Here is a 57,671-nt window from a genome sequence, read left to right on the forward strand (position 1 = left end):
TCACACGACATGCTCCGGAAGACGTTCGAACTCATTTCCGACAGCGAACTGCTCGCGGAATACATGTTGATCGCACAGGGCATCACGCCCGGCAGCCGCATGAGACTGCTGAAATCGTTCCAGCGATTCAGCAATTCGGTTCTGTTCGGAACTGACAGTTTCTGGGAAGGTGTCGATGCGCCCGGTGACGCCCTCGCTGCGGTCGTCGTCGTCCGGCTTCCGTTCAGCTCGCCCGACAACCCGGTGTTCAAGGCACGGGCAGCGGTTCTCGCCGCCGAAGGGAAAAATCCGTTTTCCGAGCTGTCGCTTCCGGCTGCGCTGCTCAAGTTCCGCCAGGGATTCGGCCGGCTCATCCGGTCGTCGTCCGACCGGGGCGCCTATATCGTCCTGGACCGTCGCATCGAGAAAAAGTCCTACGGGAAAGAGTTTCTGCAGGCGCTTCCGTCTGTGCCGATGGAAAAAGTGGCCCTGGCCGATATGGTGCTCGAGTTGGAAAGTTGGTATAATGGCGGAGTATGAGCAATGGAAAGCGGGTCGAACCATGGACAGCAAAATCGAAATCTTGACCACAGTGAAAGTGGCGTATCAGCCGGACCTGTACAAAGTCGTTGACGCGCTCAACCGCACCTTGAAGCACGACGACCTCATGTTCGGGCTGTCGCTGGATCCCGACGATCCGGACACCGCCGTTTTCACGATCTACAGGACGTGAATCAATGAAAAACTGGATCCGGTTCATCGTCATCTTCCTTCTCGCCCTTTTCACCCTCATCGGCATCATCGTGTTCTACCAGGCCGGCAAGCCGATTGCCAGGGCGGAGAACGCGGCAGAGGACCGGGCGCTGTCCGAAGGTCATCTTGCGGAAGCGACCAAATCCTACCTGATGAATTCGTCCGGCCCTTCCATCACCGTGCTCGGCACGGACAAAGACGGCCGTGCGAAGGCCGCCTTCGTGCCGGACGGCAAAAAAGGGGAAGGCGAAATTTCTGCCGTTCTCCTGAAGGACGGCATTCCGGCAAAGGACGCCCTGGCGCTCACACGAAAAGAGATGGACGTGAAAAAGGTCTTGCATGTCCACCTCGGACCGTCGGATGCCGGTCCTGTATGGGAAGTGGCTTTCACAGGCCCGGATGACGAACTGAACTACGTATACATCCTGTTCAAGGATGGCACCATCTGGAAGAAAATCATGAACCTTTAGGAGGCCTCCGGCATGAACCGCAAACTCGCTACACGCACCGAAAGTCTCACCCCCTCCACAACGCTTGCCATCACGGCAAAAGCGAAGGCGATGAAACAGGAAGGCATCGACGTCATCGGACTCGGAGCGGGCGAGCCGGACTTCAACACGCCCGAAAATATCATTGAAGCCGCGTATAAGTCGATGCAGGAAGGGAAGACAAAATATACCCCATCCGGCGGCCTGCCCGAACTGAAGCAGGCCATCATCGATAAAATGCAGCGGGACAACGGACTTACATACAAACCGTCCGAGGTGATCGTCGGCGTCGGGGCAAAGCATGTGCTGTATACCTTATTCCAGGTCATCGTGGATCCCGGCGATGAAGTCATCATCCCGATTCCGTACTGGGTGAGCTATCCGGAGCAAGTGAAGCTGGCGGGCGGCAGGCCGGTCTTTATCGAAGGGACGGTCGATACGGAATTCAAGATCTCAGCCAGTCAGCTGAAGTCCGCAATCACCGGCAGGACAAAGGCATTCATCCTGAACTCGCCGAGCAACCCGTCGGGCATGATTTATACGGAAGATGAGCTCCGCGAAATCGCACAAATATGCAAAGAAGCGGATATTTGGATCATTTCCGACGAGATTTATGAGAAACTGGTCTACGGCGAAGCTAAGCATGTTTCGGTTGCCTCGCTTTTGGAGGATGCCAGGGAACGGACGATCGTCATCAACGGCGTTTCGAAATCCCATTCAATGACAGGCTGGCGGATCGGGTACGCCTGCGGCGATGAGAAAGTCATCAAACCGATGACCGACCTTGCCAGCCATTCAACTTCAAATCCGGCGACACCGTCCCAGTACGCCGCCATCGAGGCATACAACGGGCCGCAGGATGCGGTTGAAATGATGAGAAAAGATTTCGGGGAGCGGCTGGATGCCGTTTACCCGCTGCTCGCGGATATCCCGGGCTTCCGCCTGCTGAAGCCGCAAGGCGCATTTTACTTGCTGCCCGACGTTTCCGAAGCCGTGAGAAAGACCGGCTTCGACAGCACGGACTCCTTCGCAAAGGCTCTGCTCGAAGAAGCGAACGTCGCCGTCATCCCGGGCTCCGGATTCGGCGCCCCGGATACGATCCGGCTCAGCTACGCCACGGAACTCGGCCTGTTCAAGGAAGCGGTCAGCCGCATCCGCGGATTCGTCGAGAAGCGCTGGCAAGATTGATTCACGAAACACGGAGGTTTTATCCAATGGAAAAAATTATGATCAGTGAAATGCCGAAGCACGTCGGCGAAGAGGTGCGCATCGGTGCGTGGCTTGCCAATAAACGTTCAAGCGGGAAAATCGCCTTCCTGCAGCTCCGCGACGGCAGCGGATTTGTGCAGGGCGTCGTCGTCAAGGCGGATGTTCCGGAAGATGTGTTCGCCGCAGCCAAGGCGATCCACCAGGAGACGTCCATGTATGTAACGGGCACGGTCGTCGAGGACGAGCGCTCCGCGTTCGGCTACGAGCTCCAGGTTTCCGGCATCGAAGTGATCGGCGAGTCGGACAACTATCCGATCACGCCAAAGGAACACGGCACGGAATTCCTGATGGATCACCGTCATCTGTGGCTGAGGTCCAAGAAACAGCATGCCATCATGAAAGTCCGCAACGAGATCATCCGGGCCACTTATGAGTTCTTTAACGGACGCGGGTTCACGAAGATCGACCCGCCCATCTTGACCGGTTCTTCACCTGAAGGAACGTCCGAGCTGTTTCACACGAAGTACTTCGATGAAGATGCCTATCTGTCCCAGTCCGGCCAGCTCTATATGGAAGCAGCCGCGATGGCGCTCGGCAAAGTGTTCTCATTCGGCCCGACATTCCGCGCCGAAAAGTCGAAAACACGCCGCCACCTCATCGAATTCTGGATGATCGAGCCGGAAATGGCGTTCACCGAGCATGCGGAATCGCTTGAAGTGCAGGAGCAGTATGTCGAGCATATCGTCGGGTCGGTCCTGAACAACTGCAAGCTCGAACTCGGCATTCTTGGACGAGATCTGTCCAAACTGGAGCAGGTAAAGGCGCCGTTCCCGCGCATCACTTATGATGAAGCGATCGAATTCCTCCACAAGGAAGGCTTCGACGACATTCAGTGGGGCGATGACTTTGGAGCGCCCCATGAAACGGCGATCGCCGAGCATTACGACAAGCCGGTGTTCATCGTCAACTATCCGACGGCGATCAAGCCGTTCTATATGCAGCCTCACCCGGATCGTGATGACGTCGTGCTTTGTGCCGACCTGATCGCGCCGGAAGGCTACGGGGAAATCATTGGCGGCTCTGAGAGGATCCACGACTTCGAACTGATGAAGCAGCGAATCGAGGAACATCATCTCGATCCGGAAGCTTATGCCTGGTACCTGGAGCTTTCAAAGCAGGGCCCTGTGCCGCACTCCGGATTCGGTCTCGGCCTTGAGCGCACGGTCGCCTGGATCAGCGGCGCCGAGCACGTCCGTGAATCCATTCCGTTCCCTCGTCTGTTGAACAGGCTCTACCCATGATGAAGGCGAAGGAGGTTGATTCGATGAACAGTCAGGATCGGCTCCGGATATGGATCGAGCGGGGAAATGTCCACATTTCCCAGCTCTTTTTTCACTCATACAAAAAACTCGGGATCCGTGACATGGACGCGCTGCTCGTTCTGCAGCTGATGTCCTTTGCAGAAGACGGCAACGGGCTGCCCGGCCCTTCGGACATCGCCATCCGCATGTCCCTTCCCGAAGAAGAGATCGGCTCGGGACTCCAGCGGCTCATGCAGTCCGGGTTCCTGGCGATTGAGCGGACGATGGACGATGACGGGCGTCTCAGCGAGTCCTACTCGCTTCATCCGCTCTGGAACCGCCTCGTCGACGAAGAGATCCATCTCTGCGACGGACAGGCCCAGGCGGACCGGCAGGCGGAAGAAGGCGAGATTTTCGCCATCTTCGAGCAGGAATTCGGCCGGCTCCTGAGTCCGATGGAATGCGAGACGATTTCGATGTGGTTCGATGAAGACGGACATTCGCCGGAACTTATCAAGGCGGCACTGCGTGAAGCGGTCATCGCCCGAAAAGTGAGCCTCCGCTACATTGACCGGATCTTGTTCGAATGGAAAAAGAAAAATGTCCGCTCCGTCAGCGATGCCGAAGAAGAGGCGCGCCAGTTCCGCGAAGGCGGTGCACCTGCCCGCCAATCGCAGCACCATGCGGAGGAACCGGCCCCGAAAGTCCAGTTCTACAACTGGCTGGAAGACCGGAACTGAACCCGGCGGTCGCCGAAAAAGCACGCACTCATTCCTAAATGAAAACGGCCGGATCGCCTGGAATTGGCGGTCCGGCCGTTTTGGAAAGGAGCATTTGATGCTTACAAAAACTCAATGGCAGTTCTGCCTGCAGGAAATCGGGGAGATGTTCCCGGATGCCCGCTGCGAGCTCGTTCATGACAATCCGTTTGAACTGCTTGTCGCGACTCTCCTGTCCGCGCAGTGCACGGACGTGCTCGTCAATAAAGTCACCAAAGACCTTTTTCAAAAGTACAGACGCCCGGAGGATTACTTGGCGGTGCCCCTGGAGGAACTTCAAAATGACATCCGGTCGATCGGACTGTTCCGGAACAAGGCAAAGAACATCCAGGCGATGAGCCGGATGATCATCGAACAGTTCGGCGGGGAAGTGCCGCAAGACCGGGATGTGCTGACTACGCTGCCCGGGGTCGGACGCAAGACCGCGAACGTCGTCGTCTCCGTGGCATTCGATGTTCCGGCACTTGCCGTCGACACCCACGTGGAACGGGTCGCCAAGCGGCTTGGCATGAACCGCTGGAAAGACACACCCCTCCAGGTGGAGGAGAAGATCATGCGCTGGACTTCCCGAGAAGAGTGGTCAAGGACGCATCACCGGCTCATTTTCTTCGGCCGCTATCACTGCAAGGCGCAAAACCCCCGGTGTGAAATCTGCCCGCTCCTTCCGCTTTGCAGGGAAGGGCGCAAGCGCATGGGCATCCGGAAGGACGAACTCCTTCCGGAACGTTGACAGTCTGTACTGCACATCGGAGTTCCATCAAACATTGCGGAGCCACAAAAAAACCTGCGGAACAGGGAGCTTTTCCCGGTCCGCAGGTTTTTTGCATTGACACTGATTCATGTTCGTCAGTCGCCGGAATCCTGGCCGCCTTGATCCTGGCCACCCTGATTTCCGTTGCCGGCGGAGTCTCCGCCACCGGAGTTTCCGCCCCCCTGGTTGCCGCCCTGGTTGCCACCGCCGGAGTTGCCTCCGCCTTGGTTACCGCCCTGGCCGCCGCCTTGGTTGCCACTGCCGGAGTTGCCTCCGCCTTGGCCGCCGGAATTCCCTCCGCCTTGGTTGTTGCCTCCGCCTTGGTTGTTCTGGTTGTTGCCCGGAGGGACACTCTGGTTATTGCCGTTGTTGTTTCCGTTGCCGTTATTGTTTTGGTTGCCGCCTTGCTGGTTGTCCTGATCACCGTCCTGGTCACCTTCATCCGGACTTTCCTGTCCGTCGTTCGGTTCGGGATTTTCATCAGGTTCGGTTTGATCCGGTTCTTCTTCATCTGGCTCGTCGACCGCCTGGCCGACCTGGAGGGAGACGGACGCCGGTGCACTCGTTTCGTCTCCGAGCACGGCAACAACGGTGAATGTGTAGTTGCGTCCCGGCTCGATTCCCGTGGCGGCCGCCGACTTGTCGGACGTGGTCGTCAGCGTCTGCGAACCGCCGCCGTCGTCGCTGTAGGAAACGGTGAATTGAACGTTTCCTTCCGCATCATCCGGCGCCTTGTGCTTCCAAGTGAGGTTGACGAGGTTCTGGCTTTCATCGTAATCGGCTTTCAGGCCGGTCGGGGCCGCCAAGCCGACTTCCTCTTTTTCCTCTTTTTTCGGCTTGGCCGCTTTTTTCGGCTCATGTCCGCGGACGAACAGCTCGGTGCTCTTCTTGTCGGAAGGCGTTCCGGCACCGGCAAGCCGGAGAGGATCCGAGCCGACGACGATCGCCGCTTCGACGACCGATTTCGGTTTCTGGAACTTCGTATTGTCCGCACGCTGCGCCAGATCCTGGATAATATCAGAGAAAGCGGTCTGCGGGAATGACCGTTCCGACCATTTTTGGATCGGCTGTTTGTATTTTTCGTTGCCGGCCCACACCGCAATCGAATACTGAGGCGTGTAGCCGACGAACCAACTGTCCGGAACCGAGAATCCGTCCTGTCCGATGCCGATCTGCTGAAGAGTCTTGCTGTCGTAGTTCGTCGTTCCGGTTTTGCCGGCGACGTCCAGGCTGCCGCTCTTCACGTACTTGAAGCCGGAGCCCTGAGGGTTTTTCACGACATCCCGGAGGATATCGGTGATCATGTATGCCGTCGAATCCTTCATCGCGCTGACCGGCTTCGGTTTCAGGCTGCGTTCCGTCTTGCCGTCCCGGAGGATGACTTTGTCGACGGTGTACGGCTCGGTGTACAGGCCGCCGTTGCCGAATGCGGCATAGGCGCCCGCCATCTCGAGAGGAGATGCGGACACGCCGCCGCCGATCGCGTTGGAGGAGTTCGGCTTCTCAACCTTGATGCCGAGGTTGCCGGCGAACTCGGCTGCACGGCCGCCGCCGACTTCCTCGAACGTCTTGATGGCCGGGACGTTCTGTGACATGTAGAGCGCCTTGCGCATCGTGATCTTGCCGAGATATTTCCCGTTGGCGTTTCGGATCACCTGGTCGGATCCTTTATAAGTCGTCTTGACGTCTTTGACCGTCTGGCCCGTCGACCAGTTGAGGTACTCGACCGCCGGACCGTAGTCCAGGACCGGCTTGACCGTCGAGCCGATGTCGCGTTTCTGCGTGGCGTAGTTCCAGTTGCCCTGGACATAGTCACGGCCGCCGCCGATTGCGCGGATGGCGCCGGTCTGCGTGTCAACGACCGCGGCACCTGCCTGGAGCCGGTCACCCGGCATATTGTCGGACGATACGACCTGTTCGACTTTTTCCTGTGCGGCCGGGTCGAGGGTCGTGTAGATTTTCAGGCCGTCCGAGATCGACAGGTCCTGTTTTTCGAGTTCGTGGGTGACGATGTCGACGAAGGCCGCGTATTTTCCGGTGTTGTGCTTTTTCCGCTGTTCAGGCGGGACGAGCCCTTCCGTGATGGGAATGCTTTTCGCTTCATCGGCCTGCGCCTGGGTAATTTTGCCGTGCTGCACCATGAGGCCGAGCACGATGTTCCGGCGCTTTTCCGCACGCTCCGGATGATTGTACGGATTGTAGCGGTTCGGACTCTGCGGCATGCCGGCAAGGAGGGCCATTTCATTCAGAGAGAGTTCTGCCGGTTCTTTGCCGTAGAACGAATCCGCCGCCGTGCCCATGCCATAAATGTTGCCGGACATGAGCACTTTGTTAAAGTACATCTCAAAAATTTCTTCCTTGCTGTATTTCCGCTCAAGCTGGAAGGCGAGCCATGCTTCCTGCGCCTTCCGCTTCAATGTTTTCTCGTTTTGTAAAAATGAGTTCTTGATGACCTGCTGGGTGATGGTGCTCGCGCCCTGAGCGCCGAAGCCGTCGCGGAAGTTCGCGAGGACCGCGCCGCCTAGCCGCCAGAAATCGATGCCGTGGTGCTTGAAGAACCGGACGTCTTCCGTTGCGAGGATGGCGTCCCTCATTTCGGTCGGGATGTCTCCGTATTCAACATACTCCCGGTTCTCGGCACCGAGCGTCATGAACGGTTCATCGGAACCCATCGCATACAGTTCCGAAGACAGCGGGTCTTTCAGCGCTTCTTCGTCAAGCTTCGGAGCGGAGGCAGCATAGTAAGTGAACAGCGCCGCGCCGGCCACGAGGAAGATCACCCCGAGCAGGACGACCGCGGAGACGATTCGTCTCAAGAGCGGTTTCTTTTTCTTGCCGCCCGGCTTGCGTCCTTTCCGGGAAGCTTTCTTCTCCTGCTCCTGCTGCTTCCGCCTTTCTGTCCGTGATGGAATATGATCACTCATAATGTTTCCTCTCTTTCTTTATGTTCAGGAAATGCCGAACTCCGACACGGCTTTGAGGTAATCCAGCCGTGGGAGGTAGCCCGCCCGGAATTCGACGGCTTCTTCCTCCAGTTCGGCCAGCGGAATCGATTTCCTCCCGCCGTTTTCCATGCGGTCCCATGCGCGTTCGACGAGTTCGAGCGGAACGGCGAAATACCGGCCGGACACCGTGAACTTGACGATGAGGAAGGCGATGCCGCCCTGTCCGGCCACTTTCTTCATATGTTCAAGCTGGTGGGCATGGATATTCTTCAGCGGGAAGGAAGTGGCAATGCCCGTCTCCTTCGCGTCAAAGTCGATATGGATGCCGTTGTAGATGCCGTTGTAGTCGGTTGTCGACGGCGTTTTGAAATAGGCCTCCCGGATGACCGCGGCGCTGCGCGACGGGTAGTCGACTTTGACGATTTGAAGGGGCACCGGTTTTTTATGGATGACGGCAATGTTGTTCGCCAGATAATAGGCATTGGACTCGTCCAGCTCGTCTTCCAGCGTCTTTCCCCGGTTGCTGAAAGAAGAGTCCTTTTTCGGGGGCTTCTTCTTCGGCTGCTCCGGGGGGGTGTATTTTCTGCCGCCCGGGTAACGGATCGCCATTTCAATCACCTCGCATCTCAACATCATATCATAGAATATAGACGGCCGGATGCCCGGGAGGTTGCCGGAAAAGGGTGGGAATTGATTTCCAGAACAGCAGCCGCCGAGGAACGTCTGTTTCCCTCCGGGTGGTCTGAAACTATAATATTTGATAGGATAAAGAAAACCAAGTATAAAGGAAGCCAATCCAAATGAATCTATTCCAGCTGACCGTTCTGCTGCTTGACGAATGTGCAAAATGCCGGCCGCGCCACACGCAAATGCGTGAGGAAGACCGTGAACCGGATTTCTTCCAAGAAGTGAAGCCGTACGCGGATGAGGTGCATGCGCTCATCGCCCGGTGGAAAGAGGAGATGGCCCGCTGGATCGCGGAGGCGCGGCCGAAACACGTCCGCATGCCCCAGGTTGAAAACGCTGCCGATATGATGACCCAGTTCATCGTCCAGTCCTTCTACAAGGGCACCGGCAAAAAAAGATTTTATCAGTCAATCCAATCTGTCCAATATACATTGAAAATCATCCTGGAAGCGATGAAAGAGGGGGAGGCAGATGACCCTGCTGAAAAAACGCAAGACGATCAGTGAACTCGTCGAGAGCTGGCTGGCGGATCCGGAGATCAAAAGCGGGATTCTTCACCACCGCGTGATCGAGGGGAAAGACGCCCGCTATGCCCCGTTTCCCGAATCGCTTCATCCGTCGATCCGAAAGGCGCTCGAGTCGCGGGGGATCGGTTCCCTTTATTCGCACCAGCGGGAAGCATTCGACCTTGCGTCGTCCGGCCGTTCATTCACCGCAGTGACACCGACCGCGTCTGGCAAATCGCTCTGCTACCATCTTCCCGTCCTTCAGGCGGTGCTTGAAGACCGGGCCGCCCGTTCGCTTTACCTGTTCCCGACGAAGGCGCTTGCCCAGGATCAGATGGCGGACCTCCACCGTTTGATCGAAGCGAGCGGCGAAGACATCCTGAGCCATACGTATGATGGCGACACGAGCCCGGGCATCCGGCAGAAAGTCCGCAAGTCCGGGCATATCATCATGACGAACCCCGACATGCTCCACTCCGGCATCCTGCCTCACCATACGAAATGGGTGTCGCTGTTTGAGAACCTGAAATTCATCGTCATCGACGAACTGCACACCTACAAAGGGGTGTTCGGCAGCCACGTCGCCCATGTGCTCCGCCGGCTCATCCGGATCGCCCGCTATTACGGAAGCGATCCCGTGATCATCTGCACCTCGGCGACGATCGCCAACCCGAAAGAACTGGCGGAAGAACTCGCCAACCGCGAAATGTCCCTCATCGCAGACAACGGTGCACCGGCCGGGAAGAAGCATTTCCTCTTCTACAACCCGCCCGTCATCCACCCGACATTCGGCATCCGCCGTTCGGCCGTCCTGGAAGTGCGTGATCTGGCGCGCCGGCTCTACGAGGAAGAAGTGCAGACGATCGTTTTCGCGAAAAGCCGCGTCCGAGTCGAGATGCTCGTCACTTACATGAAGGAAATGACAAAAAAGAAACTGTCGGACACCACGATCCGGGGCTACCGGGGCGGCTACCTGCCGTCGGAGCGGCGCGAGATCGAAAAGGGCCTGAGAAACGGCGACATCCGGACGGTCGTCTCGACAAATGCGCTCGAGCTCGGCGTCGACATCGGACAATTGCAGGCATGCATCATGACCGGCTATCCCGGCAACATCGCAAGCGCCTGGCAGCAGGCGGGACGTGCCGGACGCCGCCAGGATGAAGCACTCATCATCTATGTCGCCCAGTCGCTTCCGCTCGACCAGTACGTGATCGAGCATCCGGAATACCTGTTCGGCCAGTCGCCGGAAGAGGCCCGCATCCATCCGGACAATCTTCTCATCCTGATGGACCATCTGAAGTGCGCCTCGTTTGAACTGCCGTTTTCGCTTGACGAGCCGTACGGCGAATTTGAAGTGCAGGAACTGCTCGCCTACCTCGCCGGGGAAGGCATTCTCGTCGAAGCGGGCGGCAAGTGGCACTGGATGAGCGAGCGGTTCCCGGCGAGCGAAGTGAGCCTCCGGTCGGCCTCGCAGGAAAACGTCATCATCATCGACAAAACCGTCCCGAGAGACACGACCGTCATCGGCGAGATGGACCGGTTCAGCGCGATGACGCTCCTCCATGAAGAAGCGATCTACATCCACCAGGGCACCCAGTACCAGGTCGAGGAACTCGACTGGGAAGAGAAAAAGGCGTATGTCCGTGAAGTCGATGTCGACTACTTCACAGATGCGAACCTTGCCGTCGAGCTCAAAGTGATCAGCGAGGACGAGACGGAACAGCTTGAAAACCGGACGGCCTCATTCGGAGACATCGCCGTGCTCGCCATGCCGACCATCTTCAAGAAAATCCGGTTCGACTCGCACGACAACATCGGCTCGGGGCCGATCACGCTGCCGGCCGAGGAAATGCACACATCATCCGCCTGGCTGTCATTTGAACGCCCGGCGGACTGGTCGGAATCCGACCTGACCGACACGATGACGGGGGCGGCGTATGCCATGCATTCGTTCATTCCGCTGTTCGTCTCGTGTGACCGCTCGGATATCCATGTCGTTCCCCAGGTGAAGGCGGTCCACACCGGAAAGCCGACTTTCTTTGTCTACGACAGCACGCCCGGCGGAATCGGGCTGTCCAAGAGAGTGCACGGCATGTGGGAGGAACTGCTCGAGCAGACCGCCCGCCACGTGGTGTCGTGCCCGTGTGAATCCGGCTGCCCGGTCTGCATCGGCGCACAGGAATCCGGCGGCCGCGTCAAGGAACGCGTCGCCGATCTCTTCGGAAAGCTGTCGGGGTGACGGGACATGTCCTATGAAAACAAACTGCTCCAGATGAAGAAGATGCTGAAGAAGAGCGCCCCTGCAAAAGAAGCGAAGGAAACGGCGTTCGCGAAGCCGGACCCGCCGGAGTATGCGGACCGCTGGGAGGCGGCGGGGCTGGAACGCATCGACAATTCATTCGGCACCGTATTCCGCAGGACGGTCCGGTATCAACCGGAGACGGTCCACGGCACTTCTTCTCTCGGGGAACTGAAGGAGGCGGCGGCCGCCTGGTCCGGCTCGGACGGCGTCCATCCGTTCGCTGCGGGCGATGAGCGGAAGCTGCTGTTTTTTGACACCGAGACGACCGGGCTGAAAGGCACGGGCTCGCTCATTTTCATGGCCGGCCTGTTGTCGGTGAAGGAAGGCGTCTTCGTGCTTGATCAATACGTGCTGGCCGGACCTGCACACGAGACGGCGTTCCTGTTTGAGACGGGCCTCTGGAAGCCGGGCTTTACGGTTGTGACCTATAACGGGAAAAGCTTCGACTGGCCGCAGCTGAAGACCCGATGGACGATGAACCGGGAACATTTGCCGAAGCTCGGCGATCCGGATCACATCGATCTGCTCCAGGGGACGCGCCGGGTGTGGAAAGGCGGGCTCAAGAGCTTCGCACTGAAATCGATCGAGGAAGAGATCCTCGGGTTTCACCGGGAAGATGACATCCCGGGCTTTCTTGCCCCGATCATCTACACCGATGCTGTGAAAAGCGGCAGTCCGGATCTGCTCCTGGGTGTGCTTCGGCACAACGAGTGGGATCTTTTGTCGCTCGTCACGCTGTTCGTCCGCCTCACCTCGCTGCTCATGAAAGACAACGAAGAACCGACGCCGCTTCCGCATACGAACATCGGCAAGTGGTTCGGCGATCTGAAGGCATACGACCGCAGCCGGGAAGTGCTCGAGGAAGTGACCGATCTGTTTTTTGACGACACCGACGAGGCGTATTACCATCTGGGATTTCTGCTGAAACGGGAAGGCCGCCATGCGGATGCGGAAGAAGCGTTCCTGCAGGCGCTCGGCGGCGGACTTGACGATTTGAAGGCGCTCCGTGCGCTCGAGGAAATCGCCAAGCTGAACGAGCACCGGCTCGGCAATCTCGCGAAGGCGGAAATCAACTGCCTGCGGGCGATCGGCTTGCTGAAAAGCATGGACAGCCTGAAGCCCGCCAGAAAGCAGCGGTGGCAGGAAGCGTTTGATAAACGGCTTGAACGCGTGAGGAAAAAGCGGGAGAAGGCAAAAGGATAAGAGACAGACGATCGGCTATTTCCCGGGCAAGCGCAGGAGTCGACAGAATTGGCGCGAGTTCCGACATCGATGAACAACTGCGGGCAAAATATGCTATACTTGAGCAAAGCATGCCTAGACGGAAGGACGAGAACGATGGAGACTAAACTCACCGCCAAAAAGATCCTTGAGCACGAATTCAAGACCGGCGTCCGGGGCTACAAACCGGATGAGGTGGATCATTATCTGGACGAGATCATTCAAGACTATGAAGCATTCAATAAGCAGATCGCCGCACTTCAGGAGGAAAACCGCCAGCTGAAAGCGGAAATTGAGGAATTGAGCAACCGCCCGGCCGCCCCGCAGCCGCAGACCGGCACGACCAACTTTGATATTCTCAAGCGCCTGTCCAATCTGGAGAGGCATGTGTTCGGCAGCAGGCTCGACGGGAACTGAGCTTTTGCCTAAAGGCCACCGGGAGCGCGGCAAATGCCGAATTGAACGGAAAATGGAACTTCTTGCACCGAATTGAATGCAGTGAGTTTCTGTGGTATGATGGGTGTTGCCAATGTCGCCATTCAGGCAATCGCTGCAACTTCGGGTTGTAGAGGAAAGTCCATGCTCACACGGACCTGAGACGGCCGTAGTGTTCGTGCCCGGCGAAGTCATAAGCCGGGGCAGATCCGTTATGGGTCTGACGGCGGGAGTAACGCCTAAGTCCTCCGGGATATGGCCGAGGCTCCCTGAAAAGTGCCACAGTGACGTAGCCGCATCGGAAACGGTGCGGGTGGAACGCGGTAAACCCCTCGAGTGAGAAACCCAAATTTTGGTAGGGGCATCCTTCTGAAGGAACTCAACGGATGAAGGGACGGCGGTCAGCCGCCTGTAGATAGATGATTGCCGCCGGAGTACAAGGCGAGAGCCGCTACAGTACGAAGGAACAAAACATGGCTTACCGAATGGCGACGGTATATATGAATTTTCGAAACGCTCTCCATGACAGGAGGGCGTTTCTTTTGTACGATACATACAGCAAAGACACGGCGGGTGCGTCCCGCACGGAAGGATGATTCGGATGACGACATTCAAATTGGTGGCGACTGCCGCGATGGGCCTGGAAAAGCCGGTCGCTGATGAGGTACGGGCACTTGGCTACGAGCCGACGGTTGAAAACGGCAAGGTGTATTTCGAAGGGGACGAGACGGCAATCGCCCGTACGAATCTGTGGCTTCGCGTGGCGGACCGCGTGAAGATCGTGTTCGGCGAGTTCAGGGCGACCACATTCGACCAGCTGTTCGAGGGAACAAAGGCACTGCCGTGGGAAGATCTCTTGCCTGTGGACGCCGAGTTCCCGGTGGCGGGCAAATCGGTGAAATCCCAGCTCGGCAGCGTGCGCGACTGCCAGGCGATCGTCAAGAAGGCGATCGTCGAGCGGCTGAACGGGGCTTATGGCCGCCGCGGCATCCTGCCGGAAACGGGCCCCCTCTTTAAACTCGAGATTTCCATGCTGAAAGATATCGCGACTCTGACGATCGACACGAGCGGCGCCGGCCTGCACAAGCGCGGATACCGGGTCGGGCAGGGCGAAGCACCGCTGAAGGAAACGCTTGCTGCCGCCCTCGTCCAGCTGACGAGATGGACACCGGACCGCCCATTCCATGATCCGTTCTGCGGCTCCGGCACGCTCGCCATCGAAGCCGCAATGATCGGCCAGAACATGGCACCCGGCTACAATCGGGACTTCGTAAGCGAGGGGTGGCCATGGATGGACGCAAAAATATGGGAAGACGTCCGCGCCCACGCGGAGTCGGTCGCGGATTACGAAGTCGAACTCGACATTACAGGGACCGACATCGATCACCGCATGATCAAAATCGCCGAAGCCAACGCCGCAGAAGCGGGATTTGCGGGCGTGATCCAATTCAAACAAATGCAGGCCGCCGATTTCACCACGGACCAGGAAAACGGCGTCATGGCCTCCAACCCGCCATACGGGGAGCGCATCGGCGAAGTGGAAGAAGTGGAAGAGGCGATCCGGACGCTGGGGCGTGCCATGGAGAAGTTCCCCTCCTGGTCCGTCTACATGCTCTCCTCCATGGAAAACTTCGAAGACCTGTGGGGCCGGCGAGCCACAAAGAAACGAAAACTCTTCAACGGCTTCATCCGGACTGATTACTATCAGTTCTGGGGGCAGCGGAAGCGATAATGTAAGAAAACCGGGCGGACGCCCGGTTTTTTATTTTGGGTTCGGGGTCGGGATAGTGGGGGGTGACTCGGAGGATCAAGGTTCTCCAGGAAGCGGGTCCGAACAACCTGCTCCCGGGAAAGCGGACGCGAAAAGTCCCCGGGCGGCCGCGAAAAAGCAGCGCCCCGGAAAGCAGGCGCGAAAATGGCCAAAGCGGGCGCGAAAAGCCTCCGGGCGGCCGCGAAAAAGCAGCGCCCCGGAAAGCAGGCGCGAAACCCTTAATCAACTCTTCACTTGAATGCTTCCAGAAGAACCAGGGATAACCAAGCTCCCCTCATCATCAAGAATCACTGCCGCGTAGTTTAATACATAATAAGTAGCGACTGATTTTCCGCGCTTTATAAATAAAGGGGACCGCAACAGCGTTTTCGCTTTTGTGGCGCTCACCCCCAAATAATCCATTGCCTGCTCAATCGTCAACGAGCTGCCGCGGATCAAAAAGTAATCCACCAGTTTTTCAAGGAAGGGGATCCACTAGCGGGTGCCGCAGACGAGGCAGATGCCCATCCGGTTGGCTTCGCCGCAACGGATTCGGCCGGTGCATTGATTGCAGAGCGGATCATCAAACAGATGTCCGGCCGCAACATGAAAATATCGGGCGAGCGGGTAGGGGTGAAAGCGGTCTTCCTGTTTTCTCATCACGTCCGCTGCCCAACGCAGGGTTGGAGAGGTCACGGTGTCATCTCCGGTCAATTCCTCTTTAAGGATTGAAGGGATTTCGGTCGCCAAGTGGATGGGTGCTCTCGGTGGAAAGCGGACATCCACATTCTTGGAGGCCAAAAAGACGGCGCCTTTCACCGGAAGGGGGATGTCATGCATGAACAGCCAATAGGAGAGCGTATCAATCGCCAGATTCAGCTGGATCAGCGGGGAGCCGAAATAGTGGATTTTTCCGTCGCTGCCGGTCCGTTTCAGGCGGGCCGGATTTTCTTCGAGCTCCAGGACGCCGTATATATTTTTCACTTCCATCACATAGGCGACGCTCTTTGTCAAAATCAGGGTGTCGGTCTGGACGGTTTCATTTCCCGGGATGGTCAGGTGCAGGTCATGGAGAACAATGGCGCCTTCCGGCAAGGCCGACCTGCTCACATAGCGGTCTGCACGAACTTCCCCCCGGTGGCCGAATGAAGTCGTGGTCTGCTCGGCCATAATTTTGGCCCTCGCCGGATCGGCCGGATCCATGAGCGCCAGCAACCGCTCTGTCGCGTAAAGAAACAGCGGATAAGCCGCTTCTTCATTTGAATCCCCCCTTTCCGCCATTACACCGCGACTCCCTCAAAAACGCAAATCGCCAAAATTCAATTTTGACCGCGTAAATGCCCTCAAAATCTTATTTCAATCTTCCCCGGATTTCACAAAAACCAATGCCGGCGCGAAGCTCGGCTTTTTCGAAATTGAAAATTGCCACCACAAAAAAACTTCTCCCGCACCCCTCCAAAAATTTCTTTCCCCTCCCCTTGAACTTTTCCTTCCCTCCGCTGTCTAATGGATAGAGACAGAAAAAAAGGGGGTGGCGGGATGGATGAAACAGAATTGGCGGGGCGGGCGGCGAAGGGGGATCCAGATGCGTTTCTTTTGCTGATGGAAACCCATAAGGCAGCGCTTTACCGGACGGCGTTCGCCTTTCTCAAAAATGAGCATGCTTCCATCGAAGCGGTGCAGGAAGTGACTGCGCGTGCGTACAGATCGGTTCGCCGACTGAAAAACCCGGAGTTTGCCAAGACGTGGCTCACCCGGATCATGATCAACTATTGCCAAGATGAACTGAAGCGGAAGGGGCGCGAGCCATCGGTGGACCGGCTGCCGGACGCGGGACGGACCGACCGGCACGACCGGCTGGAGATCGATGAGGCCCTTCAATCGCTGCCGGATGAAGCCCGCCGGCTTATCCATCTGAAATACTTCGAGGAAATGAAAATCCGTGAGATCGCCGAGCTGGAGCAAATTCCGGAAGGCACCGTGAAATCGCGGCTTTACCATTCACTCCGCCAGCTTCGCGAATTTTTCGCCGGGAAAGGAGGAAACCGGGATGTTTGAGGAGGAAGAAAAAAAGCTGGCCGCACAGCGGGAGGAACTCGCCAACCTGGAGATCCCTGAAGAAGCGCTCAGCCACGCCATCCATGCCGGCATGGACCGCTCAAAAAGGAACACGCGCCGGATCCGCAGATCGGTCCTTTCCCTGGCGGCGGTTGCCGTCCTGCTGTTTGCGTTCATCACGTCAGTACGCGTCTCACCGGCATTTGCAAGGGCCGTCTCAAGTCTTCCGGGCATGGCGGCGATTGTCGAGATGATTCAGCACGACAAAGGGATGAAGGCAATCATCGACAACGAGTACTATGAAGAAGTGGATGCAACGGCATCGGACGGCGGGATGACCGTCACCCTGAACGGGGTCATTGTCGACCAGTCAGGAATGGTCCTTTCGTTTACCGTGGATTCGGCGACTGAAATGAAAGATCCGCTTTTTGAAACGCCGGAGATCTACGCGGACGGGCAACTGATCGAGCCGCGGGGAATCGTCTGGAACGACCCGTTGCCTGAAGACAACAAGCATACGAGCGAGCAGATGATTGATTATCATTTCGCAGAGCCGCTGCCGGCCGGCACAAGGAACTTCGAGCTGAGAATCCAGTCCAGGGAGGGAAGCGGGCGCAACTTCAGCCTGCCGTTCTCGATCGAGAAGCCGATCGCCCAAGGTAAAGTGTTTGATCTCGATCAAACGGTCACCGTTGCCGGCCAGAAAATCATCATTCGCTCCATTACCGTTCACCCGCTGCGCGCGGAAGTCGCCGTGGATTTCGATGAACACAATACGATGGATATTCTCCAGTTCGAGGATATGCGGATCGTGGACGGCAAGGGGGAGACGTGGAGCAGCATCACCAACGGCATGAGCGCTACGGAAGAGGAAGACGGCACGCAGATTTACTTCCTGCAGAGCAATTACTTTGAACAGCCGGATCTGATGATTTTCCGGATGAACCAAATGCAGGCGATCGACAAAGACGAAAAGCTCATCGTTGATACCCGGCTCGGGAAAGTCCTCCAGACCCCGTCCGACGGAAAGCTGGAAGTCACGGAAATCGACCCGCTCCGCATCGAGACGAAACTGAAAACCGGCGGTGAATTCGGGTATGGATACTTGACGGATGTGACCGATGCCGACGGAAAGCCGGTCGACCTGACGAGTGCCGGCATGTGGAGCGAGGAAGGGGAAGACGGCGAAGAGAAAGCCTATACGTACAATGACCTCAATTTTGCCGATGCAGACTACAAAAACCCGGTCACCATCCGCTTTTTCGCTTATCCGAACTACATTAAAGGCGATGTCACCATCCGGATCGACCGGCCATAAAATGCGAGGAATACTTCGCCGGTGCGCCGGATAAACTAAGTGCGGGGACTCTGCAGCTTTTCGCTTTATTCCGACCGGATCCCGTGGTATACTTTAAAAACTGTGCATTTTTCCGGCACCTCGCCGGGAAAGTGCATTTCATTACGTTTACAGGGGGCTTTCGATGAAACAGGCGATTCCGTTTGCGCTTGACCGGGACCGGTCGTTTTTTGAGTCATTGGACGACTGGATCGGCGACGTGCTTTATGATGAACTGACCGAAAAGGGATTTGATCTCCGCGATGAGCAGGTGTTCATGGCATTCCAGATCGGCCAGGCACTGAAAGAGAAGTCGGTCCTGTTTGCGGAGGCGGGGGTCGGCACCGGCAAAACGATCGCCTACCTGCTTCCCGCGGTCGCTTACGCCCGGTACACCGGCAGGCCGGCCATCATCGCCTGTGCCGACGAGGCGCTCATCGACCAGCTCGTAAAGGAATCGGGCGATATCGGCAAGCTGGAGCGGGCGCTCGGCCTCACCGTCGACGTCCGGCTTGCGAAATCACGCGAGCAGTACCTTTGCCTGAAGCGGCTGGATGAAGCCTCCAAAGAAAGCGACGCGGCCCGCGGCATCGACGATTCACTTCCGGGATTCGTCCACGGGCATTCTTCGATGATGAAACTCGAGCCGTACGGCGACCGGTCAACATTCCCTGATGTATCTGATGACGACTGGGATCTGGTGAATTATCATCCGCTCTGGCAGTGCAGCTCGTGCGATCTCCGAAACCGGTGCGGCCAGACGCTCCACCGCGCGCATTACCGGGAAGCGGCGGACCTGATCATCTGCTCGCAGGATTTTTATATGGAACACCTCTGGACGAAGGAATCGCGCGTCCGGCAGGAACAGCTTCCGCTTCTGCCGGAGCCGTCCGTCGTCGTGTTCGACGAAGGGCATCTGCTTGAATACGCCGCACAAAAAGCGTTCACTTACCGGGTGCAGGAGCGAACGCTGGATACGGTCCTGTCGCGCATCATGGTCGACGGCGTCCGCGAGAAGACGCTCGTCCTCATGGAACAGCTCATCGACTGCCACGCCTCGCTGTTCCGCGGTCTTCATGACCATGCGGAAGGCGAAGGAGACCGCCGGAAAATCGTGCGGACCCCGCAGATTTCGGCCGATGCGGAGGAGGCGGTGCGGCTTGCCGTCGACATTCTCGAAGAGCTGGTATTTGATGCGGATCTGTATGTGATTCCGGATTATGACCTCAAGATCGCCGAAGAGTACCTGGAGCAGTACATCCACTCGATGAAGCTGTTCAATGAAGGCGGCGAGGCGGTCGACTGGCTGGAAAACGAGAACGGGGATGAAACGCTCGTCATCATGCCGCGTCTCGTCACCGACATGCTCGGCGAACTGCTGTTCACCGGGAGAGTTCCGGTCATCTTTTCGTCCGCAACCATGTCGGTCGGCGGAGATTTCTCTTATCTGGCCGATTCGCTCGGCATCGGCGACGGGTTCAAGTCCTTCTCCGTCGATTCGCCGTTTGATTACGAAGAAGTGATGGAAATCCGCATTGAAAAGCCGGCCGACAAATCGGCGGAACTTCTTCGGTCGATGGAAGACGGCCGCCAGACGCTGATCCTGTTCCGGTCGAAAGCCGCGATGAATGAATTCCGGCAAAAAGCCGGCGGCGATTCCCGGTTCCTGTTTGAAGGCGACCGGGCACTGTCCGCGCTGGTCCGCGACTTCCAGCAGGGCAAGGCGCAGGCACTCTGTTCTTGGCATCTCTGGGAAGGGCTCGACATTCCGGGCGAGGCGCTCACCCGGGTGGCAATTTACGACCTTCCGTACCCGCCGGACGATCCGCTGTTTGAAGCGAAACACCGCTTCGCCGAAGATCCGCACCGGGACATCGACCTGCCGTACATGCTGCTCCGCCTCCGCCAGGGCATCGGCCGGCTCATCCGGACATCAGGAGACCGGGGAGAAATCCTGTTGCTCCTCGGTGAAAAGGAGCAGAGCGAGGAAGGGGAAATCCTCTCTGTCCTTCCGGTCCGTCCCGCAACCGTTTGATTGAAACACACAAGGCCTTCCGCCATGAGCGGGAGGCCTTTTTCAATGGCCACCCCAATAGGGAAGGCAAAAATGATATGATAAGACCAGTAAAACAGGCAGAGGAGCTTCAATTTATGACAGAAACCAAACAATCACCGATCAATGAACAGAGAGAGCAGCTCATCGGGAAAGCTGCGCGGCTGGCCGTGCTGTTTCGGCAGGACGATGACCGGGAGCGGGAAGAGCGGGCAGCACGCTTTGCCGGAAAAGTGATGAAGGACGAATTTGTGATCGGGTTCGCCGGCCATTTTTCCGCCGGCAAGTCGAGCATGATCAATGCGCTCACCGGCGTGGATCTGCTGGCAACCGGACCGATTCCGACGAGCGCCAACATCGTGCGCGTTCACAAGGCGGACGAGGACTTTGCGATCATCCACCGGACAGACGGTCCGCCCGTTCGGTTCACCGGCAATCTGGACCTGGAATACATCAAGGAATTCTCAAAAGACGGAGCCGGCGTGTCGGACATCGAAGTCGGCCATGCGGGATCGGCGCTGCCTGACGGCGTCACCGTGATGGACACACCCGGCGTGGACTCGACAGATGACGCCCACAGACTGTCGACCGAGTCGTCGCTCCATATTGCAGACCTCGTCTTTTATGTTATGGACTACAATCATGTGCAGTCCGGACTCAACTTCACTTTCACCAAAAACCTCATGCAATACAATGAAAATGTTTACCTGATCGTCAACCAGATCGACAAGCACCGGGAAGAAGAGCTGAGTTTCGAAGACTTTCAGGAATCCGTCCGGAATTCATTCGCTTCGTGGGGTGTCCATCCGAAAGGGATCTTCTACACATCGTTGAAGCAGACAGGACTTCCGCACAATGATTTCAGCCGCGTGAAGGAATTGATCGGCCAAAGCATCGGCAATCGGGGAGCGTCGCTCATTGAAACGGGTGAAGGCACCATCCGCAAACTGGAAGACGAGCATCTCCGGTTTCTCGAGGATGAAGTGGCGGAGCGGAAATCGACTTATTCTGAAATCCTGACGGAAGACGAATGGAACCGGCGTGAGGAAATCCTTGAAGAGGCTTCCGATGCGGCGCGGCGGGTCGAGCTCCTGTCGCCCGAACTGTGGGAAGCTTCTTTTGAAGCAGAGCGGAAGCAACTGCTGGAAAATGCGGGCCTCATGCCGTTTGAAGTCCGTGATCAGATGAAGGAATACCTGGAGTCGAGGTCACCGTCCTTTAAAGTCGGCTTCCTGTTCAGCGGCAAGAAAACGGAAGAAGAACGCGTTGCCCGGGAGGAGCGGATGATCCGCCTTTTCAGGAAAACGGCGGATGCCCAGGCGGCCACGCATCTGCGGAACCTGATGAAGCAGTCACTTCGCGAGGCGGGAATCCTTTCTGATGAAGAAGCCATCCGGATCGACAGGATGGACCTGGAAGTGCCGCTTTCGGTCATTGAAGGAGAAGTCCCGCAGGGTGCCCTGGTCACCGGCGACACGGTGCTCAACTTCACGGAAGCTGTCCGCCAGGCCGTGATCCGGTGGTTCATCCGCGAGACGGACGGCTGGAAAAAAGAAAAGACGGCCGTTATTGCAGAGCGCGCCAATGACAGCACCGGCCGGCTGGAGCAGCAGGCGGGATCGATGTCGGAAAAAGCCGGCGCCATCCGGGCGATCGAGGAAGCTGTCCAGACGATCGTCCGCTTTAAGAAATCCCTCGCATCCAAAGACTCCCGGCTTGATGAAGAAGCCAGACTCACAGCGGAAAAGTGGGAACGGAAAGAACAATCGGCACGTGAGTCTGTCGTTGACTTCGAGCCGTCGATGGCTCCTGGCAAGGAAGACGAGCAGCCGGCTGCTGAAGGCGGAGAAGAGTCGGACCGCCCGGTCGTCACCGAGGCGGCAGCCGACGAAGCGGTTTCTGATGCGCTTTTCATTTCCGATAAAATCCGGAGCATCCCGGGGTTTTCCGAAACGGCGGATTATCTCCGGCGAAAAGCGGACCGGCTCGGCCGGAAGGACTTCACCATCGCGCTGTTCGGCGCATTCAGTGCAGGGAAATCATCGTTCTCCAACGCGCTGATCGGCGAGCCGGTGCTGCCGGTTTCTCCGAATCCGACGACAGCCGCCATCAACCGCATCCGGCCGGCGGATGCGGCGCGGGACAAAGCGAGCGGCACGGCCGATATTCACCTGAAGACAGTGGAGGCCATGACGGAAGACGTCGTCCGTGCATTCGCGGAACTCGGCATGACGGTCCGGTCGCTTGAAGATGCCTACCGGCACGCCGACGAAGCCGCTGCGAAAGATGACATCGAAGACGGCAAGCAGCTGCACCGCTCATTCATCCGGGCATTCAAGGCCGGCTTCCATGAAAGGGGTCCGCTGCTCGGCAAGACGGTCAATGTGGCGGAAGCGGAATTCCGAGAATATGTCGCCGATGAAACGAGAAGCTGCTTTGTCGAATCGATCGATTTTTATTATGACTGCGAGCTGACGCGCCAGGGCATCACGCTTGTCGACACACCGGGTGCGGATTCGATCAACGCCCGCCATACGGATGTGGCGTTCGAGTACATCCGTAATGCCGATGCCATTTTGTTCGTCACTTATTACAACCATGCGTTTGCCGCCGCCGACCGGGAATTCCTCATCCAGCTCGGCCGGGTGAAGGACGCGTTTGAAATGGACAAGATGTTCTTCCTGGTGAATGCGATCGACCTGGCCGCAGATGAAGAAGAAGCGGATCTCGTCAAAGGATATGTCGCCGGTGAACTCCAGCGGTTCGGCATCCGCAATCCGCGGCTGTTCGGCATCTCGAGCCTGCGTGCGCTCGAAGAGAAGACGGAAGGGAAAACGCTCGGATCCGGCATGCCGGAATTTGAGAAGGATTTCCATCACTTCCTCGGCGAAGAACTGAACGCGCTTGCGGTGCAGTCGCTCCGGGAAGAAAGCCGGAAAGCCGTCGAGTCGCTCGGCGCCCTGATCTCCCGGACGGAATCGAACCTGTCGCGCAAGGAAGAGCGTCTGGAAGAGCTCCGCCTCTACGAACAGGATCTGCGGAAACGGTTTGCCCACTCGGGGGCGCAAGTGATCATGAACGATGTGAAGGCCGAGCTCGATGAATTGATCTACTATGTATTGCAGCGGGTGTTCTACCGGTTCACCGAGTTCTTCCGGGAAGCATACAACCCTGCTACCTTTGCTTCACGCCCGGCCAAAGAGGCCCTTTCCACGGCGCTCCGCGAAGCGCTCGGCGCTGTGGGCTTCGACATCGTCCAGGAGCTGAAAGTGACGGACCTCAGGCTGACAAACTACACGTCCCGCCGGCTCACCGGCAGGTTCACCGACGAACAGCGAACGCTCCGGGAAATGGATCCGGTGTTCGGCCTGACACCGTTTGAACCGGACGACAAAGACAGCTTGTCATTCCCGGAAGTTTTTCCGGATCCCTCGGCTTACTCCGCCGTCAACCGGATCTATAAGAACGACAAGGACTTCTTTGAGGCAGGAACGCGCGACAAGCTGCGGGATGCACTCGAGCAGGCGGCAAAAAAAGACGCGGAGCAATATTTGAATGAACAAAAGGCGCGCATGCTGAACAGCTTCGACCAGTGGACGGAACTGGAGGCGGAAGGCCTCAGGCAACATCTCCTTCAGGGGGCGCTCGCGAAAATCGGCTCCGAGCGGGAAGTTCTTCAGAAATTCGGCAACCTGGATGAGTGGAAAGGGATTTACTCGACACTATCTGAAAGGGAGGAATTGAAATGACGGAAGTGTTCAAAACGGTGGATGAACTGTCGGACGGTTACTGGAAGCTGATCGATGTCCGCTTTTCGCTGCAGGATCCAAAAGCCGGGAAAACGGCCTACGAAAACGGGCATATTGCAGGCGCCGTCCACTGGGATCTTGAGAAAGACCTGTCCGATATGGATTCAAAGAACGGCCGCCATCCCATGCCGTCCCGCGAGAATCTGACTGAGTTGTTCCGCAGGAGCGGGCTCATGCTCGATGACCGGATCCTCATTTATGACAACGGAGGAGAGCCGTTCGCCGCAAGGGCATGGTGGCTGCTCCGGTACGGAGGTTTTCGGCAGGTCTATATATTGAAGGAAGGATATAAAGGACTTGTCCGCGCAGGCTATCCTCTTCAAACGGAAGCGGCGGCTCCCGAACGATCGGAAGTGAAGCCGGACTGGCAGGGACAGCTGTATGCAAGCCGTGAGGATGTGCGCAAAGTCGTGGAAGGCAGCGGGGAAGGCATCCTGCTCGATGCCCGCGCGGCCGAACGCTACGCAGGAAAACATGAACCGCTCGATCCGGTGGCCGGCCATATCCCCGGTGCACGGAACTTTGACTGGAGCAGGCTCGTTTCCGGCGGGCAGTTCAACACGGGAGAGGAAATCGTGCGGGCCATCCGGGAAGTGGTCGCTTCTGATGAGCCGGTGACCGTCTACTGCGGCAGCGGTGTGACTGCGGCACCGCTTAACGCGATGCTCGCTCATATCGGCCAGGAAAATCTCCGGCTGTATGTCGGCAGCTACAGTGACTGGGTGAGTGACCCGGACGCCCCGGTGGAAACGGGTGAGTGAATCGGCAGTTTGATTCACGGGAAGGAAAGCGGGGTATCAGAGGGTTAGAAAGCAACAGAGGTGGAGGGATGCCCTCTTGGACTATATGACGAATGCCATCAAGCTGGTTGTCGCGCTGCTCGCGCTTTTGGTCATCGTCCGGCTGCTGGGAAGAAAAGAGCTCGCCGAAATGACTCCGTTTGACATCGTCTACCTGTTGTTGTTCGGAGGCATCGTGGAAGAAACTTTGTTCGACAGCAGCATCTCGGTCTGGAACCTGCTGTTCACGCTCGCTGTCTGGGCAATCCTCATCTATCTGATCGAAAAGATTGCCCAGCGCTCGGACAAGGGAAGAGTCCTGCTCATGGGGCGGCCGGTCTACCTGATCAAAGACGGGAAACTGGATACCGAGGCGTTCAGGAAAAATGCTCTCGAGATGGAACAGCTTCGGATCATGCTCCGGCAAAGCGGAATTTTCTCTTTGCGGGAAGTAAAAGATCTGCTCATCGAAACGAACGGATCATTCTCAATCAATACGTATGCCCGGTACAAACCTGCGACTGCCGGAGACCTTCATCTGGATGTAGCCGAAGAAGACCCGAGCGTTTTGTTGATCGACCGCGGAACCGTCAAAAGGGAAATGCTGCGGCAGATCGGCAAACGGGAAGAATGGCTGCTGGATGCGATGGCAGATCTCGGATTCGGAGGCGTTCAGGACATTCTTTACTGTGAATGGTCTGCGATGGACGGTTTTTATGTCCGGACGAAGGATGATACAATGAGACCGGGGGAGATTGAATGAAATTTGCCATCATCGGAGACATCCACTCCTCCGTACAGGATCTGGAGGATGTGCTGGACCATATCAGCCAGCACGCGCCCGGTGCCGAAGTTGTCGGGACGGGCGATTTATTTGAATGCACGATCAGCAAAAAGCGCGCACCTTACGAACGCTTCAGCAGGCTGGAGGAAGTCATGCTCCTGCCGGAAGGGTTGCTCAACCTTCTGGATTTCCCGTCGGTGATGGGCAATCAGGAAGAACGCATCGCCATGATCACGGAATCCGGAGAGCCGCTTCTTCGGCGGATCCGGTCGATGCCTGAAACGATGGACATCGACGGTGCGGAAATCGTGCACGGCCACCAGTGGGAGTGGGGCGGCGATCCGTGGACGCCGGTTTATCCGGGAAATGCGGGCGACCTCACCTTTTACGGACACAGCCATGAATCAGATCTCTCCATCGACGGCGAGCCAATAGACATCGGTTTCGGCGTGCCATATGACGTGACAAAGGGACAGACATTCGTCAATGTCGGACCAGTTGTCGGCGACCGGGAATGGGTGCTGTACGACCCGGCTGCCCGCACGGTGGAGTTCAGAAAAGTGATGGAATGAGAAAGCAGCAGGACGGACCCGGATCGGATCTGCCTGCTGCTGTTATTTTGAGTTATAGGGAGGTAAAGGAGCGGTCCACCATGGAAAAAGCAACTCCGTTTTTGATGTTCCAGAAGGGAAAGGCGGAAGAGGCGATGAAGTTTTATACCGGCCTCATCGAGGATTCCGAAATCATGGAGATCACCCGTTATGGCCCGGGTAATCCTGGCGGAGACGAAGGAACGGTAATGCGTGCGTCCTTCACATTAAAGGGCAGGGAATTTCATTGCATCGACAGCAATATACGCCATGGCTTTGACTTCACGCCTTCATTCTCCATCTTTTTGACTTGCAGTTCAGAAGAGGAGATCGACCGGCTTTACAAGGAACTGCTCGGCGATGGCGAAGCCCTGATGCCGATTGGCGAGTACGGATTCAGCAGGAAGTTCGGATGGGTCAATGACCGGTTCGGCGTTTCCTGGCAGCTTGACCTTCCGTTCTGACCGGGTCAGCCTTTGCGGATCCCTTCCCTGGCCAGTGCATCGGCCGCCCGGTTTTCCTCATCCGGGATCCACTTGATGAAGAAGAATTCAAACGAGTCGGCAATGGCGAGTGCCCGTTCCAAAATATCCCGGTGAACGGGATTTTTGGCGTACCGCTTTTCAACTGCAGACACAACAGCCTTTGAATCGGAGCGGATGGATACGAGTCCGGTCGTCCGCTTGGCTGCTTCTTCCACACCCCTCAGGAAAGCCGTAAATTCAGCAGTGTGATTATCGACCACGCCTGCAAACTCTGACAACTTGTCCTGATGGCCTTCGCCGCGGATAAAAATGCCGATGCCGCTTTTTCCGGGATTTCCGGCAGAAGCACCGTCGATAAATACTTCCAGCATATCAATCTCCCTCCAGTCGGGAAGTTTTGGCTCTCATACTTGAAAACGAAGCGGGAAGACTATACAATGTGGGAACCTGTATAAATGGAGTGACTTGAGTTGAATAAAATTGATCTGATTCAGGATATCGACGAACTTCTGGACCGCTACTGTGAAGACTGCTTCCTGAAAAGGCAGCTGCGCGAAGAAAAAGGGAAAACCGCTGCGCACAGTTTTTGCATCCGCGGCTGCACTGTCGGAGAACAGCTGCAGTTTCTCGGCGCTGAACTCAATAAACTCGGCCACTAAAAAATCCCGCTCTGCGCAAGCCGGCAAGCGGGATTTTTGTTTGTATGGAAATAGGGATGCGATATGGCAATCAGGAAGCACACTCGCTCCGGATCCATCCATCCCTGTTCAATGCTCTTCCAGTTTCACGACATTTGCAGCTTGAGGACCCCGGTTTCCTTCGATGACTTCAAAAGAGACCGTCTGGCCTTCGTCAAGTGTCTTGAAACCGTCGCCCATGATACCGGTGTAATGGACGAAGACATCCTCGCCGTCCGACATTTCAATGAAGCCGTACCCCTTATCGTTATTGAACCATTTCACTTTGCCCTGGTACATTTTACATCCCCCCGACGAGTCAAATGTCATCCGATACAGGGTATCCGGACCCAACCTTCAATATACATCATTCGACAATTCAGGTCAAACAAATAAAACAATTTTCTGATCTGTTTTGCCGGGGGGACATCCAGGGAATACTGGTAATGGAACGTTAAACGAAAGAAGCGTGAACGCATGAAGCCAATCATCGGAGTCACCGCACAAACACAAGATAATTTATATGATTATAAACTGCAGCCGGTCTACATCTCCGCCATTCTCCAGGAAGGCGGAATTCCGGTCGTCTTGCCGATTGTCCCGCCCGAGGAAGTGGGGGAAGTCCTGGATCTCGTCGACGGCATCGTCATGACCGGCGGCTGGGACATTGACCCGGATTACTACGGCGAAGAACCTCATCCCGGTACAGGCAGACTGAACTTCGAGATGGACGAATTTGACTCCACTGTCGTCAAGCAAGTCATCGCAAGGGATATGCCGTTTTTCGGCACTTGCCGCGGGATGCAGATGCTGAACGTCGTGACCGGCGGAACACTTTATCAGTCCGTGCTCGACCAGCTCGACAACCCGGTGAAACATAAACAAGAGCACGGACGGAAATTTCCCGTCCACCATGTTGAGATCACCGGAGGAAAGCTTCTCAAGCCCTTATTTGAAAATGGACGAACACGGGTCAACTCTTCGCACAATCAGGGAGCCAAAACCGTTGGCGAGGGCGTGACGATTGCCGCCAAAGCCCCGGACGGCCTGATTGAAGCGATCGAGCTGGAGGACAAGCGATTTATCCTCGGAACCCAGTGGCATCCGGAAAACTTCGCCGTAAACGGCCACGGACCTTCCAGGGAAATTTTCTCCTCGTTCATCCATGCCGCGCTGGACTACCGGGAAGAACACCGATAATGCAGTTCAAGGGGCTGTCCAGAAAGTACTGAACGGCCCAGTGAGACAGCAAAAAGCAAGGACGCCGGAAGAGGCTCGGCGACTGGCCTGCGGAAAGCGACCAGAGTCCTTGCTTTTTGCTTTTTTTGTTTTGAATTGGACAGCCCCTTTTCATTCCGGTCAGGAGAATCGGCGGTTCCCCAATCGGCGGCCCTATGATATACTTCACGTTAGCACCAGCTACTAATGATTGGTATAAACAGTTCGGGAGGCGTTCAGGAAATGGGAGATCTGCTGAAGCTAGAAGGCAAGAATATTGTGGTCATGGGAGTGGCAAATGAGCGCAGTCTCGCATGGGGCGTGGCAAAATCCCTTTATGAGACGGGGGCAAACCTCATTTTTACAAACCGTCAGGAACGCTCGCGTGCCAAACTCGAGCGGATTCTTGAAAAGGAAGGCCGGGAAGCGCGGCTCATCGTCCAGTGCGATGTGAATGACGACGAAAGCGTCAAAGAAGCATTCCGCCAGATCGGGGAGGAAGTCGGCACGATTCACGGGGTTGTCCACTCTCTCGCATTTGCCAATGCGGATGACCTGAAAGATGATTTCATCAACACATCACGCGACGGCTATGCGTTTGCCCAGGACACCAGCGCCTACTCCCTCGTCGCGGTCGCTCGTGAGGCGCGTCCGTACATGACAGAAGGGGGCGCCATCGTCACGATGACTTACCTCGGAGCCGAGCGCGTGCTCGACGGCTACAATGTCATGGGCGTGGCCAAAGCAGCGCTGGAAGCATCGATGCGCTACCTGGCAAATGATCTCGGCAAAGACGGCATCCGCGTGAACGCCATTTCTGCGGGTGCCATCCGGACTCTTGCGGCCAAAGGCGTGCCGTCTTTCAATCAAATCCTCCATCAGATCGAAGAAACCGCTCCGCTCAAACGCAACGTCGACCAGCGTGAAGTCGGCGACATGACCACTGCCCTTCTTTCCAACATGGGCACAGGCGTCACCGGCGAAGTCCTCTACGTCGACGGCGGATATCACATCATGGGCTAATGACAAATAAAAAAGGAAAGCAGCCGGGCAACACCGCCGGCTGCTTTTCAGATTGGGGAAGGGAAGGGATGGATCATCGGCAAGCGGGAACGGAATTGGCCGTGGCGGGCCTGGAATTGGCCGAAGCGGCTTCGAAAAATTGCCCTCCGGGAAGCGGGTCCGAAATCACTTGAAGCCGCCGGGAATCTCCACCTCTCCGCCCATCCCCAAAAAGTTCACCCGCCTCTCCCTCACCCGCATTCTTCACAGTAAGGAAAAAGGCCCCGGACCGCCAATCCCGCCTCCCGTTTCCTGACAGATACTTAAGACAAATTCCCCTTGCCCCAAGCCATTCGTTGTGAAATAATGAATTCGAACTTGAATAGGAGATCCTTCGGGGCGGGGTGCAATTCCCCACCGGCGGTGATGGCGCGAGCCTCAGTCCGTGACCCGCATTCGATGCGGTGGATCCGGTGCAATTCCGGAGCCGACAGTGAAAGTCTGGATGGGAGAAGGAGATTCGTTGGAATCCGGCTGGTTCCAACGTTTATTTAAGCATGCTTACCGACTCATGCTCGCCCCATATCGTCATTTGATACGGGGCGTTTTTGCATTTAAACGAAAGGAGTGACCCAAATATGACAACAGACCGATTTATGGAAATGGCTCTGGACTTGGCGGAAGGCGTGGCCGGGCAGACGTCGCCAAATCCGCCCGTCGGTGCAGTGGTGGTGAATGGCGGGCGGATCGTCGGGACAGGCGCCCATCTCAGGGCGGGCGGCCCGCACGCCGAGGTCCATGCACTTGCCGAAGCCGGAGAATTTGCAAGGGACGCCGACCTGTACGTCACACTGGAGCCCTGCAGCCATACCGGCAAGACACCGCCCTGCACGGAAGCGGTTATCCGCGCGGGGATCCGCCGCGTATTCGTCGGAACGCGGGATCCGAACCCGGCGGTCTGCTCGGCCGGCATTGACCGGCTCAGACAGGCAGGCCTGGAAGTCGAGCTTTTCGACCATCCGAGAGCGGAACGGATCATCCGTCCGTTTGCCCACTTTATCCGTACCTCCACACCTTATGTCACAATCAAAACAGCCGTCACAGCAGACGGCAAAACTGCCGCGCATACCGGCCACAGCCGATGGATCACCGGGCCGGCAGCACGGGAAGACGTCCATCATCTCCGCAGCCGCCATGATGCCATCCTGACCGGCATCGGCACCATCCTTCAAGACAACCCTCTCCTGACCTCCCGCCTGCCCCGCGGAGGAAAACATCCCATTCGAGTCATTCTGGACACCCGGCTCAGAACGCCTGTCCAATCCAACATTCTCACGAACAAAGAAGCGCCCGTCTGGATCATCTGCGGAAGCGAAGCACCGTCAGACCGGGAACATGCTCTCACGCAGGCCGGCGCAACCGTGCTCAGACAGGCCACTCCGGATCTCCGGATCGCGGATCTTCTCCTGCAGCTCGGCGAAAGACAGATTCAGACGCTGCTCGTCGAAGCAGGCGGTGAAGTAAACGCCTCGTTTTTGGAAAGCGGTCATTTCAATCAATTCATTCTTTATATCGCACCCAAGCTGATCGGCGGCATTGATGCACCGACCGCGTTCGGCGGCAACGGGTTTCCGGCGATGGAACAGGCAATCGGACTGACATTTGATCAAGTTGAATTTGCCGGAAAAGACCTCAAAATCACAGCAATCAAGGAGGGCACCGCATGTTCACAGGGATCATCGAAGAAATTGGCAACGTCCGCTCGTTCAATCTGAGCGGCCGCTCTGCCGTGATGACCGTTGCGGCCGATAAGATTCTTTCGGATGCGCATCTTGGCGATTCCATCTCCGTCGACGGAGTCTGCGTCACCATCACCCGCTTCAACAAAGATGAATTTACGGCGGATCTCATGCCGGAAACGGTCAAAGCGACGACGCTCCGCCGGCTGAGGCCGGGCTCTCGGGTCAATCTTGAGCGTGCGATGGCAGCAGACGGCCGGTTCGGCGGCCATATTGTCTCCGGACACGTCGATGCAGTGGCTGAAGTCAGCGCAAGAAGATCCGAAGCAAACGCGATTTATCTGGACTTGCGGGTTCCGCCGGCCCTTGCCCGGTACATCGTTGAAAAGGGGTCGGTCGCGCTTGACGGGACATCGCTCACCGTGTTTTCCGCCGGGCGGGATTCATTGACGGTCTCCCTGATCCCGCACACGCAGGACCTGACCGTCCTGGCGAAGAAAAAGCCGGGCGATCTCGTCAACCTGGAATGCGATTTGATGGCGAAGTATGCCGAGCGACTGCTCAGTCAACCGGACCCAACGGACAACGGATCAGAAGCCGCCGGTCTTGGCCTGAGCCTGCTGCAAGAAAACGGATTTGCATGAGAAAGGACGGGAAGCGCATGTTTTCCACTATCGAAGAAGCGATCGAAGACTTGAAAAACGGAAGACTCATCATTGTAACGGATGATGAAGATCGTGAGAATGAAGGAGACCTTCTTGGGCTTGCCGATTTGGCCGATGCGGCGATGATCAACTTCATGGCAACTTACGGCAGGGGACTCGTCTGCCTGCCCGTCGACGGCGACCGGGCTGCCCGGCTTGGACTGGAGCCGATGGTAAAACGGACGACCGACAAACTGGAGACAGCCTTTACGGTGAGCGTAGACCATCGCTCTTCGACAACCGGAATCAGTGCATTCGAACGCGCCCGCACAGCGAGAGAACTGATGAATGTCCGTTCCACGGCCGAGGATTTCATCCGGCCCGGACACATGTTCCCGCTCATCGCCAAGCCGGGAGGAGTCTTGGAACGCCCCGGCCATACCGAGGCGGCAGTTGACCTGGCGCGTCTTGCCGGGCATACACCCGGGGGCGTCATCTGCGAAATCATGGAAGCGGACGGCACGATGGCCCGGCTGCCGTCACTTGTTGAGATGGCAGCCGAACACGGTTTGAAGCTGATCAACATCCGGCAGCTCATCGAGTACCGGAAAAAACATGATTTGCTCGTCAAGAGGGAGGCACAAACCGTCCTGCCGACGGACTTCGGCGCGTTCACCGTATTTGGCTACACCGAACAGGCCACGGGTCTGGAACATGTTGCACTCGTCTGCGGAAATATTGCATCCGGCGGACCCGTCCCTGTACGAATTCATTCAGAGTGCATGACGGGTGACGTTTTCGGTTCCCGGCGGTGTGACTGCGGTCCACAGCTCCACGCCGCACTCCGTCAGATTCAGCTGGAAGGCAGGGGAATCTTAGTTTATATGAGGCAGGAAGGCAGAGGCATCGGCCTCATCAATAAACTGAAAGCCTACAGCCTGCAGGAGGGCGGCCTGGACACGGTGGAAGCGAATGAGCGTCTCGGCTTCCCCGATGATATGAGAAGCTATGCTCCGGCCGCTGCGATGCTTCAGGATCTGGGAGCGGAGGACATCGTGCTCATGACGAACAATCCCCGAAAAATCGAGGGCCTAGAATCATCGGGTATCCGAGTCTCCGGCAGGATGTCGATCGAGACCGAACGGTATCCTGAAAATGAGCGGTACATGAAAACAAAGGCCGAAAAACTCGGTCACCTGCTTCATAACTAATAAACCCATTCAAAAGGAGCGGATAATATGAAACGACTGGAAGGCAATCTTATCGGCACGGGCTTGAAAATCGGAATTGTTGCAGGGAGATTCAATGATTTCATCACACACAGTCTGGTGGACGGTGCGCTTGACGCACTCCGGCGTCATGGGGTCGAGGAAGAAGACATCACAGTGGCATACGCGCCAGGCGCGTTTGAAATCCCCCTCGTTTCGCAGAAAATGGCGGCGAACGGAAAATACGACGCCGTCATTACGCTCGGCGCCGTGATCCGCGGCGCGACCGCCCACTTTGACTACGTCTGTTCGGAAGCGGCAAAAGGCGTTGCGAGAGTTTCGGCGGAGACGGGGATCCCGGTGATTTTCGGTGTCCTGACGACCGATACGATCGAACAGGCCGTAGAGCGGGCAGGAACAAAAGCAGGAAACAAAGGCGTCGAATCGGCAGTCGCCGCCATTGAGATGGCGAACCTGGTCCGGCTGATCGACTAAAAATAGACCAACACCCCACCTTCGGAAGAAACTTCATCTTCCGGAGGATTTTTATATTACATTTATATGTCAGACGGATGCCAAAAGGGCCACTCACAGAAATGGGAAAAAGTACGCAAAACATTCAGATTAATCGGCGTTCTCCTATTTAAGATCTCTTTGAGCAAGACCAAAGGCCCTTTGCGCCGGCAGATATGCTGGATGCAAAGACCTCTTTTTAATGACGGCAGAATCGGTTCAATCTTTCCCTGTTTAAGGCAATCCTGCTTTATATTCAATTTGATCAGTCAGTCAAAATATGCATTTGCGCATAATCAAAAGTCCCGGCCTCAAAACCGCCAGGCCACAATGTTTCCGCTAAAATTGCTGCGGCGGCAGGCTTTTCTGAATTGCATCTTTAGACCCTGTCGCACCTATCCCGGCATAGGTGCAAAGAGTCATCTTCTTTGCATGGGGTTTCGTACGCAAAAAATTCGAACTTTTTTGTTATATGATGGATTTGCATCCAGAGGCCTGAACAAACAGCAAGAGACAAAATCAAATCAAGAGAAAGGAGGCTGGCAAGGGATCGTCTTCCCTTCCCGAAGGGCGGATGGTCCCGGGGTCAAAGCAACGGACCAACATTATCATCGCCAAGAAAGGGAGGAACAGGAATGCCGGGAACGAAGAAAAACAAGTCGTCCAAATTGTTGAGCATGGCTGCGTCGGTCCTCATGGTTTCGTCGCTCCTCGCGCCGGGACTTGTGTCGGCGGAAAACCGGACGACGAACGTGTCGGCAGTCGATACCGCTCAGGTGATCCAGGAAAAGCTGAGCGACCGCCTGCTCACAGAGTTCAAAAAAGATGACAAAGTGACGTTCCTCGTCAAGTTCAAGGAAAAGGCGGACACACAGAAAGCCGCTTCCGAGGCCAGAAAAGCTGCGCAGAGCGACAAACTCTCCGCACACAAAGCGAAGCTGGCCCAGCGGTCTGCGGTTGTATCGGAACTGAAGGCGACCGCCCAGGAATCCCAGGCAGACGTCAAAAAGTATCTGAAGCTCCTGGAAAAGAGCGGCAAAGCGGAAAACATCCAGTCGTATCACATCGTCAACGGCCTTGCGGTCACGGCCACGAAGGATGTCGCAGAGAAAATCGCATCCTTCCAGGAAGTAGAAAAAATCCTGCCGGATGAGCAGCGGCAGCTGGACGTGACGAAAACCACGGAGGAAGAAGCGCCAAAGTCCGGCGTGGCAAACGTCGAATGGAACGTCGAGCGTGTGCGTGCCCCTGAAACATGGGCGCTTGGAATTGACGGCACGGGAACCGTTGTCGCAAGCATTGACACCGGCGTTCAGTGGGACCACCCGGCACTGAAGGAAAAGTACCGGGGCTACAATGCCGCGACCGGAGAAGTCGATCATGACTTCAGCTGGTTTGACGCAACAGTCGGCCGGGGCGCTCCTTATGACGATCAGGGCCACGGCACGCACGTGACGGGAACGATGGTCGGCAGCGAGCCGAACGGCAACAACCAGGTCGGCGTTGCACCGGGTGCAAAGTGGATCGCCGTCAAGGCCTTTACAGCAGATGGCGGGTCTGACAGTGATCTGCTTGCAGCGGCGCAGTGGATTTTGGCACCAAGGGATGCGCAGGGGAATGAGCGCGTCGACATGGCGCCGGACGTCGTGAACAACTCTTGGGGCGGCGGACCGGGCCTTGATGAATGGTACCGTGATGTCGTGAAAAACTGGCGAGCGGCCGAAATCTTCCCTGAATTCTCGGCCGGGAATACGACGCTGTTCAATCCGGGCGGGCCGGGATCGGTAGCGGCACCGTCGAACTACCCTGAGTCGTTTGCCACAGGTGCGACCGACATCAACAACAAAGTGGCAGGCTTTTCGCTCCGCGGCCCGTCCCCATACGGCGAGATCAAGCCCGATATTTCCGCGCCGGGCGCGAATATCCGATCGTCCGTACCGGGCAGCGGCTATGAAGGCGGATGGAACGGCACTTCGATGGCGGGACCTGCAGTGTCGGCTGTAGCGGCACTTCTCCGGCAGGTTGACGCGGATATCACAGTCGATGAGATGGAACAGATCCTCATCGATACGGCCGTTCCGCTCACAGACAGCGAATATCCAGTGTCTCCGAACCACGGATACGGATATGGTCTCGTTGATTCATTCTCTGCCGTTTCTTCGCTTATCAGCGGAATCGGCGGGATCGAAGGACGGGTCATGAAGGAAGGCGACGACTCCGAGGCACCTGAATATGAGCATACGGCACCTCAGGACGCGTATGCAGGAATGGACCTGGACCTGACCATACGTGCAACCGATAATGTTTCAATCACGGCCGTGACGCTCAACTACACGGACGTGGGAGGAAACGAACAGACAAAAGAGGCTGTCCGCGTCTCGGGATCATTCACGGATGGACTGTACGCAGTCAGCGTTCCTGGTGAAGACATTGCAGACGGCAGCTTCGAATACAGCTTTACAATCAACGACTTCGGCAACAACACCGTGACGGCGGGTCCGTTCTCGATCGGCGTGCTGCCGGGCATCACGGCCGGATACTTCACCGATTTTGCACAGAAACCGAACGGCTGGGTGTCGTTTGGCAACGCGGACAGCTGGGAGTGGGGAAAACCGACTTCCGGACCGGGCGCAGCGGCAACGGGTGAAAATGTTTATGCGACCAACCTCTCCGGACCGTACGGCAACAACATGAACGCCACGCTCGTTATGCCGCCTGTGGATCTGCCGGACGGCGAAAGCTACCTGCAGTTCAAGCACTGGCACAGCTTTGAGGAATCTTCGAGCGGACATGCATGGGATTATGGCCATGTATTCATCTCGACGGATTATGAAAATTGGACACAGCTTCAAAAAATCCAAGGCAACTCCAACGGTTGGATTGACACCGAAGTGAACCTATCCGATTATGCGGGCCAGCGGGTTTACATCGGATTCAACGCATTCTCCGATTCCAGCGTTGCCCGTGACGGCTGGTATCTCGACTCTGTCGGCCTGGCCGACGCACCGAACGCACCGGCTGCAGCCAAAGGGAATCCGGGCAAGGACAGCGGGAATGGCAGCGGCAAAGAAAAGCCGGGCAATCAGCTGGCCAATCTCTTCTCCAAAGGACTGCAGCCTGAAGCCATCAAAGACAAGACTCCGGGACTTGAGCTGAAAAAGCCGGTCGATCCGACGAAGATCAAGCCGGTCATCCCGAAAAAGGAATTCAAACCGATTGAAGACGGAAAAACGCCGGCACCTGTTCTCCTGCCGCTCGGTGCCCAGGTAAGCGTCCTGGAGACGGGCAGCTCGGTCTACACGAATCCGGCAAACGGAACGTATTCGATGCGCGTTCCGGCGGGTGACTATACGCTGGTTGCGGAGGCCTATGGTTTCCGTTCTGCCGAGCAAAGCGTTTCCGTCGCACCGGATGAAACATCCAACGCCAACTTTGTGCTGGAAGAAGTTCCACTGAATACGCTCAGCGGAACGATCACTGACGCCTCCGACGGTGAACCGGTGGCGGGCGCATCCGTCTACCTTGTCGAGGATGCAAACGTGGCACCGGTTGAAACCGATGCAGACGGACGCTACTCGATCTCTGCTTATGAAGGAAACTATACCGTCAAAGTGGTGGCGCCGGGTTATCACGGCCAGGAAACCCGCGTGACGATCGGCAAGGACGGTGCGGTCCAGAACTTTGAACTGGAACCGTTCTACACGGTACCGGGCGGAGAAATCGGCTATGATGACGGAACAGCGGAAAACGCGCGGGCCTTCTACGATGCCGGCAACGGATGGGGCGTCAAGATGACCCTGCCTGAAGGCGAAGATCAGGGCATCGTCACGGCCGGCGTGTTCCGCTTCTGGGATACGGAATGGCCGGTTCCCGGCGGTACGGCATTCGCGGTTGAAGTTTGGGATGCAAGCGGCACAGATGGCACACCGGGCAAGAAAATCGCCGGTCCGTATGATGCCACGGCTCTCCGAAACGGAGAATGGACGGTCGTCGACCTGAGCGAGCATGCCATCACGGTCGGCAAAGACTTCTACATGGTCTATATCCAAACGAAGGCCAACCCGAACACGCCGGGTCTCGGAACGGATGAAAACGGACCGAACGCTAAGCGCAGCTATCAGTTCGTGGGAGGCGCATGGACTCCGGCACCTGCCGATGAGGGCAACTACATGATCCGTGCGCGCGTGGACTTTGAAGTGACCACCCCGGTCATCACGTCCCCTGAGGATTCCACACTGACGAACGATCCATCGATCAAGGTGGAAGGACAAGCGTCCCCGACGACCGACATCCGCCTCGACAACAACGGGGAAGAAGTCGGCACGGTCACAGTCGGCAATGACGGCAAGTTCTCGTTCGATGTAACGCTGGAGGAAGGGGAGAACACGTTCACCGCCACCTCGCTGCTAGGCGGAAAAACAACAGGCACCTCGGCCCCTGTCACTGTGACGCTTGATACGATGAAGCCTGAGCTGACGATCGACAGTCCGGCGGATGGCGAAAAGACGAACCGGGAGACGGTCACAGTCCAAGGGTCGGTCTCTGACGCCAACCTGGACTCGGTCACCGTCAACGGCCAGGCCGCCGACGTCAAAAACGGCAAATACACCAAGCGGATCCTGCTCGACAACGGCCGGAATCAAATCACGGTCACTGCCGTCGATGCCGCAGGAAATAAAACCGAGAAGAGCGTAACCATTACGGCGAAGTACGATGCACCGGAAATCACAAACTTGACGCCGGCCGAGGATAAGCACCTGAAGACCGGCCAGTCCGTGAAGTTTGAATTCGACAGCGAACCTGGCCTGAAGGCAAGCTTCATCATGCACATGCCGCTGACGAATACGACCGCCGATGCGACCGAACTGCCGATGATGGAAACCTCTCCGGGCCACTACGTCGGCTACTGGACGGCACCTTCGGGTCTAACCGCCAACGGGGCGCGGCTCGAAGTGAAAGCCCAGGACGACTTCGGCAATGTGACGAGGGAACTGGCTCCTGGCAAGATCTTCATCAATATGGAGTGAGCGGTTAGAAAATGATCACGGAAAGCTTCGGAAACGGACATCGTTTCCGAAGCTTTTTTTGTACAATTAAAAATAATGTGCAGACTTGAAAAATAAGTTTGACAAATTGGTGAAAAGGATAGAGAATGGTGATAGGTCATAATGCCCGGTATTAACCGGACCCCATTAAAGGAGTGGAAAACGTTCATGCAGTGCTATCGTGTTGCACCGGACAAGGACGCTTCTCGTTGGATTATCTCAATCGGAAACCTGGCACAGGGGGAAATGTTTCATTATAAAGACGAGGCCATTGCAGAAGCCGTCATATTGGCGAAGGCAACCAGCCCAAGCAAGATCGAAATTTTTGACGAAAGCCAAAAGGTGGTCGACAAGCGGAAGTATTGACTGATCTGATTCCTTTTATTTTATTTTTATGCCGCAGACTGCCAAAGCAGGAAAGCAAAGAACGTCTTTGCTTTCCTGCTTTTTTGCGTTCCCGCACAGTAGGGGAAGCACTCGAAAAATTGCGCTGGCCGATCAGCCGAAAAATCCACCTGAAACGAAAAGACACAGAGAACTGGACACTTTGCTCCATGATTCCACTCAAGTTGGCAACGCGCTCACTCACGGGGCCTATGATTCCACTCACCTTGGCAACGCGCTCACTCACAGCTTCTATGATCCCACTCGCCCGGACCGCACCGAATCATAAAGGGGGAGTGGGGGCTTGGAATCCGCACAGTGCAGCCCGAGGAGACAATGGCAGCAGTTAAACCTTACTAGTATGATGGATAAAATTTTACATCTGACTATTCAGACACACGTCAGCATATACATAATCAAGTGTATAAAATGAGAGCGACGGGGGCACAATCGATTTAATCAGATTGCCCGGCCAAATTCGTCCCGATTTGATTCAGTCCATGCAAAAGAGGCTGCCCGGTCAATGGGCAGCCTCTTTTGAACAACAGGGTATTACTTGTTGTTATTGTTGTCGTTGTCTTTGTTGTGGCGGGCTTCGCCGCCTTTTTGTCCGATTTCTTCGTAGAATTCACGGTCGTGGTTCTTCGAAGTGGCTTCGCCGCCTTTTTTGCCGATTTCTTCGTAGAACTCACGGTCGTGAGTGCGTGCAGTTTCTTCGCCGCCTTTGCGTCCTGCTTCTTCTACCGTCATTTTGCCTTCGTCATGGTTTTTATGGTCTTTGTGGTCTGCCATGTGAAAATCCCTCCTGATCGTTGTTTGGTTGAAATGGCTGCGACTGGATTATCGCTTGTTTCGGCGGTTGTTGTCGTCATCGTCCTTGTTGTGACGGGCTTCGCCGCCTTTTTGTCCGATCTCTTCGTAGAACTCACGGTCATGATTGTCGGAAGTGGCTTCGCCGCCCTTTTTGCCGATCTTCTCGTAGAAGTCACGGTCGTGATTGTCGGAAGTGGCTTCGCCGCCCTTGTGGCCGATCTCTTCGTAGAACTCACGGCCGTGGCTGTCGGAAGTGGCTTCGCCGCCTTTTTTACCGATTTCTTCGTAGAACTCTCGACCGTGGCTTTCGGAAGTAGCTTCGCCGCCCTTGCGACCGATCTCTTCATAGAAATCGCGGTCGTGAGTGCGTGCTGTTTCTTCGCCGCCCATGCGTCCTGCTTCTTCTACTGTCATTTTCTCGTTGTTGTTTTTGTTATTTCTTTTGTTGTCTGCCATCGTGCATTCCTCCTCGAAAAGTTTTTGGCTAGAAGCTCTTTCAGCCTCATCCTCTGTATTTCCGCTTCTATGAGAAATAAACAAGTGGAGAAGAACTGTAACATTTGTAACATTTGAAATAATATTGAGACAATCTAATTTGAGCTATATGTGTCAAAGGAAAAACGGCCGGAGACTTCTTGAAACATTAATATCTTCTATAAAATAATTTAGGCAATTTATTTGAGAATTCACAGGAAACAAACATGAATTTCCGTTCTGGATTCTATATTAATATAGTGATAAAATGAGGTTAATAAAAATGAAAGAGCGTTTTTCAGCTGTTTTTCATTCTAAACAGAGAGATAGAACGGCCGATTATGCCGGAATTATACTAAAAAAACAGTGGGGCGAAAGAGAGAACGTGAAAAAAAATATAGAAAACATCATTTGCCGTGTGATGCAACGGACAGGATTTGACCTGGAGATCAAGGAAGACCTGTGCGGTGTAAACATGACTTACCACTTTATCCATGACTATGTCACTTATGATCCGGACCGTCTTCAAAAAGCGGCAGCCGAACAGAAAGTGGAAGTTGGTCTTGAGACCTACATCACGGCCATCACACTTCATGAGATCGGGCATGCGATTGACCGTCAGGCATTGCTGGATTCGATTCCTCAGTCGGTTGAAGTGATGAAAATGAAGCAGGGCATTCCCGTTCCCGTCATTTATGCGGATCCTGTCTTGCTTGGAAAACTGATCGAAGAAGATGAGCGCAATCTGATTTGCGAGAAGACGGCTTGGGAAAATGCAAGCATGCTGAACAACATGTACCAACTCGTTCCGTTTGAGCTTTTCAATGCGATCGCAGAACAGTCACTCGGAACCTATGAAACAAAACTGACAGACAAAAAGCGACGGCTTGCCCGGATTGTCGGCACAGCCACCGCCTGATCAAATAGTTAACAAGCAGCCGAGGGCATGATTTCTGTGTCCGCGGCTGCTTGTTTTATTGGTGATATTAAATAAAAAAACACAGTACGGAGTTATCCGTGCTGCGTTTTGGAGAATATGTGAATGATTGGGCAATCATCTAAGGAGTTTCGTCTCCAAATAAAAGCCGGTTTCCAGTCCGGCAGCGCTGTCCGGAAGCCTTTTCTTGTTGCATCATCTTCGTTGAATGTGGCTCCCGATTCATCGCTGTGCTTATTTTATATCCGTTTTTGCCTGCCGTAAACCTATCTGCTCAATTGTTTATTTGCCGAAACAGAACTTCCGAATCTGTTGTGCTTTCAAATTTCCGGTCTGCAGGAAGCGCTATTATATAGAAGGAACTCATTGGAATCAAATTGAGCTAGCTGGTTTATCCGGCATTCGGCCATTCCGGAAAATCTTGGCGATTCTTGTGGGGCATTGAGGTATAATGGAAATAAACTGAACGAATTTGGAGGAATCGCCATGGCCTATATGATTCCGGAGACGATCCGGTCATCGGCGACTGCAGGAGAACGGCTCTTGTTCAGGACGATGAAAACCGTCCTGCCCGATGATGTCATTGTTTATTATGAACCGGAAATCAGAGGAAGGCGTCCGGACTTTGTCTTGATCGGCCGTGATTTCGGCTTGCTGGTCCTTGAAGTGAAGGACTATACGAAAGGGACGCTGCACGAACTGAACGCGGACGAATGGACGATCATCACTTCCCAGGAAGGACGCAAAGTCATTCCAAGCCCGATGCTTCAGTCACGCAAATATATGTTCCTTATCATGGACGCGCTGAAGCGGGATGCGAGCCTCGTCCACCCAGAAGGTAAATATGAAAACCGGCTGAAATTCCCGTGCGGCCATGGAACGGTCCTGACTAGGATGCATTTGGACGATATGCACCGGCTCGGCCTCGACCGGGTCCTTGAACCGGGCCAGACGCTCATGCGCGATGAAATCGACCCGGACCATCCGAATTTCTCCGAAGAGCTCTTCGTCGAGAAAATCTACGCCATGGCGGAGATGATGTTCCCGCTGCGCGATCCGCTAACCCCTAACGAAGTCGATGCCATCCGCTACCATCTTTTCCCGGAAGTCCGGATTAGCGCCGAATTCCGGGAGCCGGTGGTTCATCAGGATCAAATGCTCCTGTCACTGAAAGGCCTGAAGGCGATGGACCTTCACCAGGAAAATCTTGCAAAGCAGCTCGGCGACAAAAACCGTCTGATCCGTGGAGTGGCCGGAAGCGGAAAGACACTCATCCTCGCAAGCCGTGCCAAGTTGCTCATGAAAAAACATCCGGACTGGAAGATTCTCATCCTCTGTTACAATATTTCCTTGTCCCGGACGATCGAGGCGATGGTGCAAAGGATGGTGAACGAGCCGGAGAGCCTGTTTGATTTTGACTTTTCCGAAGAGGGCGGCGGGCTGATGCCACCGGGAACCGGCAATATCGCTGTCCGGAATTTCCATGCCTGGCTGAGATTCGACTTGAAGATCAAAGAAGACCAGATTCCGTATTTTATCGGAAAACTCGACGGGGGAGAGGCGATCCTGCCCGGCTACGATGCCATTTTGATTGATGAAGGGCAGGATTTCGAACCAGAATGGTTCGCACTCGTGAGCCGGCTGTTGAACCCCGAAACGAAGTCACTCCTTCTCGTCGAAGACCGGGCACAGTCCATTTATAAGCGAAAACGCTCTTACATCCAGGATACGGGACTTGACTTCAGGGGCCGCTCGAAAGTGCTCAACATCAATTACCGGAACACGGAACAGATTGTCTCATTTGCCTGGGACTTCTACAGAGCCCATTCCAATGTGCACGGCGTAGTGGACAAGCAGCTCGAAGGCGAAATCATCGCTCCGCTCAGCACTTCACGCAAAGGCTATGCCCCCGGTCTCATCCGAGCAAAGGATTTCCGGCAGGAAGCGACGTTCGTGGCGCGGCAGATCCGCCTGCTCCACACCCAGCGCGGCATTCCGCTGTCCGGCATGCTCATCCTGTATCGCGTCAGGAAATGGGGCGGCAATGACTATGTTGACGAATTAAAAAAGGCGCTTCAAAAGGAAAACCTGCCGTATTATTGGCTTACCGAATCTGCGGGTACCAAACGGGCGTACGACCGCAATGCGGAAGCGGTGACGATCAGCACGATCGACTCCAGCAAAGGGCTGGATTTCAGAGCGGTGTTCGCGGTGAACATCGACAACATGCCGCTTCCGCTCGAGGATGATCCGGAGCGGGAGGCGTCGCTGCTGTATATTGCCATGACCCGCGCGCAGGAATATTTATGCCTGACTTACTCCGGTCACTCCGCTTACACAGAATACTTTGATGCCATCCGTGAATCCAAGCAGCAGCGAAAGATCAAATCCGAAAAGAACGCCACTTCCTGAAGCCCGCGGCCTGCTCAAGCAGGTCCGGCTTTTCTTTTTATAATGGGGAACAATAAAGACGGAAACGGCAATGAGTCCCGCCGGCATATACAGGTTTTTTCGGGAACCGAGCGCATACACTGAGCAAAAGGGTCAAAACGCAAAGTTTTGGGTAGACATGTGGCAAGATAAGATTTTTCGAAGGAGTGCAGCCGACGATGGAAATGGAAACGTTAAACCAGTGGGTCAAAAAACTGCTTCCTTATATGGAGGGAGTCCGGATCGACGAGATTGAGATCGAAACGCTGGAGGACGATCCCGGGAGCTGCATGCTGGTCCGGAGACATTCCGGCGAAATGATTGCGGAGATGGTGCTTGACGGGGAAGGAGAGTTGCGCTTTTTCTCCTGTTTCCGTGCGACCGAATTCGCACCGGTCGTGACGCTTGCGCCCCATATGGTCCGGCGTATCGCTGAACAATTCATCCGTTCGGTTTTTAATGATGATGCAAAAATACTCGGGTTTTCTTCGGTTGTCGACCTGGATTCGATTTACTCGGTTGACTTCGTCCGAAAAGACATGGACGGGATCGAACTGCCGAACTCGGGCGTGAGTTTTTCGTTTTGGAAGGACGGCCGCCTCTTGGACATGACAAACCATATGGGCCCTTTGATCCTCGTCAACGAGGAAGAGGCCATTTCACCGGAAGCGGCGCTTGATCTGTTCATGGCGAATCTCCACGGGGAACTGAAGATCAGCCGGTATGACGGAGAAATCTATGTGGACGGGGACAATGAGTTCCATCTCATCTATGATTTTCTCACCGGCACGCCGGACGAGGTGAAAATGGACGGCACCGTCTTTTCACTGGCAGAAGAGCTCGGCTATCATCAGCCTGAATTCGAACGGCTTCCGAAAGAACGGATGACCCGCACGCCGCTGACGGCAGCAATCGGCGCGGATAAAATGTCGCTCGTCTACGAGGAGCAGCTGGACGGTGCGGACTATGAAGTGTACAGCGACAGACCGGAACTTTCAAAACAAGACGAACGTCTGTATGAGTATGATGAGCCGATGGAACACGCGGTCAAGATGATCAGCGGCCACCGGAGCGACCGCATCTATTCTGCAATGAGGCTGCCGCCGGAGAACGGGACGCAGACAAGGTCCGTCGGCAAAGGGGAAGCCTATGAAAAGGCGCTGTCCGTCCTGTTCGGGGAGTTCCCGGATGCGGACCGTCTGTTTCGGCTCCGGAAAGAGGATCCGGAATTATATGATGATGAAAACGGCGATTTGGAAGTGTCCGGCTACCAATTCATCTTTGACCGATTCCATGGGGATCTTCAGATCGAGGATGAATGTGTGGAGATCGATATCGACGCGGCGACAGGGACCGTCGTCCGGTATGATGCATCAGAGCGGATCGGTTTTTGTGCTGATGCACTGACGAGCGAAGCACCGATTGACATTGAGGCGGCCAAGTCGCTTTATATGTCCAACATCCGCATGCGGCCGGTGCGTGCGAGAAATGAAAACGACGGCGGTGCGCCTGTTTATGAACTTGTCTACATTCCGGAATTTCCGGCCCCGGGAGGCCATATCCATGCCGTCGACGCCCATTCGCTGGAAATGTGGACAGTCGATACCGGCGCCTTGCTCGAGGAATGAATACTGAATGATAAAACCGCTTTCAATCATCGGCAATCACTGTATAATAGGAAACAGCAGGACCCGCGCCAGATTGACGGCTGCGGGTCGACTAAATGACACGGGAAAACCGGGATTCGGAGAGAACGATGGAGACCAAAACAGTAACTGTCAAACAAATCAGCGATGCCTTCTCACTTGAAGTGCTGGCGGGAAAAAAAGAATTGCACCGGACGATCGACAAAGCGCAGGTCCGCCGGCCGGGTCTTGAATTTCTCAACCATTTCGACTTTATTGCAACGGGACACGTGCAAATTCTCGGCCGGAACGAGATCAGCTATCTGCACACACTGGACGACAAGGAAGCCCGGCACCGGATCGGCAATATGGTCACGTATGACCCGCCCTGCGTCATCATCACGTCAAATCAGGAAGAGCCGGACGGACTTCTGACTTATTGCGGTGAAGCCCGAATCCCGGTATTGCGGACGCCGGATTCCATGACGGAATTTGTGCAGAAACTAAATGGTTTCCTCGTCAAAAACCTCGCCATGGAAATGGCCATACACGGTGTGTGTGTGAATGTTTCGGGGATCGGCGTGCTGCTTCGCGGGAAGTCGGGCGTCGGAAAAAGCGAGACGGCCCATACGCTCATCGGCCGCGGCCACCGGCTCGTGAGCGATGACATCGTCGTCATCCGAAAGCTGAGCCCCCAGACCCTGCTTGGCACGCATGACGGCAACAACCGCGAATTCCTGGCTCTCCGGAGCGTGGGACTGCTCAATGTCGTCCGTATGTACGGGCGCACTTCCTTCCAGGAAGAGACGCGCCTGACACTCGATATCGAACTCATCGAGTGGGAAAAAGACGCACTCAACAATGAGCTTGAAGTCGACATGAAATACAAGGAATACATGGGTGTGAAAATCCCGCATATCCAGATTCAGCTGCAGCCCGGCCGGGACGTCGCCGGCCTGATCGAAGCAGCGGCGAACAACTGGTACCTCCGGATGCAGGGATACAGCGCAGCCGAGGAATTCCGCCACCGGCTTGAAGAAGCGTTCCATGACGAAGAAGAATAAGACCGGCCTAAAAAACCCCTTAACGGCCGGATCCATAGAGGATGATCCTGCATCCGCCGGCCGGAGTGCGGGTTTCCTGCGTTTCCGCCGGTTCTCCCCATGCCTGAAAACAAGCCTGGCAGGGTAAGGAATTGGAAGCGGGGCGCATACATAAAGGATGTGAAGCCATGAAAGACCATTCACGCTACCGGCAACTGGCAAACCTTACAAGGCTGATCAATACGAAGCTGCAGCTCAAAGAAATGCTCGAAGCCGTCACAGAAGCCATTTCCGAGGAAGTGTTCCAATGCGATTCCGTCGGCATTTATATGCCTCAGGCCGACGGCTCTTTTCGCGGCTATACCGGCAAGCCGGACTTCATCAACGGCATGACGATCGACATGCACGTGATCGACCCGAAGAACGATGCTCTCGTCAGGGAAGTCGTTGAGAAAAACCGGCCGGTCTACATTCCGGACACCGCATCGGATGAGCGGCCGAGCGACTGGGCGGTTGATTCATTTCTGATCCGGTCTCTGCTCGTGCTGCCGATTTCGTTCGGGGACGAGCTTTTCGGCCTCGTCTTCCTGTTCAACTACGGGCAGCCGATGAATATCACCGATGAACAGCGTGAAACGGTCGAGGCATTCGTCAATATGGCGGCGGTCGCCATCCGCAACGCCAACGACCTTCACCGGAAAGAGGATCTCCTTCAGGAAAAACAGTTCCTGCTCAATGTGAACCGGGAGCTGTCACGGTGCGAGACCATGCAGGATGCGATTGAAATCTGTTTCCGCTATATCGGGGAAGTCCTCAAAAATGACAATGCCGCCGTCCATCTGCTTGACCCGCTTGCCGGCAGGAAGATCGAGCCTGCCAAGCTGTCCAAGCAAAGCAGCTGGAGCGAGGACGAGTGGCTGAAAGTGCATAAAATGACAGTTGCTGATATTTTGTCCGACAAAGTGTATCAGGAGGCAGTACAGACGAGAAAGCCGATTTTCATACCGGATGTCACAAAAGACAGCCGGCCGGACCCCCAAGTGACAAAAGCTTTCGGCATCCGCGGCCTCTCGGTGTTCCCGCTCGTCGCGATGAACGAAGTGCTCGGCTTCATCGCGGTCCCGAATCTCAGCGATGAACTCGTCGACTACCCGAAATCGGTCCAGCAGCTGGCCCAGTCGGTCGTGGATTCGACCGCTTCCACGCTGTCGAACCTGCTGTACATGGACAAGCAGGAAATGATCATCGAAGAACGGACATCCCAGGTGCGTGAAAAGAACCGCGAGCTGGAACGTGTCGTCACCGAGCTGGAGAACCTGTCACGAGAGAAAGAACTCATTCTCAGTTCGGCGGGGGAGGGGATTTTCGGGCTCGATCTCCAGGGACATATGACATTTTGCAATCCGGCCGGCCTTGAAATGCTCGGGTTTGAACGTGAAGAAGATATTGTGGGGCTGCCGTGCGGATGGATTTTCTGGGGAGACCCGGCAAAGACGACCGGCTGCGCGGTCGGCCCGGACAACAAGCCGATGGTTCAGGTAGACCGATTTTACAGGAAAGACGCCACCTCCTTCCCGGTGGAATATGATCTGTCGCTCATTCAGGAAGGAGACGACGTTTTCGGCCAGGTCGTCATCTTCAAAGACATCACCGAGCGCCGCCAGCTGGAAGACGAGATCAAGTACTATGCCTACTATGACAGTCTGACGGACTTGCCGAACCGGCTTCTCCTGCGCGACCGCCTGGACCATGCACTCACAAATGCCGCGCTGAACAAAGAACAGCTTGCCGTCCTGTTCCTGGACCTGGACCGGTTCAAGCTGATCAATGACACGTTCGGCCACAGCTTCGGTGACCTGCTCCTCAAGGAAGTCGCCATCCGGCTGAGCACTTCGATTCCGGAAACCGGCATTGTCTCAAGGCAGGGAGGCGATGAATTCATGATCATTCTTCTCGACGTGAAAACGAAGGAAGAAGTGATCCAGACCGTCGAACGGGTGAACGCCGCATTCGCAGAGCCGATCCTGCTCGAGGGCCACGAAATTTTCATCAAAAATTCCATCGGCATCGCTGTTTATCCCGAAGACGGGACCGATGCGGAAGCACTCATCCGAAAAGCCGATACGGCGATGTACCGGTCAAAAGAAGTGGCCGGCGGAAGTTTCCACTTTTATCACGAAGGCATGGGCCGGCGCACGATAGAAAATGTGAAGTATGAAAACGCCCTGTACCGGGCGCTTGAGCGCGATGAGTTCGTTCTCTTTTATCAGCCCCAGATGGATTACTGCACAGGAGAGATGGCGGGGGTGGAAGCGCTCATCCGCTGGCAGCATCCGACTGAGGGCCTCATCCCGCCGAATGTGTTCATTCCGCTTGCCGAACAAACCGGACTCATCGTTCCGATCGGAGAATGGGTGTTGCGTGAAGCGGCCGGCCAGCTGATGAAATGGATGGATGCCGGCTATGCTCCTGTCAACATGGCGGTTAATCTGTCGGCGGCGCAATTTGAGCAGGATGACCTGGTGACCGTCGTCGAGCAGGTGTTGGCCGATACCGGAATCCCGCCGCGCTACCTTCACTTGGAACTGACCGAAAATCAGCTCATGCGGGATTCCGAGCTTGCCATCAACACCATGCACAGGCTTAAAAAGCTCGGCGTGCAAATCGCCATCGACGACTTTGGAACGGGCTATTCTTCGCTCGGTTACCTTCAGAAGTTTCCGGTGAGCACGCTCAAGATCGATCGCTCGTTCATACGGGATCTCATGGATGATGACGATGACCGAGCGCTCACTGACACGATCATCACGATGGCGGACAATCTGGGCATGGAAGTGATCGCCGAAGGAGTCGAAACCGAGCCGCAGGCGGATTATCTGGCGGCCCGCAGTTGCGCACTCATGCAGGGGTATTTCTTTAGCCCTCCGATACCGGCCAAACAGCTTGAAAAAAGGTTCCTGAAAAATAAATAAGGGGATGAAGCGAAGATGAAAGCAGGTATTGCAGTTCTTGAGTATTTCCGCAAAATTGGGGTGGACAAAGTGTTCGGCATTCCGGCCGGCAGCCTGAATGTCATCTATGACGGGCTGAACGATTATCCGGATATCGTGCCGATCATCACAAAGCACGAAGGCGCGGCCGGATATATGGCTGCCGCTTATGCCAAGTATTCGAAACACATTGCGGTCGCCGCCGGCTCAAGCGGTCCGGGTGCGACGAATCTCATCACCGGCGCGGCGAACGCCATGCGCGAACATCAGCCGGTACTCTTCATCACCGGCGCTGTGCCGATGAGCACGGTCGGCTTCAATGCGTCCCAGGAACTCGATGTGTCTCCCCTGTTTGCACCGATCACGAAGTACTCCAAACGCGTCGAACGGGCGGAAGACCTCGTTCCGGAAATCGACAAAGCGGTCCGCTTCGCACTTGACGGCGTACCGGGCCCTGTACATATCGCCATTCCGCTCAACGTCCAGAACGGCCAGGTGGAACCGGAGTTCCCCGAAGAGCCGATCCGGTTCAATCCGCCTGCGACCGATATGGCCGCCGTGAAAAAAGCCGTCCAAGAGATGAAGAAACGAAAAACCGGCCTCCTGTTCGCGGGGCAGGGGGTGCGCGGAATGGTACCGGAAGTAATGATGCTGTCTGAGCTGCTCGGCTGGCCGGTCGTCTGCACGCCTGTCGCCAAAGGTCTCTTCAAAGACACGCATCCGCATTTTGCGGGCATTTACGGTTTCGCAGGCCATGAATCGACCACACAACTTGTCCAGGAAGGCAGCTTCGAGACGCTCGTCGTCCTCGGATCAAGTCTCGGAGAAACCGCCACGAGCAACTACAACGCCAACCTGGCCAAGGACCGATTTGTCATCCACGCCGATATTGACGAGAAAATATTCAACCGGAAATACCCGGCGGATCTTTCGGTTCTCGGCGACCTGAACGACGTGCTTCCTAAATTCATCCGAGAACTGCGCCAGCTCGGGGCTTCGCCGAAAACGGCAGAGATCTCTTACAACGCAGCTCCGCTGAAGGCCGGAGAGGACTTCACGACGAAAAATGCAATGCTGAAACTCCAGGAACTGCTGCCGGAAAAGACCCGCTACGCGATCGACATCACTGAAACGGAAGCCTATGTCATCCATGACATGAACACAGTTTCCTATGATGCATTCGACATAAATGTCCACTTCGGCGCGATGGGAAGCGGGCTTTCCACCGGCATCGCCGCCAAGCTGGCCGACCCGGAACGTCCGACTGTGACGATCACCGGCGACGGCTGCTTCTATATGCACGGCATGGAAATCCTGACGGCGAAAGAATACAACATCCCGATCCTGTTCATCGTCATGAACAACGCCCGCCTCGGACTCGTCTACCACGGGCACAACCTTCAGTTCAAGCGCACCCACACGACCTTCTCGACAAAACCGTTCAGCATTGCGGACATGGCAGAAGGCATGGACATCCCGAACGCCCGCATCGAATCGCTGGAAGATCTCAACCAGGAAACGATCGACCGGCTCATGCAGCAAGACGGCCCGGCCCTGCTCGAAATCGTCCTCGTCGATGACAACCCGCCGCCGATGGGGGACCGTGTGAAATTCCTTTCGGGGTTTGGCGAATAAAGCAAAAAACGCCCGGCCGTTGATGGCCGGGCGATTCTTTTGCATGGGGAGAGGGAGAGGCTTCCCGACATTCGGAGGCCGAATCTCGACATTCAGCGAGTTGATCCCGACATTCACCGCCTCTATCCCGACATTCACCACCGGGCGGCCCGGATTCCGACATTCGGAGGCTGAATCCCGACATTCGGAGGCTGAATCGCGACATTCAGTGAGTTGATCCCGACATTCGCCGCCTCTATCCCGACATTCGCCACAGGGCAGCCCGGATCCCGACATTCGGAGGCCGAATCGCGACATTCAGCGACGCGATCCCGACATTCGCCACAGGGCAGCCCGGATCCCGACATTCGGAGGCCGAATCGCGACATTCAGCGACGCGATCCCGACATTCGCGGTCCCAAACCGGACATTCATCGCCGGGCGGCTCAGATCCCGACACTTTCCTCGCGTCCGTCCTGCCCGGCAAATACAAGTAAAGCCCCGTCATCTCTGACCAGGCTTTATTCGTCTTCTAAGATAGCGGGAATTCCTCGAAGTATTCGGTGATGGTGGCGATCGTCTTCGTCTTAAAGTCAACAGGGATCGGCTTGCCTTCAGGGTCTTCATAAAATGCGTGGCCGTCCCGCTTCACATAACCGATCGACTCCAGCCGGCGTATCAGTTCCTCCGAAAGATGTTCATTGCCGGTGACGGTCACGAACTCATCCGTCGGGGATACCACCACATCCAGATCCCGATATCCGCCGGTGATCATCACGAGGTCCCCGTCATGCCGCTTCACCCAATTATCCTTCGACCGAATGGAAACCGGCGCTTTTTCAATCGCCACGATGCCATCCAGGTTCGTTCCAAACATCCGAAGCAGCAACGGTCTCACATGCTCGCCGGTCAGCGCCGGCAAATTTTTCAGTTCCTCCGCCAGCACCGAGCAATTAGATTGTTCCTCATCAACCTCCAATAAAATCGGAATCCGGTGATAGTCAAACCCGAAAAGCTCTTTCACCGCCCGGCAGATTTCTTCCGATGCCGCCATCCGGTCTTTTCCATCCAAGCCCGCCAGCGTTTCATCCAACAGCTGGATTCGATCCTTCTCCAAGAAGCACAACTCCCTTACCGACAAAGTTTGCACAAATCAATCGCTTCAATCAACAGTATGCCATATATCTGGCCCGCTGCGGCACTCATCCGGTTAACGTTTCATGAAAGATTATAACCTGTTCCTATCAGAAGAAGTTGAGTGCTAAAATGGTAAGAGAACTGACCCACCAAAGGAGACACCGTGATGACCGACTCTTATTTCTACTCCTTCCTCAACCACAAACAACTCGCACTTGTGGCAAACGAACTTGAACAAAGCGTTTATTCAAGCCCCCGGACGATGCTCACCCATGCCCGGGTGCTTGTGGAGTCTGTCCTCAAGCTGGTCATGCGCGATGAGAAGATGCAGGATCAGCCGTACATGACATTGAAGGAGCGGCTCGATGAAGTGGACCGCCAAGGGCTGCTCACCCGAGAAGTGAGAGATGCGCTTGAAATCATCCGGCGGAGCGGGAACCTGGCCGCCCATGAAACGAGGGCGTTCCGCGTGTCCGAGGCGCTCACTTCGTGGGAAGCGATCTACACCGTGCTGAAATGGTACACCGAAGTGTACGGTGATCCGAATTTCACTTTTCCGGAATATCGTGATCCATCCCTAACAACCCAACAGGCGTTCGAGCTGCCGGAACTGGAAGCCAGGCTAGAACGGCTGGAATCGCTGCTCCGGCAGCAGATCGGCGGAGAAGGGGAAAAAGATGCACCCGCAGAAGAGGCGGCGGCTACCGTCGAAACAGAAATCACCGCGGAGCCGCCGGGCTTTACCACTGTAAGGAAAATCCGCTATCAAGACAAGTCGCTCGATGTACCGTATTTCCTCCGTGATGCATTCCTCTTGCCGCAGCGGTTCGAAAAGTCCGTCCGGTTCCTTGTCAAACTCGGCGGGGAGGAGGAAGCCCGCATCATGAGCGAGTTGCCCGCCGATCTGGACGGCCTGCATCAGTCGGCTTCCCGTTATACGGAAAAGAACGACGAGCAGCTGTTCGAGGAACTCGACATCTTTATTGAAGAAGAAAAAGCCCGCCGGAAAATCCGCATCGAGCGGCCGGGCGAACTGTTCCTTTTCTACAAGGCGGACTGCGTGACGGTGACCGAGAACCTCGCGAAAGCCGAACTGACGAAAGAGAACTTCCCGTCACTCACGCCCGGATTCGTCCGGCAACTCGAGGAAAGCGGCATCAAACGTGCCGGCCAGCTTCCGCAGGAACTCGTCATCCTCGCGAAATACAAAAACGTCGGCAACGGCACGATTGAAAAACTCTTCGATGACTTAAGCCACTGGCAAAAAGTGAAATCCGCTAAGTAACCTTGAGCTGTTCTGTTAATTGGAGGCATACGCAGTTGCAATATTGGTTCTATTTTTTGCCGTTTGCCGGACTATACAGCTTACCCGCATTGTATGAACCGAACCGCTTATAAGGAACAGCGGCAGGATTACCCGTCCCCTTTCCCGAAAGGTAACAAAAGAACGAAACGGAAGGGGATAGGAACATGAACGAACAATACCCGGTGCTCGAAGGAGCGGAACCATTCTATTTTGAAGTCGGAAAAACCGGCATCCTCGTCTCTCATGGCTTCACCGGAACGACGCAGAGCATGCGTCCGCTCGGCGAAGCCTTTGCCGAGGCGGGCTACACAGTGTGCGGACCGAGGCTCGCCGGCCATGGTACCCACCACGAAGACATGGAACGCTCAAGCCGGCATGACTGGATCCGGTCAATCGAAGAAGGCTACGCCTGGCTGAAGGAGCGCTGCGACACGATCCTCATGACCGGCCTGTCGATGGGCGGCACGCTCACGCTTTATATGGCTGAAAAACACCCGGACATCAAGGCGATCGCGCTGATCAATGCAGCGATCGACATCCCCTCGATGCAACAGGTGACCGAGTTGCAGGACGTCCGCTTTTTGGACGCGATCGGTTCTGATATTAAAAAGTCCGGTGTGACCGAACTCGCCTACGACCAGACACCAGTCCATTCGGTAAAGGAAATCCTCGCGCTTATGGAGGAAGTCCGTTCCGACCTCAAGAAAGTCCGTTGTCCGGCACTGATTTTCGTTTCAGACGAGGATCATGTCGTCCCGCCGTCAAACGCCGAGCTCATCAGGGACAGCATTTCTTCGGAAATTAAAGACGTGACCCGTCTGCACGACAGCTATCATGTCGCCACGCTGGACAACGACCAGGATACGATCATCAGCCAGACACTCGCATTCTTTAAAGAGCATGGAGTCTGAGTCAAATTGTTCATGCAGCCGTTCCAGTGCAGGTTAGTTGGGTTCTCGGATAGGGAATAATGAACAATAAGACTAAAGCCAGACGGGGGCGGTTGAATGAATCAGGAATTCCGGGTCAATTATTTATTTGTCGACGGCAACAGCAGTGCCTACACATTTCCGGTGGGTGAAACCGGTGTTGAAGAATTGAAGGCCGGGCTCATCAACGGCTTGTTCGAAAAAAACGGATGGATTTCCTTCGAAGAGCCGATGACCGGCAACGAAGTGTTCATCAACGGCCGCAATGTGATTAAAGCTTCTGCGCTCGTGATCGACATGGAAATGACATCCAAAGAAGAAGAATGAAACAGGGGACCGCTCTTCGGGTCCCTTTGTTTATTTCTTGTCTTTTAGAAGGAGAATTAAAGGGAATACATAGACTAACTGGGCGATACAAGAAGCTTTTGGGAAAAATCCGGAACGGAGTGAAACGATTGGGATACATTGGGCTCGTCGTTGCACTGATTGTGATCATCGTCATCGCGGGTTCGAGAAACATGAAAATCAGGGAAGAATTGATGGAAGAAGAAACAGCCGCAAACAGAGAAAACCGGATCCCAAGCGGCGTTCAAGCGGCAGTCATCTTTCGGGTGAGCGGCGTCGACGGGCGAAATGAAGCAGGCGAAGACATTCAAAGCGTCCTCCGCCGGATCGGCAGCCAGTACAATAGCGAAGGAGAACTCGAGCCATTCGATGGAATGACAGACAATGAAGCCCTCGGGCTTTATCAAAAAATCGGAGAATTCGAGAACCAGCCGCTTGAAGACGTCATCCGTCTCGTCTATGACCCAGCCGATCCGCAGCATCCGAATGTAATCAAAGTTTACCTGAGAGACCCCACCGGACAATGGCACCATGTCGGCAAGGTCGGGGAAGAAGACAACCGTAGGATCGAAGACATGCTGAACAACGATCAAATAGCCGGCACCTGGGCAGAACTGACCGGTGGCCGGTATAAAGAGATTGAATTCAATGAGAGCGAGGACAAAGACGTCTTAAAGACGATTGAAATGGAGCGGGGGCTCACCGTGATGCTGCTGCGTCCAGATTGACCGGCCGGAAGAGGGCCGGTTTTTCCATGCCGAAAATCCGCAATGGTTCTCTGATAACTCGCTCCTTTCGATGGGTTGTTTCTGCTTTTTACCGACCCTCCAACAATCTGCAGGCGAGTTGCATGTTGAGCACGGCTTCGGCATTCTGAAAATCGACATTCAGCAGCTTGGCGATTTGCTTGAGCCGGTATTGCAAGGTGTTCGGATGGATATGCAATTCTTTGGCAGCAGCACCCGGTCGCTGGATGTGGCGCATGAAGGTGGTGAGGGTTTTAAGCAGTTCTTCATTTTTATTGTCACCCCCTTCCAACAGTGGGCCGAGCGTCGATTCAAGAAAGGCTTCGATATCCTTGCCTGAGTTATGCAAAAGCAGTCGTTCCAAACCGAAGTGCATACGATCGGCGACGTTCCCTTTAAACGCGGTCGTTTTCATGAGTCGGAGGGTTTTGAATGCGAATTCGATCGAGTCGGGCAGTTTTTCCATTCCTTCAACTGGACGTCCGATGGCGAAATTAGCAGAAGTGGAGATTCTGCGATGCCGGATGTACTGGTCTGCTTCGTCAGCAATTAACCGGATCTGCCGGTTCAAGGATGATTCGGCGGTTCCTGATTCTACGGAAAGCAGGAGGAGGAACGCCTGCTCGTTTTGTATGACAAGACTTCCCGGGAAGCGGCGGTTGATCTCAAGCTGGAGAAAGCTCATGAAATCTTGCTTTTTGACAAGACCTTCAATAGTGTTTCCGTTCAAAAGCTCGGTTGTTTCAGCAGCCACGGGCAGGAAAGCACCGCTCACAGCGAGACCGAGACCTTGCGCCCGGTCGATAAAGTCGTCCGTCAACATGCCGGATAGAAGGTCGTCCAAAAGCTGTTTCTTGAAGCTTTGTTCCACTTCGCGTATCGACGCAGCGCGATTTATCTCCAGGGCGAAGTACAAAATGCTTTGTTGTAGAAAGTATTGTTCTGTTTCAGTAAGCGCTTGTCCGTCATCTCCGTAAACGAGGAGCTTTCCGATGAGGCGGCTGCCATTTCGGACTAAGTACTCGGTGAGAAGCTTCCCGTTCCCGGAAGCTTCTGTTTCAAATGACTCTCCGTAGACAGTGAACAGAGAAAGGGGTTTTTGAATCTGCACAGCCAGCCGTTCAAGCATGGCATCAAGACCGCTCCCCAGGTTCATCTGCAAAAGAAGATCCTGCTGGAAATCAAGAATCTGTTCAAGAAGATCGTTTTTCGACTTCAATTCCTCGTGCAGTCGGGCCTTTTCCAGGGCGGTCGCCGCTTGGTCTGAAATAACCTGCAACAACTTGAGGTCTTCTTCCGAAAAAGTGCCCTCCGGGTCGAAACCGTTCAAGGTGATCACACCGATGCATTGATCTGTCGCTGATATGAGCGGGACGCTCATCGCCCGAAACGAGTTTTTTGATGGGTGCAGTGCGACTGAGTGATCCAGAAGACGCAGGTTCGTTTCAGACATTGATTGAGTCTCTGCTGTGATTTCATCCAGTGAACGGAGGAGGACCGGCTTTCTTGTTGAAAAGCAGGTTCCTGTGAACGATTCCCCGGCTTTCAGGCGGATTTGCTCGACGTCTTCATTAAAGTTCACATGAGATCTGCAGATGAGGTGATTTTCACGCGGTTCGAACAAAAAAAGTGCCCCACCGTCGGCGTCGCGGATGGCCCTGATCGATTCTTTTAGCGTTAACTCGAACAGTTCGCTCAAATCCAGAGTCGAATTCACGGCTTTTGCAACGTTCATGAGCGCTTCCGTACGCGGACAAAGGAAAAGGGATTCTTTAGGATGGCCGGCTGCCACTTCATTCACTCCAATCCTATTTACTGATCATTCTATCATATCTGTCTATAGAGATTGAAT

At 55.5% G+C, this 57,671-nt stretch carries 47 protein-coding genes, 1 other RNA gene, 1 pseudogene and 1 riboswitch (1 of these 50 cut by a window edge); of the genes and pseudogenes, 39 read left to right on the plus strand and 10 right to left on the minus strand.

All coding sequences use genetic code 11. From position 1 onward, the window contains the following. From ACFFIY_RS08800 to nth, 7 genes are all read left to right on the plus strand, one after another. On the plus strand, positions 1 to 519 hold the end of the coding sequence (locus ACFFIY_RS08800; RefSeq protein WP_376837234.1) for an ATP-dependent DNA helicase DinG, 3'-5' exoribonuclease type. Its footprint begins 2,256 nt before the window's first position; 519 of the gene's 2,775 nt are visible here — the last part of the coding sequence; its start codon lies off the left edge, out of view; its stop codon occupies positions 517 to 519. Between the two features lie 22 nt (positions 520 to 541). Continuing rightward, the gene (locus ACFFIY_RS08805) at positions 542 to 712 is read left to right on the plus strand and encodes a YpmA family protein (protein WP_354196060.1); all 171 of its coding nucleotides are present in this window, start codon (positions 542 to 544) and stop codon (positions 710 to 712) included. Positions 713 to 716: 4 nt separating this feature from the next. Next, the gene (locus tag ACFFIY_RS08810; RefSeq protein WP_354196062.1) at positions 717 to 1,202 is read left to right on the plus strand and encodes a cell wall elongation regulator TseB-like domain-containing protein; all 486 of its coding nucleotides are present in this window, start codon (positions 717 to 719) and stop codon (positions 1,200 to 1,202) included. A 12-nt stretch (positions 1,203 to 1,214) separates the two neighbouring features. Next, on the plus strand, positions 1,215 to 2,408 hold the full coding sequence (locus ACFFIY_RS08815; RefSeq protein WP_354196064.1) for a pyridoxal phosphate-dependent aminotransferase: 1,194 nt from the start codon (positions 1,215 to 1,217) through the stop codon (positions 2,406 to 2,408). 26 nt (positions 2,409 to 2,434) lie between these two features. Then, positions 2,435 to 3,730, plus strand: coding sequence for an asparagine--tRNA ligase (gene asnS, locus ACFFIY_RS08820; RefSeq protein ID WP_354196066.1), 1,296 nt, complete (start codon positions 2,435 to 2,437; stop codon positions 3,728 to 3,730). A 23-nt stretch (positions 3,731 to 3,753) separates the two neighbouring features. Beyond that, positions 3,754 to 4,470, plus strand: a complete 717-nt coding sequence (locus tag ACFFIY_RS08825; RefSeq protein ID WP_354196068.1) for a DnaD domain-containing protein — start codon at positions 3,754 to 3,756, stop codon at positions 4,468 to 4,470. Between the two features lie 97 nt (positions 4,471 to 4,567). Continuing rightward, entirely contained in the window at positions 4,568 to 5,239 is a 672-nt protein-coding gene (gene nth, locus ACFFIY_RS08830; protein ID WP_354196070.1) for an endonuclease III, read from the plus strand. Between the two features lie 116 nt (positions 5,240 to 5,355). Here nth and ACFFIY_RS08835 read toward each other — a convergent pair whose 3' ends face one another. Both ACFFIY_RS08835 and recU read right to left on the minus strand, forming a co-directional pair. Continuing rightward, complete coding sequence (locus ACFFIY_RS08835; protein ID WP_354196072.1) at positions 5,356 to 8,184, minus strand: PBP1A family penicillin-binding protein; 2,829 nt, start codon at positions 8,182 to 8,184, stop codon at positions 5,356 to 5,358. A 24-nt stretch (positions 8,185 to 8,208) separates the two neighbouring features. Continuing rightward, a complete protein-coding gene (gene recU, locus ACFFIY_RS08840; RefSeq protein ID WP_354196074.1) occupies positions 8,209 to 8,814 on the minus strand; it encodes a Holliday junction resolvase RecU in 606 nt (201 codons plus the stop codon). A gap of 191 nt (positions 8,815 to 9,005) precedes the next feature. Here recU and ACFFIY_RS08845 point away from each other — a divergent pair, with 191 nt between their 5' ends. From ACFFIY_RS08845 to ACFFIY_RS08870, 6 genes are all read left to right on the plus strand, one after another. Further along, positions 9,006 to 9,398, plus strand: coding sequence for a YppE family protein (locus ACFFIY_RS08845; RefSeq protein ID WP_354196076.1), 393 nt, complete (start codon positions 9,006 to 9,008; stop codon positions 9,396 to 9,398). Further along, positions 9,370 to 11,637, plus strand: coding sequence for a DEAD/DEAH box helicase (locus ACFFIY_RS08850; protein ID WP_354196167.1), 2,268 nt, complete (start codon positions 9,370 to 9,372; stop codon positions 11,635 to 11,637). Before ACFFIY_RS08845 ends, ACFFIY_RS08850 begins: the two co-directional genes overlap by 29 nt. Positions 11,638 to 11,643: 6 nt before the next feature. Then, entirely contained in the window at positions 11,644 to 12,903 is a 1,260-nt protein-coding gene (locus ACFFIY_RS08855) for a ribonuclease H-like domain-containing protein (protein WP_354196078.1), read from the plus strand. Between the two features lie 135 nt (positions 12,904 to 13,038). Continuing rightward, complete coding sequence (gene gpsB, locus ACFFIY_RS08860) at positions 13,039 to 13,338, plus strand: cell division regulator GpsB (protein WP_354196080.1); 300 nt, start codon at positions 13,039 to 13,041, stop codon at positions 13,336 to 13,338. Between the two features lie 118 nt (positions 13,339 to 13,456). Beyond that, positions 13,457 to 13,842: RNase P RNA component class B (rnpB, locus tag ACFFIY_RS08865), an RNA gene on the plus strand. Between the two features lie 115 nt (positions 13,843 to 13,957). After that, the gene (locus tag ACFFIY_RS08870; protein WP_354196082.1) at positions 13,958 to 15,088 is read left to right on the plus strand and encodes a THUMP domain-containing class I SAM-dependent RNA methyltransferase; all 1,131 of its coding nucleotides are present in this window, start codon (positions 13,958 to 13,960) and stop codon (positions 15,086 to 15,088) included. Positions 15,089 to 15,349: 261 nt separating this feature from the next. Here ACFFIY_RS08870 and ACFFIY_RS08875 read toward each other — a convergent pair whose 3' ends face one another. Both ACFFIY_RS08875 and ACFFIY_RS08880 read right to left on the minus strand, forming a co-directional pair. Continuing rightward, positions 15,350 to 15,547, minus strand: coding sequence for a hypothetical protein (locus ACFFIY_RS08875; RefSeq protein WP_354196084.1), 198 nt, complete (start codon positions 15,545 to 15,547; stop codon positions 15,350 to 15,352). 54 nt (positions 15,548 to 15,601) lie between these two features. Next, the gene (locus ACFFIY_RS08880; RefSeq protein WP_354196086.1) at positions 15,602 to 16,387 is read right to left on the minus strand and encodes a nuclease-related domain-containing protein; all 786 of its coding nucleotides are present in this window, start codon (positions 16,385 to 16,387) and stop codon (positions 15,602 to 15,604) included. Positions 16,388 to 16,645: 258 nt separating this feature from the next. On the opposite strand from ACFFIY_RS08880, the gene ACFFIY_RS08885 reads away from it, so the two are divergent. From ACFFIY_RS08885 to ACFFIY_RS08920, 8 genes are all read left to right on the plus strand, one after another. Further along, a complete protein-coding gene (locus ACFFIY_RS08885) occupies positions 16,646 to 17,164 on the plus strand; it encodes a sigma-70 family RNA polymerase sigma factor (RefSeq protein WP_354196088.1) in 519 nt (172 codons plus the stop codon). After that, positions 17,157 to 18,482 (plus strand): DUF4179 domain-containing protein, encoded by a 1,326-nt coding sequence (locus ACFFIY_RS08890; protein ID WP_354196090.1) that lies wholly within the window; start codon positions 17,157 to 17,159, stop codon positions 18,480 to 18,482. The genes ACFFIY_RS08885 and ACFFIY_RS08890 overlap by 8 nt, the downstream gene beginning before the upstream one ends. Before the next feature lie 163 nt (positions 18,483 to 18,645). Beyond that, entirely contained in the window at positions 18,646 to 20,535 is a 1,890-nt protein-coding gene (locus ACFFIY_RS08895) for an ATP-dependent DNA helicase (RefSeq protein WP_354196092.1), read from the plus strand. A gap of 116 nt (positions 20,536 to 20,651) precedes the next feature. After that, positions 20,652 to 24,302, plus strand: a complete 3,651-nt coding sequence (locus tag ACFFIY_RS08900; RefSeq protein WP_354196094.1) for a dynamin family protein — start codon at positions 20,652 to 20,654, stop codon at positions 24,300 to 24,302. Next, positions 24,299 to 25,123, plus strand: coding sequence for a sulfurtransferase (locus ACFFIY_RS08905; RefSeq protein WP_354196096.1), 825 nt, complete (start codon positions 24,299 to 24,301; stop codon positions 25,121 to 25,123). The genes ACFFIY_RS08900 and ACFFIY_RS08905 overlap by 4 nt, the downstream gene beginning before the upstream one ends. Positions 25,124 to 25,208: 85 nt before the next feature. Then, on the plus strand, positions 25,209 to 25,904 hold the full coding sequence (locus ACFFIY_RS08910; RefSeq protein ID WP_354196169.1) for a DUF421 domain-containing protein: 696 nt from the start codon (positions 25,209 to 25,211) through the stop codon (positions 25,902 to 25,904). Further along, positions 25,901 to 26,497, plus strand: a complete 597-nt coding sequence (locus ACFFIY_RS08915) for a metallophosphoesterase family protein (protein WP_354196098.1) — start codon at positions 25,901 to 25,903, stop codon at positions 26,495 to 26,497. Before ACFFIY_RS08910 ends, ACFFIY_RS08915 begins: the two co-directional genes overlap by 4 nt. Before the next feature lie 80 nt (positions 26,498 to 26,577). Further along, positions 26,578 to 26,979, plus strand: coding sequence for a VOC family protein (locus tag ACFFIY_RS08920; RefSeq protein WP_354196100.1), 402 nt, complete (start codon positions 26,578 to 26,580; stop codon positions 26,977 to 26,979). A gap of 5 nt (positions 26,980 to 26,984) precedes the next feature. Here ACFFIY_RS08920 and ACFFIY_RS08925 read toward each other — a convergent pair whose 3' ends face one another. Continuing rightward, positions 26,985 to 27,371 (minus strand): reverse transcriptase-like protein, encoded by a 387-nt coding sequence (locus tag ACFFIY_RS08925; protein ID WP_354196102.1) that lies wholly within the window; start codon positions 27,369 to 27,371, stop codon positions 26,985 to 26,987. A 99-nt stretch (positions 27,372 to 27,470) separates the two neighbouring features. On the opposite strand from ACFFIY_RS08925, the gene ACFFIY_RS08930 reads away from it, so the two are divergent. Beyond that, positions 27,471 to 27,659, plus strand: a complete 189-nt coding sequence (locus tag ACFFIY_RS08930; protein ID WP_354196104.1) for a zinc-finger domain-containing protein — start codon at positions 27,471 to 27,473, stop codon at positions 27,657 to 27,659. Between the two features lie 108 nt (positions 27,660 to 27,767). Here ACFFIY_RS08930 and ACFFIY_RS08935 read toward each other — a convergent pair whose 3' ends face one another. After that, positions 27,768 to 27,977: a cold-shock protein gene (locus tag ACFFIY_RS08935; RefSeq protein WP_354196106.1), complete on the minus strand. Its 210-nt coding sequence runs from the start codon at positions 27,975 to 27,977 to the stop codon at positions 27,768 to 27,770. A gap of 177 nt (positions 27,978 to 28,154) precedes the next feature. Between ACFFIY_RS08935 and ACFFIY_RS08940 the strand changes: the two genes are divergently transcribed. The 7 genes from ACFFIY_RS08940 to ACFFIY_RS08970 all read left to right on the plus strand — a co-directional run bounded on the left by ACFFIY_RS08940 (position 28,155) and on the right by ACFFIY_RS08970 (position 39,028). Then, positions 28,155 to 28,877: a gamma-glutamyl-gamma-aminobutyrate hydrolase family protein gene (locus ACFFIY_RS08940; RefSeq protein ID WP_354196108.1), complete on the plus strand. Its 723-nt coding sequence runs from the start codon at positions 28,155 to 28,157 to the stop codon at positions 28,875 to 28,877. 261 nt (positions 28,878 to 29,138) lie between these two features. Then, the gene (fabI, locus tag ACFFIY_RS08945; protein WP_354196110.1) at positions 29,139 to 29,918 is read left to right on the plus strand and encodes an enoyl-ACP reductase FabI; all 780 of its coding nucleotides are present in this window, start codon (positions 29,139 to 29,141) and stop codon (positions 29,916 to 29,918) included. Between the two features lie 365 nt (positions 29,919 to 30,283). Continuing rightward, positions 30,284 to 30,418: riboswitch (FMN riboswitch) on the plus strand. Positions 30,419 to 30,535: 117 nt separating this feature from the next. Continuing rightward, on the plus strand, positions 30,536 to 31,672 hold the full coding sequence (gene ribD / locus ACFFIY_RS08950) for a bifunctional diaminohydroxyphosphoribosylaminopyrimidine deaminase/5-amino-6-(5-phosphoribosylamino)uracil reductase RibD (RefSeq protein ID WP_354196112.1): 1,137 nt from the start codon (positions 30,536 to 30,538) through the stop codon (positions 31,670 to 31,672). Beyond that, positions 31,621 to 32,280, plus strand: a complete 660-nt coding sequence (gene ribE, locus ACFFIY_RS08955) for a riboflavin synthase (protein ID WP_354196114.1) — start codon at positions 31,621 to 31,623, stop codon at positions 32,278 to 32,280. Before ribD ends, ribE begins: the two co-directional genes overlap by 52 nt. Before the next feature lie 17 nt (positions 32,281 to 32,297). Then, positions 32,298 to 33,491 carry a bifunctional 3,4-dihydroxy-2-butanone-4-phosphate synthase/GTP cyclohydrolase II gene (locus tag ACFFIY_RS08960; RefSeq protein WP_354196116.1) on the plus strand — a complete coding sequence of 398 codons (1,194 nt, stop codon included), beginning with the start codon at positions 32,298 to 32,300 and terminating at the stop codon, positions 33,489 to 33,491. A gap of 27 nt (positions 33,492 to 33,518) precedes the next feature. Beyond that, complete coding sequence (gene ribH / locus ACFFIY_RS08965) at positions 33,519 to 33,983, plus strand: 6,7-dimethyl-8-ribityllumazine synthase (protein WP_354196118.1); 465 nt, start codon at positions 33,519 to 33,521, stop codon at positions 33,981 to 33,983. A gap of 653 nt (positions 33,984 to 34,636) precedes the next feature. Further along, the gene (locus ACFFIY_RS08970) at positions 34,637 to 39,028 is read left to right on the plus strand and encodes a S8 family serine peptidase (RefSeq protein WP_354196120.1); all 4,392 of its coding nucleotides are present in this window, start codon (positions 34,637 to 34,639) and stop codon (positions 39,026 to 39,028) included. A gap of 978 nt (positions 39,029 to 40,006) precedes the next feature. Here the strand turns inward: ACFFIY_RS08970 and ACFFIY_RS08975 are convergent. Next, positions 40,007 to 40,222, minus strand: a pseudogene (locus ACFFIY_RS08975) (con-10 family general stress protein); the annotation flags it as partial. A gap of 48 nt (positions 40,223 to 40,270) precedes the next feature. Beyond that, positions 40,271 to 40,699, minus strand: a complete 429-nt coding sequence (locus tag ACFFIY_RS08980; protein WP_354196124.1) for a KGG domain-containing protein — start codon at positions 40,697 to 40,699, stop codon at positions 40,271 to 40,273. 439 nt (positions 40,700 to 41,138) lie between these two features. Between ACFFIY_RS08980 and ACFFIY_RS08985 the strand changes: the two genes are divergently transcribed. The 6 genes from ACFFIY_RS08985 (at position 41,139) to ACFFIY_RS09010 (ending at position 51,377) form a co-directional block, all read left to right on the plus strand. After that, positions 41,139 to 41,636, plus strand: a complete 498-nt coding sequence (locus ACFFIY_RS08985; RefSeq protein ID WP_354196126.1) for an integrase — start codon at positions 41,139 to 41,141, stop codon at positions 41,634 to 41,636. Positions 41,637 to 42,140: 504 nt separating this feature from the next. Beyond that, positions 42,141 to 44,066 carry a 3'-5' exonuclease gene (locus tag ACFFIY_RS08990; protein WP_354196128.1) on the plus strand — a complete coding sequence of 642 codons (1,926 nt, stop codon included), beginning with the start codon at positions 42,141 to 42,143 and terminating at the stop codon, positions 44,064 to 44,066. 197 nt (positions 44,067 to 44,263) lie between these two features. After that, positions 44,264 to 45,712 carry a hypothetical protein gene (locus ACFFIY_RS08995; protein ID WP_376837236.1) on the plus strand — a complete coding sequence of 483 codons (1,449 nt, stop codon included), beginning with the start codon at positions 44,264 to 44,266 and terminating at the stop codon, positions 45,710 to 45,712. Positions 45,713 to 45,840: 128 nt separating this feature from the next. After that, positions 45,841 to 46,773 (plus strand): HPr(Ser) kinase/phosphatase, encoded by a 933-nt coding sequence (gene hprK, locus ACFFIY_RS09000; RefSeq protein ID WP_354196132.1) that lies wholly within the window; start codon positions 45,841 to 45,843, stop codon positions 46,771 to 46,773. A gap of 167 nt (positions 46,774 to 46,940) precedes the next feature. After that, on the plus strand, positions 46,941 to 49,724 hold the full coding sequence (locus tag ACFFIY_RS09005) for an EAL domain-containing protein (protein WP_354196134.1): 2,784 nt from the start codon (positions 46,941 to 46,943) through the stop codon (positions 49,722 to 49,724). 15 nt (positions 49,725 to 49,739) lie between these two features. Next, complete coding sequence (locus tag ACFFIY_RS09010) at positions 49,740 to 51,377, plus strand: thiamine pyrophosphate-binding protein (protein WP_354196136.1); 1,638 nt, start codon at positions 49,740 to 49,742, stop codon at positions 51,375 to 51,377. 511 nt (positions 51,378 to 51,888) lie between these two features. Here the strand turns inward: ACFFIY_RS09010 and ACFFIY_RS09015 are convergent. Further along, the gene (locus ACFFIY_RS09015; protein ID WP_354196138.1) at positions 51,889 to 52,473 is read right to left on the minus strand and encodes a hypothetical protein; all 585 of its coding nucleotides are present in this window, start codon (positions 52,471 to 52,473) and stop codon (positions 51,889 to 51,891) included. A gap of 186 nt (positions 52,474 to 52,659) precedes the next feature. On the opposite strand from ACFFIY_RS09015, the gene ACFFIY_RS09020 reads away from it, so the two are divergent. The 4 genes from ACFFIY_RS09020 (at position 52,660) to ACFFIY_RS09035 (ending at position 55,801) form a co-directional block, all read left to right on the plus strand. Then, complete coding sequence (locus ACFFIY_RS09020; RefSeq protein WP_354196140.1) at positions 52,660 to 53,778, plus strand: DUF4145 domain-containing protein; 1,119 nt, start codon at positions 52,660 to 52,662, stop codon at positions 53,776 to 53,778. Between the two features lie 185 nt (positions 53,779 to 53,963). Continuing rightward, positions 53,964 to 54,710, plus strand: a complete 747-nt coding sequence (locus ACFFIY_RS09025) for an alpha/beta hydrolase (RefSeq protein ID WP_354196142.1) — start codon at positions 53,964 to 53,966, stop codon at positions 54,708 to 54,710. 96 nt (positions 54,711 to 54,806) lie between these two features. Further along, positions 54,807 to 55,055 (plus strand): hypothetical protein, encoded by a 249-nt coding sequence (locus tag ACFFIY_RS09030; protein WP_354196144.1) that lies wholly within the window; start codon positions 54,807 to 54,809, stop codon positions 55,053 to 55,055. Between the two features lie 119 nt (positions 55,056 to 55,174). Next, positions 55,175 to 55,801, plus strand: coding sequence for a hypothetical protein (locus ACFFIY_RS09035; RefSeq protein ID WP_354196145.1), 627 nt, complete (start codon positions 55,175 to 55,177; stop codon positions 55,799 to 55,801). 88 nt (positions 55,802 to 55,889) lie between these two features. On the opposite strand, the gene ACFFIY_RS09040 is transcribed toward ACFFIY_RS09035, so the two are convergent. Further along, positions 55,890 to 57,620, minus strand: a complete 1,731-nt coding sequence (locus tag ACFFIY_RS09040) for a helix-turn-helix domain-containing protein (RefSeq protein WP_354196147.1) — start codon at positions 57,618 to 57,620, stop codon at positions 55,890 to 55,892. Positions 57,621 to 57,671 lie beyond the last annotated feature (51 nt).

The sequence above is a fragment of the Bhargavaea ullalensis genome, from assembly GCF_042432615.1.
Classification (GTDB): domain Bacteria; phylum Bacillota; class Bacilli; order Bacillales_A; family Planococcaceae; genus Bhargavaea; species Bhargavaea ullalensis.

Excerpts from the sequence above, each read along its gene's own strand:
- ACFFIY_RS08805 (WP_354196060.1), top strand. The coding sequence starts at position 542 with ATGGACAGCAAAATCGAAATCTTGACCACAGTGAAAGTGGCGTATCAG.
- ACFFIY_RS08810 (WP_354196062.1), top strand. The coding sequence starts at position 717 with ATGAAAAACTGGATCCGGTTCATCGTCATCTTCCTTCTCGCCCTTTTC.
- ACFFIY_RS08815 (WP_354196064.1), top strand. The coding sequence starts at position 1,215 with ATGAACCGCAAACTCGCTACACGCACCGAAAGTCTCACCCCCTCCACA.
- asnS (WP_354196066.1), top strand. The coding sequence starts at position 2,435 with ATGGAAAAAATTATGATCAGTGAAATGCCGAAGCACGTCGGCGAAGAG.
- ACFFIY_RS08825 (WP_354196068.1), top strand. The coding sequence starts at position 3,754 with ATGAACAGTCAGGATCGGCTCCGGATATGGATCGAGCGGGGAAATGTC.
- nth (WP_354196070.1), top strand. The coding sequence starts at position 4,568 with ATGCTTACAAAAACTCAATGGCAGTTCTGCCTGCAGGAAATCGGGGAG.
- ACFFIY_RS08835 (WP_354196072.1), bottom strand. The coding sequence starts at position 8,184 with ATGAGTGATCATATTCCATCACGGACAGAAAGGCGGAAGCAGCAGGAG.
- recU (WP_354196074.1), bottom strand. The coding sequence starts at position 8,814 with ATGGCGATCCGTTACCCGGGCGGCAGAAAATACACCCCCCCGGAGCAG.
- ACFFIY_RS08845 (WP_354196076.1), top strand. The coding sequence starts at position 9,006 with ATGAATCTATTCCAGCTGACCGTTCTGCTGCTTGACGAATGTGCAAAA.
- ACFFIY_RS08855 (WP_354196078.1), top strand. The coding sequence starts at position 11,644 with ATGTCCTATGAAAACAAACTGCTCCAGATGAAGAAGATGCTGAAGAAG.
- gpsB (WP_354196080.1), top strand. The coding sequence starts at position 13,039 with ATGGAGACTAAACTCACCGCCAAAAAGATCCTTGAGCACGAATTCAAG.
- ACFFIY_RS08870 (WP_354196082.1), top strand. The coding sequence starts at position 13,958 with ATGACGACATTCAAATTGGTGGCGACTGCCGCGATGGGCCTGGAAAAG.
- ACFFIY_RS08880 (WP_354196086.1), bottom strand. The coding sequence starts at position 16,387 with ATGGCGGAAAGGGGGGATTCAAATGAAGAAGCGGCTTATCCGCTGTTT.
- ACFFIY_RS08885 (WP_354196088.1), top strand. The coding sequence starts at position 16,646 with ATGGATGAAACAGAATTGGCGGGGCGGGCGGCGAAGGGGGATCCAGAT.
- ACFFIY_RS08890 (WP_354196090.1), top strand. The coding sequence starts at position 17,157 with ATGTTTGAGGAGGAAGAAAAAAAGCTGGCCGCACAGCGGGAGGAACTC.
- ACFFIY_RS08895 (WP_354196092.1), top strand. The coding sequence starts at position 18,646 with ATGAAACAGGCGATTCCGTTTGCGCTTGACCGGGACCGGTCGTTTTTT.
- ACFFIY_RS08900 (WP_354196094.1), top strand. The coding sequence starts at position 20,652 with ATGACAGAAACCAAACAATCACCGATCAATGAACAGAGAGAGCAGCTC.
- ACFFIY_RS08905 (WP_354196096.1), top strand. The coding sequence starts at position 24,299 with ATGACGGAAGTGTTCAAAACGGTGGATGAACTGTCGGACGGTTACTGG.
- ACFFIY_RS08910 (WP_354196169.1), top strand. The coding sequence starts at position 25,209 with ATGACGAATGCCATCAAGCTGGTTGTCGCGCTGCTCGCGCTTTTGGTC.
- ACFFIY_RS08915 (WP_354196098.1), top strand. The coding sequence starts at position 25,901 with ATGAAATTTGCCATCATCGGAGACATCCACTCCTCCGTACAGGATCTG.
- ACFFIY_RS08920 (WP_354196100.1), top strand. The coding sequence starts at position 26,578 with ATGGAAAAAGCAACTCCGTTTTTGATGTTCCAGAAGGGAAAGGCGGAA.
- ACFFIY_RS08925 (WP_354196102.1), bottom strand. The coding sequence starts at position 27,371 with ATGCTGGAAGTATTTATCGACGGTGCTTCTGCCGGAAATCCCGGAAAA.
- ACFFIY_RS08935 (WP_354196106.1), bottom strand. The coding sequence starts at position 27,977 with ATGTACCAGGGCAAAGTGAAATGGTTCAATAACGATAAGGGGTACGGC.
- ACFFIY_RS08940 (WP_354196108.1), top strand. The coding sequence starts at position 28,155 with ATGAAGCCAATCATCGGAGTCACCGCACAAACACAAGATAATTTATAT.
- fabI (WP_354196110.1), top strand. The coding sequence starts at position 29,139 with ATGGGAGATCTGCTGAAGCTAGAAGGCAAGAATATTGTGGTCATGGGA.
- ribD (WP_354196112.1), top strand. The coding sequence starts at position 30,536 with ATGACAACAGACCGATTTATGGAAATGGCTCTGGACTTGGCGGAAGGC.
- ribE (WP_354196114.1), top strand. The coding sequence starts at position 31,621 with ATGTTCACAGGGATCATCGAAGAAATTGGCAACGTCCGCTCGTTCAAT.
- ACFFIY_RS08960 (WP_354196116.1), top strand. The coding sequence starts at position 32,298 with ATGTTTTCCACTATCGAAGAAGCGATCGAAGACTTGAAAAACGGAAGA.
- ribH (WP_354196118.1), top strand. The coding sequence starts at position 33,519 with ATGAAACGACTGGAAGGCAATCTTATCGGCACGGGCTTGAAAATCGGA.
- ACFFIY_RS08970 (WP_354196120.1), top strand. The coding sequence starts at position 34,637 with ATGCCGGGAACGAAGAAAAACAAGTCGTCCAAATTGTTGAGCATGGCT.
- ACFFIY_RS08980 (WP_354196124.1), bottom strand. The coding sequence starts at position 40,699 with ATGGCAGACAACAAAAGAAATAACAAAAACAACAACGAGAAAATGACA.
- ACFFIY_RS08985 (WP_354196126.1), top strand. The coding sequence starts at position 41,139 with ATGCAACGGACAGGATTTGACCTGGAGATCAAGGAAGACCTGTGCGGT.
- ACFFIY_RS08990 (WP_354196128.1), top strand. The coding sequence starts at position 42,141 with ATGGCCTATATGATTCCGGAGACGATCCGGTCATCGGCGACTGCAGGA.
- ACFFIY_RS08995 (WP_376837236.1), top strand. The coding sequence starts at position 44,264 with ATGGAAATGGAAACGTTAAACCAGTGGGTCAAAAAACTGCTTCCTTAT.
- hprK (WP_354196132.1), top strand. The coding sequence starts at position 45,841 with ATGGAGACCAAAACAGTAACTGTCAAACAAATCAGCGATGCCTTCTCA.
- ACFFIY_RS09005 (WP_354196134.1), top strand. The coding sequence starts at position 46,941 with ATGAAAGACCATTCACGCTACCGGCAACTGGCAAACCTTACAAGGCTG.
- ACFFIY_RS09010 (WP_354196136.1), top strand. The coding sequence starts at position 49,740 with ATGAAAGCAGGTATTGCAGTTCTTGAGTATTTCCGCAAAATTGGGGTG.
- ACFFIY_RS09020 (WP_354196140.1), top strand. The coding sequence starts at position 52,660 with ATGACCGACTCTTATTTCTACTCCTTCCTCAACCACAAACAACTCGCA.
- ACFFIY_RS09025 (WP_354196142.1), top strand. The coding sequence starts at position 53,964 with ATGAACGAACAATACCCGGTGCTCGAAGGAGCGGAACCATTCTATTTT.
- ACFFIY_RS09030 (WP_354196144.1), top strand. The coding sequence starts at position 54,807 with ATGAATCAGGAATTCCGGGTCAATTATTTATTTGTCGACGGCAACAGC.